Source organism: Priestia sp. SIMBA_032, from assembly GCF_046535215.1.
GTDB lineage: Bacteria > Bacillota > Bacilli > Bacillales > Bacillaceae_H > Priestia > Priestia aryabhattai.
In genome coordinates this window covers 343351-401021 of the sequence record NZ_JAWRXD010000005.1, presented here as the reverse complement: position 1 = coordinate 401021, position 57671 = coordinate 343351, and the positions used below count along the sequence as shown (strand labels likewise).

61 protein-coding genes and 4 pseudogenes (2 of these 65 only partly in view) are annotated in these 57671 nt (G+C 35.7%); 15 read left to right on the top strand and 50 right to left on the bottom strand.

Translation table 11 applies throughout. The features are described from left to right. The 5 genes and pseudogenes from SB717_RS19270 to SB717_RS19250 all read right to left on the bottom strand — a co-directional run. A protein-coding gene (locus SB717_RS19270; RefSeq protein ID WP_074679463.1) for a sugar phosphate isomerase/epimerase family protein crosses the window boundary here: on the bottom strand, window positions 1-329 show its 5' end (the start). 493 nt of this gene lie to the left of the window's left edge; the window shows 329 of its 822 coding nt (coding positions 1-329); its start codon is at window positions 327-329; its stop codon lies off the left edge, out of view. A 342-nt stretch (window positions 330-671) separates the two neighbouring features. Continuing rightward, window positions 672-1673, bottom strand: a complete 1002-nt coding sequence (locus tag SB717_RS19265) for a LacI family DNA-binding transcriptional regulator (protein WP_410904477.1) — start codon at window positions 1671-1673, stop codon at window positions 672-674. A 192-nt stretch (window positions 1674-1865) separates the two neighbouring features. Beyond that, window positions 1866-2576 (bottom strand): LytR/AlgR family response regulator transcription factor, encoded by a 711-nt coding sequence (locus SB717_RS19260; protein WP_016766276.1) that lies wholly within the window; start codon window positions 2574-2576, stop codon window positions 1866-1868. Then, entirely contained in the window at window positions 2551-5538 is a 2988-nt protein-coding gene (locus SB717_RS19255) for a substrate-binding domain-containing protein (RefSeq protein ID WP_410904476.1), read from the bottom strand. Before SB717_RS19255 ends, SB717_RS19260 begins: the two co-directional genes overlap by 26 nt. 216 nt (window positions 5539-5754) lie before the next feature. Further along, window positions 5755-6125 (bottom strand): annotated as a pseudogene (locus SB717_RS19250) (low molecular weight phosphatase family protein); the annotation flags it as partial. 282 nt (window positions 6126-6407) lie between these two features. Here SB717_RS19250 and SB717_RS19245 point away from each other — a divergent pair. From SB717_RS19245 to SB717_RS19220, 6 genes are all read left to right on the top strand, one after another. Beyond that, a complete protein-coding gene (locus SB717_RS19245) occupies window positions 6408-6653 on the top strand; it encodes a hypothetical protein (protein ID WP_034649925.1) in 246 nt (81 codons plus the stop codon). A gap of 16 nt (window positions 6654-6669) precedes the next feature. Then, the gene (locus SB717_RS19240) at window positions 6670-7038 is read left to right on the top strand and encodes a spore coat protein (RefSeq protein WP_016766279.1); all 369 of its coding nucleotides are present in this window, start codon (window positions 6670-6672) and stop codon (window positions 7036-7038) included. 18 nt (window positions 7039-7056) lie between these two features. Continuing rightward, entirely contained in the window at window positions 7057-8193 is a 1137-nt protein-coding gene (locus tag SB717_RS19235; protein WP_048019373.1) for a zinc-dependent alcohol dehydrogenase, read from the top strand. A gap of 17 nt (window positions 8194-8210) precedes the next feature. Beyond that, the gene (locus tag SB717_RS19230; protein WP_013084323.1) at window positions 8211-8405 is read left to right on the top strand and encodes a hypothetical protein; all 195 of its coding nucleotides are present in this window, start codon (window positions 8211-8213) and stop codon (window positions 8403-8405) included. An 18-nt stretch (window positions 8406-8423) separates the two neighbouring features. Next, on the top strand, window positions 8424-8723 hold the full coding sequence (locus SB717_RS19225; RefSeq protein WP_074679447.1) for a spore coat protein: 300 nt from the start codon (window positions 8424-8426) through the stop codon (window positions 8721-8723). Between the two features lie 161 nt (window positions 8724-8884). Beyond that, window positions 8885-9919, top strand: a complete 1035-nt coding sequence (locus tag SB717_RS19220) for a DUF3231 family protein (protein ID WP_410904475.1) — start codon at window positions 8885-8887, stop codon at window positions 9917-9919. Between the two features lie 530 nt (window positions 9920-10449). Here the strand turns inward: SB717_RS19220 and SB717_RS19215 are convergent. Next, window positions 10450-10875, bottom strand: a complete 426-nt coding sequence (locus SB717_RS19215; protein ID WP_410904474.1) for a hypothetical protein — start codon at window positions 10873-10875, stop codon at window positions 10450-10452. A 166-nt stretch (window positions 10876-11041) separates the two neighbouring features. Next, on the bottom strand, window positions 11042-11269 hold the full coding sequence (locus SB717_RS19210; protein ID WP_144644198.1) for a hypothetical protein: 228 nt from the start codon (window positions 11267-11269) through the stop codon (window positions 11042-11044). A 235-nt stretch (window positions 11270-11504) separates the two neighbouring features. Between SB717_RS19210 and SB717_RS19205 the strand changes: the two genes are divergently transcribed. Both SB717_RS19205 and SB717_RS19200 read left to right on the top strand, forming a co-directional pair. Further along, a complete protein-coding gene (locus tag SB717_RS19205; RefSeq protein WP_410904472.1) occupies window positions 11505-11654 on the top strand; it encodes a hypothetical protein in 150 nt (49 codons plus the stop codon). Between the two features lie 73 nt (window positions 11655-11727). Then, window positions 11728-11928 carry a cold-inducible protein YdjO-related protein gene (locus tag SB717_RS19200; RefSeq protein WP_074676541.1) on the top strand — a complete coding sequence of 67 codons (201 nt, stop codon included), beginning with the start codon at window positions 11728-11730 and terminating at the stop codon, window positions 11926-11928. A gap of 247 nt (window positions 11929-12175) precedes the next feature. Here the strand turns inward: SB717_RS19200 and SB717_RS19195 are convergent, their stop codons facing one another. The 4 genes and pseudogenes from SB717_RS19195 to SB717_RS19180 all read right to left on the bottom strand — a co-directional run bounded on the left by SB717_RS19195 (window position 12176) and on the right by SB717_RS19180 (window position 15636). Continuing rightward, complete coding sequence (locus SB717_RS19195) at window positions 12176-12376, bottom strand: cold-shock protein (RefSeq protein WP_045295226.1); 201 nt, start codon at window positions 12374-12376, stop codon at window positions 12176-12178. Window positions 12377-13581: 1205 nt separating this feature from the next. Then, the gene (locus SB717_RS19190) at window positions 13582-14631 is read right to left on the bottom strand and encodes an MFS transporter (RefSeq protein WP_410904471.1); all 1050 of its coding nucleotides are present in this window, start codon (window positions 14629-14631) and stop codon (window positions 13582-13584) included. A gap of 32 nt (window positions 14632-14663) precedes the next feature. Next, a pseudogene (locus tag SB717_RS19185) lies at window positions 14664-15017 on the bottom strand (DUF418 domain-containing protein); the annotation flags it as partial. 406 nt (window positions 15018-15423) lie between these two features. Further along, the gene (locus tag SB717_RS19180; protein WP_074676552.1) at window positions 15424-15636 is read right to left on the bottom strand and encodes a hypothetical protein; all 213 of its coding nucleotides are present in this window, start codon (window positions 15634-15636) and stop codon (window positions 15424-15426) included. A 687-nt stretch (window positions 15637-16323) separates the two neighbouring features. Between SB717_RS19180 and lepB the strand changes: the two genes are divergently transcribed. After that, window positions 16324-16878, top strand: coding sequence for a signal peptidase I (gene lepB / locus SB717_RS19175; RefSeq protein ID WP_098621315.1), 555 nt, complete (start codon window positions 16324-16326; stop codon window positions 16876-16878). Window positions 16879-17203: 325 nt separating this feature from the next. Here the strand turns inward: lepB and SB717_RS19170 are convergent, their stop codons facing one another. After that, complete coding sequence (locus SB717_RS19170; RefSeq protein WP_074676556.1) at window positions 17204-17986, bottom strand: GNAT family N-acetyltransferase; 783 nt, start codon at window positions 17984-17986, stop codon at window positions 17204-17206. 209 nt (window positions 17987-18195) lie between these two features. Here SB717_RS19170 and SB717_RS19165 point away from each other — a divergent pair, with 209 nt between their 5' ends. Continuing rightward, entirely contained in the window at window positions 18196-19095 is a 900-nt protein-coding gene (locus tag SB717_RS19165; protein WP_410904470.1) for an alpha/beta hydrolase family protein, read from the top strand. A 169-nt stretch (window positions 19096-19264) separates the two neighbouring features. Here SB717_RS19165 and SB717_RS19160 read toward each other — a convergent pair whose 3' ends face one another. The 23 genes from SB717_RS19160 to SB717_RS19050 all read right to left on the bottom strand — a co-directional run bounded on the left by SB717_RS19160 (window position 19265) and on the right by SB717_RS19050 (window position 39577). Then, window positions 19265-20101, bottom strand: coding sequence for an alpha/beta fold hydrolase (locus SB717_RS19160; RefSeq protein ID WP_410904469.1), 837 nt, complete (start codon window positions 20099-20101; stop codon window positions 19265-19267). Window positions 20102-20137: 36 nt separating this feature from the next. Further along, complete coding sequence (locus SB717_RS19155; RefSeq protein ID WP_074676562.1) at window positions 20138-21229, bottom strand: low temperature requirement protein A; 1092 nt, start codon at window positions 21227-21229, stop codon at window positions 20138-20140. Between the two features lie 256 nt (window positions 21230-21485). Beyond that, window positions 21486-22130 (bottom strand): isochorismate family cysteine hydrolase YcaC, encoded by a 645-nt coding sequence (gene ycaC, locus SB717_RS19150; RefSeq protein WP_410904468.1) that lies wholly within the window; start codon window positions 22128-22130, stop codon window positions 21486-21488. A gap of 174 nt (window positions 22131-22304) precedes the next feature. Continuing rightward, entirely contained in the window at window positions 22305-22871 is a 567-nt protein-coding gene (locus SB717_RS19145) for an NADPH-dependent FMN reductase (RefSeq protein ID WP_013058357.1), read from the bottom strand. Window positions 22872-23026: 155 nt separating this feature from the next. Continuing rightward, complete coding sequence (locus SB717_RS19140) at window positions 23027-23965, bottom strand: ring-cleaving dioxygenase (protein WP_074676566.1); 939 nt, start codon at window positions 23963-23965, stop codon at window positions 23027-23029. Window positions 23966-24107: 142 nt separating this feature from the next. Next, a complete protein-coding gene (locus SB717_RS19135; protein ID WP_074676568.1) occupies window positions 24108-24506 on the bottom strand; it encodes a DoxX family protein in 399 nt (132 codons plus the stop codon). 349 nt (window positions 24507-24855) lie between these two features. Continuing rightward, complete coding sequence (locus SB717_RS19130; protein ID WP_141541090.1) at window positions 24856-25227, bottom strand: hypothetical protein; 372 nt, start codon at window positions 25225-25227, stop codon at window positions 24856-24858. Window positions 25228-25545: 318 nt separating this feature from the next. Further along, window positions 25546-26502 (bottom strand): malate dehydrogenase, encoded by a 957-nt coding sequence (gene mdh / locus SB717_RS19125; RefSeq protein WP_410904467.1) that lies wholly within the window; start codon window positions 26500-26502, stop codon window positions 25546-25548. 35 nt (window positions 26503-26537) lie between these two features. Continuing rightward, a complete protein-coding gene (locus tag SB717_RS19120; RefSeq protein ID WP_182005980.1) occupies window positions 26538-26951 on the bottom strand; it encodes a BMC domain-containing protein in 414 nt (137 codons plus the stop codon). Next, window positions 26944-27228, bottom strand: coding sequence for a EutN/CcmL family microcompartment protein (locus tag SB717_RS19115; protein ID WP_410904466.1), 285 nt, complete (start codon window positions 27226-27228; stop codon window positions 26944-26946). Before SB717_RS19115 ends, SB717_RS19120 begins: the two co-directional genes overlap by 8 nt. Beyond that, on the bottom strand, window positions 27225-27890 hold the full coding sequence (locus SB717_RS19110; RefSeq protein WP_074676578.1) for a hypothetical protein: 666 nt from the start codon (window positions 27888-27890) through the stop codon (window positions 27225-27227). Before SB717_RS19110 ends, SB717_RS19115 begins: the two co-directional genes overlap by 4 nt. Beyond that, complete coding sequence (locus SB717_RS19105) at window positions 27887-28540, bottom strand: phosphate propanoyltransferase (RefSeq protein ID WP_074676580.1); 654 nt, start codon at window positions 28538-28540, stop codon at window positions 27887-27889. The genes SB717_RS19110 and SB717_RS19105 overlap by 4 nt, the downstream gene beginning before the upstream one ends. A 25-nt stretch (window positions 28541-28565) precedes the next feature. Next, a complete protein-coding gene (gene eutM / locus SB717_RS19100) occupies window positions 28566-28859 on the bottom strand; it encodes an ethanolamine utilization microcompartment protein EutM (protein WP_013058365.1) in 294 nt (97 codons plus the stop codon). A 16-nt stretch (window positions 28860-28875) separates the two neighbouring features. Next, window positions 28876-30405, bottom strand: a complete 1530-nt coding sequence (locus tag SB717_RS19095; RefSeq protein WP_410904465.1) for an acetaldehyde dehydrogenase (acetylating) — start codon at window positions 30403-30405, stop codon at window positions 28876-28878. A gap of 34 nt (window positions 30406-30439) precedes the next feature. Beyond that, entirely contained in the window at window positions 30440-31093 is a 654-nt protein-coding gene (eutL, locus tag SB717_RS19090; RefSeq protein ID WP_098621304.1) for an ethanolamine utilization microcompartment protein EutL, read from the bottom strand. 12 nt (window positions 31094-31105) lie between these two features. Then, the gene (eutC, locus tag SB717_RS19085; protein ID WP_410904464.1) at window positions 31106-32131 is read right to left on the bottom strand and encodes an ethanolamine ammonia-lyase subunit EutC; all 1026 of its coding nucleotides are present in this window, start codon (window positions 32129-32131) and stop codon (window positions 31106-31108) included. Window positions 32132-32143: 12 nt separating this feature from the next. Continuing rightward, window positions 32144-33508 carry an ethanolamine ammonia-lyase subunit EutB gene (locus SB717_RS19080; protein ID WP_074676587.1) on the bottom strand — a complete coding sequence of 455 codons (1365 nt, stop codon included), beginning with the start codon at window positions 33506-33508 and terminating at the stop codon, window positions 32144-32146. Between the two features lie 17 nt (window positions 33509-33525). Next, on the bottom strand, window positions 33526-34971 hold the full coding sequence (locus tag SB717_RS19075) for an ethanolamine ammonia-lyase reactivating factor EutA (protein ID WP_074676589.1): 1446 nt from the start codon (window positions 34969-34971) through the stop codon (window positions 33526-33528). Between the two features lie 198 nt (window positions 34972-35169). Next, entirely contained in the window at window positions 35170-35667 is a 498-nt protein-coding gene (locus SB717_RS19070; protein WP_098621302.1) for a EutP/PduV family microcompartment system protein, read from the bottom strand. A gap of 24 nt (window positions 35668-35691) precedes the next feature. Then, entirely contained in the window at window positions 35692-36033 is a 342-nt protein-coding gene (gene eutS / locus SB717_RS19065) for an ethanolamine utilization microcompartment protein EutS (protein ID WP_013058372.1), read from the bottom strand. 41 nt (window positions 36034-36074) lie between these two features. Further along, window positions 36075-37364: an ethanolamine utilization protein EutH gene (eutH, locus tag SB717_RS19060; RefSeq protein ID WP_074676593.1), complete on the bottom strand. Its 1290-nt coding sequence runs from the start codon at window positions 37362-37364 to the stop codon at window positions 36075-36077. Window positions 37365-37578: 214 nt separating this feature from the next. Continuing rightward, on the bottom strand, window positions 37579-38151 hold the full coding sequence (locus SB717_RS19055; protein ID WP_074676596.1) for an ANTAR domain-containing response regulator: 573 nt from the start codon (window positions 38149-38151) through the stop codon (window positions 37579-37581). After that, a complete protein-coding gene (locus tag SB717_RS19050) occupies window positions 38144-39577 on the bottom strand; it encodes a histidine kinase N-terminal domain-containing protein (protein WP_410904463.1) in 1434 nt (477 codons plus the stop codon). Before SB717_RS19050 ends, SB717_RS19055 begins: the two co-directional genes overlap by 8 nt. A gap of 388 nt (window positions 39578-39965) precedes the next feature. Here SB717_RS19050 and SB717_RS19045 point away from each other — a divergent pair, with 388 nt between their 5' ends. Continuing rightward, complete coding sequence (locus tag SB717_RS19045; protein ID WP_255285396.1) at window positions 39966-40091, top strand: hypothetical protein; 126 nt, start codon at window positions 39966-39968, stop codon at window positions 40089-40091. An 84-nt stretch (window positions 40092-40175) separates the two neighbouring features. Here SB717_RS19045 and SB717_RS19040 read toward each other — a convergent pair whose 3' ends face one another. From SB717_RS19040 to SB717_RS19005, 8 genes are all read right to left on the bottom strand, one after another. Beyond that, window positions 40176-40457, bottom strand: coding sequence for a hypothetical protein (locus SB717_RS19040; RefSeq protein WP_410904462.1), 282 nt, complete (start codon window positions 40455-40457; stop codon window positions 40176-40178). 10 nt (window positions 40458-40467) lie between these two features. Beyond that, entirely contained in the window at window positions 40468-40857 is a 390-nt protein-coding gene (locus SB717_RS19035; protein ID WP_074676602.1) for an SHOCT-like domain-containing protein, read from the bottom strand. A gap of 11 nt (window positions 40858-40868) precedes the next feature. Then, a complete protein-coding gene (locus tag SB717_RS19030) occupies window positions 40869-41234 on the bottom strand; it encodes a DUF2089 domain-containing protein (protein ID WP_074676604.1) in 366 nt (121 codons plus the stop codon). Between the two features lie 226 nt (window positions 41235-41460). Then, window positions 41461-42267, bottom strand: a complete 807-nt coding sequence (locus SB717_RS19025; RefSeq protein WP_410904493.1) for a DUF2262 domain-containing protein — start codon at window positions 42265-42267, stop codon at window positions 41461-41463. A 91-nt stretch (window positions 42268-42358) separates the two neighbouring features. Next, on the bottom strand, window positions 42359-42619 hold the full coding sequence (locus SB717_RS19020) for a hypothetical protein (protein ID WP_410904461.1): 261 nt from the start codon (window positions 42617-42619) through the stop codon (window positions 42359-42361). A 1270-nt stretch (window positions 42620-43889) separates the two neighbouring features. Next, complete coding sequence (locus tag SB717_RS19015) at window positions 43890-44042, bottom strand: hypothetical protein (RefSeq protein WP_160297361.1); 153 nt, start codon at window positions 44040-44042, stop codon at window positions 43890-43892. A gap of 45 nt (window positions 44043-44087) precedes the next feature. Then, window positions 44088-44978: a prephenate dehydrogenase/arogenate dehydrogenase family protein gene (locus tag SB717_RS19010; RefSeq protein WP_074676614.1), complete on the bottom strand. Its 891-nt coding sequence runs from the start codon at window positions 44976-44978 to the stop codon at window positions 44088-44090. A 20-nt stretch (window positions 44979-44998) separates the two neighbouring features. Next, entirely contained in the window at window positions 44999-45679 is a 681-nt protein-coding gene (locus SB717_RS19005) for an RraA family protein (RefSeq protein WP_074676616.1), read from the bottom strand. 436 nt (window positions 45680-46115) lie between these two features. On the opposite strand from SB717_RS19005, the gene SB717_RS19000 reads away from it, so the two are divergent. Beyond that, the gene (locus SB717_RS19000; protein WP_013058390.1) at window positions 46116-46967 is read left to right on the top strand and encodes a MurR/RpiR family transcriptional regulator; all 852 of its coding nucleotides are present in this window, start codon (window positions 46116-46118) and stop codon (window positions 46965-46967) included. 724 nt (window positions 46968-47691) lie between these two features. After that, entirely contained in the window at window positions 47692-48990 is a 1299-nt protein-coding gene (locus tag SB717_RS18995; protein ID WP_410904460.1) for a CitMHS family transporter, read from the top strand. A gap of 264 nt (window positions 48991-49254) precedes the next feature. Here SB717_RS18995 and SB717_RS18990 read toward each other — a convergent pair whose 3' ends face one another. Both SB717_RS18990 and SB717_RS18985 read right to left on the bottom strand, forming a co-directional pair. Beyond that, window positions 49255-49722, bottom strand: a complete 468-nt coding sequence (locus SB717_RS18990) for a hypothetical protein (protein WP_410904459.1) — start codon at window positions 49720-49722, stop codon at window positions 49255-49257. Between the two features lie 97 nt (window positions 49723-49819). Then, complete coding sequence (locus tag SB717_RS18985) at window positions 49820-51265, bottom strand: DHA2 family efflux MFS transporter permease subunit (RefSeq protein WP_410904458.1); 1446 nt, start codon at window positions 51263-51265, stop codon at window positions 49820-49822. Window positions 51266-51827: 562 nt separating this feature from the next. On the opposite strand from SB717_RS18985, the gene SB717_RS18980 reads away from it, so the two are divergent. Next, the gene (locus SB717_RS18980; protein WP_034649834.1) at window positions 51828-52022 is read left to right on the top strand and encodes a hypothetical protein; all 195 of its coding nucleotides are present in this window, start codon (window positions 51828-51830) and stop codon (window positions 52020-52022) included. 399 nt (window positions 52023-52421) lie between these two features. Here SB717_RS18980 and SB717_RS40260 read toward each other — a convergent pair. The 5 genes and pseudogenes from SB717_RS40260 to SB717_RS18960 form a co-directional block, all read right to left on the bottom strand. Beyond that, a pseudogene (locus SB717_RS40260) lies at window positions 52422-52571 on the bottom strand (SF0329 family protein); the annotation flags it as partial. 71 nt (window positions 52572-52642) lie between these two features. Next, a pseudogene (locus SB717_RS18975) lies at window positions 52643-53035 on the bottom strand (DinB family protein); the annotation flags it as partial. Window positions 53036-53350: 315 nt separating this feature from the next. Continuing rightward, window positions 53351-55048 carry an MFS transporter gene (locus SB717_RS18970; protein ID WP_410904457.1) on the bottom strand — a complete coding sequence of 566 codons (1698 nt, stop codon included), beginning with the start codon at window positions 55046-55048 and terminating at the stop codon, window positions 53351-53353. A gap of 135 nt (window positions 55049-55183) precedes the next feature. Further along, entirely contained in the window at window positions 55184-55816 is a 633-nt protein-coding gene (locus tag SB717_RS18965; protein WP_410904456.1) for a TetR/AcrR family transcriptional regulator, read from the bottom strand. A gap of 503 nt (window positions 55817-56319) precedes the next feature. Next, window positions 56320-57135, bottom strand: coding sequence for a DUF2935 domain-containing protein (locus SB717_RS18960; RefSeq protein ID WP_013084377.1), 816 nt, complete (start codon window positions 57133-57135; stop codon window positions 56320-56322). 164 nt (window positions 57136-57299) lie between these two features. On the opposite strand from SB717_RS18960, the gene SB717_RS18955 reads away from it, so the two are divergent. Next, window positions 57300-57671 carry the 5' portion of a hypothetical protein gene (locus SB717_RS18955; protein ID WP_016766325.1) on the top strand. 108 nt of this gene lie beyond the right edge of the window, so only the first 372 of its 480 coding nucleotides appear in the window; the start codon lies at window positions 57300-57302; its stop codon lies off the right edge, out of view.

The window sequence follows — 57671 nt, the reverse complement described above, 5'->3', positions numbered from 1 at the left end:
CCTAGTTCAGAAGCAAGAGCCGCAACTTCATCAATTTTTAATAATTCCTCTTCCAAAATATCCGGGAAAATAAAATTCCCTCCAGTGTAAACTCCAATAAAGTCTAAAGAGTAACGGTTCAGCAATGCTCTAAATTCTTCTTTTCTATCTTTAAATTCCATTAGATTTCCGTCAAACATTTCAAATCCTTTATATCCAACTTCTGCAATATCTTTTAAAGCTTCTTCTGTTGATCCATTTGCAAGGTAATAAAGGTCTTTTATCGAAGTGACTCCGGCAGGATGCCCTACTACCCCGCCCCACGTATTTGTCTGATATCCTAGTTTCATGGTTTCTCTCCTATCTTTAAAGATTCCTTATGAGTGCATAGTGTATTAATACTGGGATTTCATCACCTCCCTAAATTATTTAGATAAGAAATAATTGAACCAAAATACATGTAATCGATTACAAATCATTGTAGACAAAGACTGTATTTTTAAATTTATTATAAGAAGAAGGTGTTTTTACTACCTGTACTTGTACTTATCAGAAATCTAAACTAAAAATCCCTTTTTAATCGGATATTAAATAATTCTTTTCCAAACCATTTGTAATCGATTACATCTTAATTTTTAAAAAACAAGAAGATTTAAATCATCAGATACATTTTCAAAAGAACTCTTATTCCTTTATGAAATATGTGTTGAGCATGAATCACGTATGATAAGCTGATCTTCCATTAGGTATTGATGTCTTTCAATTTCTTCCTTATTCATCAACTTTATAAGTAATTTCATTGCCATCGTGCCCATCTCATAAGCTGGCTGTGAGATGGTTGTAAGAGTCGGTTTGAAAATAGATGAAAATTTTATATCATCAAATCCTACTACGGAAATATCATGTGGAACACTTAATCCTTTTGAAGAAATAGCATTTATAGCTCCAAATGCCATCTCATCATTTGCTGCAAACACGGCTGTTGGAGGATGATTAAGACCCAAAAATTGATTCATTATATTAAAACCGCTTTCATAAGAAAAATTACCCTCCTGCACTAGAACAGACTCAACTGTCAGGTTGTATCGTGCCATTGTCTGATAAAACCCTTTTAATCGATCCTGGCCTATCACTCCACCTAGAGGACCTGATATAAATCCTATTCTTTTATGTCCCAGCTTAACCAAATATTCTGTTGCTTTTTGAGCTCCGCTGATATTATTAATAGAAACGGTGGGGATGGCTGAACCTTCTATATATTCACATGCCAAAACTACAGGATATTTGAGCGCCATTTCCTCAATGTTCTTCGATTTCATTCTCGCCGTTAGTAAAACCATTCCATCAGCTTTTTTTTGGAGAAGTATGTTTAAATACCCATTTTCTCTTTCCAAATCATTGCCCGTATCCCCAAGCAGAACTTGATATCCGTTTATGACCGCTACAGACTCAATTCCTCTTAATACCTTAGAAAAAAAAGGATTTGTTATATCAGGTACAATGACTAGAATGGTTTTGGTTTCTAATGTTCTTAACTGACGAGCTAATGCATTTGGCTGATAGTTTAATTCTTTAATCACTTGTAACACTTTCTCCGTCGTTTCTTCCGTTACAGTGTTAGGTTTACTTAGCACTCTTGACACCGTAGCAGTTGAAACATTTGCTTTTTTTGCTACATCTATTATTCGCACCATTTTACGACTCTCTTTTCTTGTTTTTCTCTATAACAGAATTGTAATCGCATACAAAAATATTGTCTAATTGGATTCAGACAACATTTTCTGAGGTTCAAACTCTTTAAATTTCCTTTTAAGCGTCGTTTTTATCCATATAAACAAAAAAACAACAAATTAAAAAACTCAGCACTTATTGCTGAGCTCTATGTTTTATAATAATTTGTACCTTTGCAGATTGTCTACTTTATGCTTGGAAATCCTTGCAGTTTCCTTATAATCTTTAAAATAGGCTTTATACATTTGACCCGTTGCTTCGATTCTTGTTAAAAGTTCCACATTTATAATATAAGATCTATGAGATATCATAAACCTAGAATCAACGGCACCTTCCAAGCTAGTTAAAGCTTCATTTGTCTCGAATTTACCATTTTTAGTATGAATGACAGATTTCCGATCAAGTCTTTCAATAAAGATAATTTCTTCTAATGGAATAAAAATTATATTTTTCTGCTGTTTAATCATTAAATCCTTTTTAAATGAATGTTCTTTATCGACTAGTGAAATAGACACTTGGGAGGCTCTCTCTAAAGCACCATATAAACGATTTCTATCAATTGGCTTTAAAATATAGTCTACTGCCTTTACGTTAAATGCCTCAAGTGCATAATTATCATGACCAGTAATAAAAATAACTTGTAAAGTCGGGAAAAGTTCTTTACATGCTTTAACTGCTTCCATCCCATTCAATAAGGGCATTCCGATATCGACTAAAGCAAGATCCGGTTTTTCTTTCGTAACATAGTGTATCAATTCTTCACCGTTGGCGGCCTCTCCAACAATTTTATATTTGGATAAACTCCCAATAAAGTACCTTAACAATTTTCTTGAGGTAACATCATCGTCTGCGATCAATACTTTCATCTTGTTGTTCCCCCTTTTCCCTAGCGTTTCTTGATTTCGCAACACTTTGAATAATATCTGGAGCATCTTCATTATAAACGAGCTGCCAAGCATCAATTACATTTTCTTTCATTACTTTTAGAGACGGAACGGCTACATAGGGTGGCGCTTGTTTTCCAAGTAGGGCATACCCCGCTAGAATCGCTTCGGCGACTCCTTGCTGGTATGGTAGCTGGGCACCTAGTCCTTTAATAGGTCCATCCTGTGCAATTTCCAAGGCGACATTCATACCCAAATCCATTGTCGTAATGACTAAATTGCTTTTTTTTGCCGTACGAGTTGCCCTCAGAGCTCCTTCAGCCGGTACATCCCATACAACAAAAATACCATTTAAATTCTGATGTTCAGCAATCATAGCAGATGCCACTTTTTCTCCATCATTCGAATCAGTAATTCCCTTGCGATCGACAATTTGAATGTTAGGGTACTTTTCCTTTATAGTTTTTTCAAATGCTTCCGTTCTTTGTTTGGTTGCAAAAAAATCAGCATCATGATAGATAATCCCAACCTTACCTTTTCTATCTAATTTCTCAGCCATGATATTGGCCGATTCAATGCCATTTCCATAATTGTCAGCAGAAACAATACTTACATAATCTTTCCCATGCTGCAAACCATTCGGTGTATTGTCCATAAACACCAGCTTTACACCAGCTTGGGCTGCTTTTTGATATACACTTGCAGTCAATTCTGGATCAACTGGAATGCTCACCAGGATATCCGGTTTTTTGGCTAAAATGCTTTCAATATCGGCTACTTGCTTTTTCCATTTAAATTCTGCATTTGTCACCGCTACTACCTCAATGCCCATTTTCTCAAAAGTAGTTTGCATTCCTTCCAATTGAGACCTTGACCAATCACTTCCAGTATAATGCATAGCAATAGCAGCCTTATATTTTTTTTTCTTAATTTTTTTTAGCTCTTTCAGAGATAACCGCAGTGTTTTTGCTGAGGTAGCTTCCTCGCCATGTGGTCCTGTACTTAAAATTTTATGATCTGGAATATTTTGATTAATTGTATTGTTTAGCGTTTCACTTAGGATTGTCAAAAACTCTTGTACATGAATGGGCTTTGTTAAATAGTTATCAAATCCTTTATCCAATGTATATTGAATATCCTTTGGCATTGCATTCGCACTTACAGCGATGACAGCAATATCTTTCGTTTCTTTGCCTGCTTTTAAAATTTCAAATACTTCATATCCATTAATATCTGGGAGGTTAATATCAAGAAGAACCAAATCTATTTTTTCGTTTGCTACAATTTCTATTCCTTCTTTTCCTGTACGAGCTGATAAGAGCGTATAGGAAGGCTGAGATTTAATGATGTTACTTACTAAGTGCAAGTTGGAGTCGTTATCTTCAATATATAGCAAACGATAGTTATCTTCCTTCCTATTATTTGTTGGAGGAAATTCAGTTTGTTCACCCCATTGTATGACAGTCTTTGAATCATTTGGAAGAGGAAGGCTAAAACAAAACTCACTTCCTGTTCCTTTATTGCTTGTTACATTAATCTCCCCACCCATTAGATGCACCAGCTGTTTAACTAAAGATAACCCAATCCCTGTACCTTCTTCTTTTGTATTTTCAATTCGATAAAATGGAACAAACACTTTAGTATATTCCTCTACAGAAAAACCCACACCTGTATCTACGATATGAATGTACTGCTTATTCTCTTGTAAACGACAGAAAACGATGACTTTTCCATTTTCTTGATTGTATTTAATAGCATTATCAAGTAGATTCAGCACTATTTGTTTAAGGCGTATAGGATCAGCAAGAACCATCATATCTTCCCATTGATCCAGTTGGCTATAAATACTAATATTCTTCTTCTTAGCCAATGGTTGTACAATATTGATACATTCCTTGATGACAGTTAAAAGATGAACTTCCTCTACAGAAATCTTTAAATTTCCTGTTTCTATTCTTGACACGTCTAAAATATCATTAATTAAACTTAGTAAATGGCTTCCTCCACTTAAAATCTCCTGTACAAAATCACGCTGTTGTTCATTTAAAGATTCATCCATCTCCAATAACTGAGCAAAACCCAGAATTCCATTCAGCGGCGTACGCAGTTCATGACTCATCTTAGACAAAAAACTTGATTTGGCCATATTCACTTTTTCAGCTTCTTCTTTTGCCTGAACAATAACTCTTTCCATTTTTTTTTGTTCTGTGATATCTTCAAACTCCCATAAGTAGCCTACAAAATCATTTTCCTCATTTAAAGGAAAACAATTGTAGCGTAGTGTCATACCTGTATCTATTTTAATCTCTTTTGTAGTTCTCGTTCGTTTTTCTGTATTTTCGAGCTTAATTTTATTAATTTCTTTATCAAAAAGGTAATGTAAATCCGAAGCGTGCATCCCAATATGGCAATCAATTTCACCCTTCAACTGGAAAAGCTCATAAAATTTCCTATTTAAGAGCCTTATTTTTTTATTGCAATCTGTTACTGCAATCCCACTATCTAACCAATCAATCAAACTACGCTGGAATGCATAGGAATTCATTAATTTTTGTTCTTGTTCTTTTTGAAGAATGTCTTCTTCCATAATCTTTTTGTTAGTAATCTCCACACAAGTTCCGACTACTTCAGCTACTTTATCCTTATGAAATAAAGGTCTTAAATAAATTACATAATAGACACCTCTAAATTTACCTTCATATTCAATGTACTGTCCTGCCCACGCTTTTTTGTAATAACTGTTTAGTAAATTGGCAGTGTCAATATCATCCCAATACAAATCATGAAGCGTCTTTCCGACGATATCCTCTCGATTAACCCCCAATGTATACAGTAATTCTCCCTCGGCAAAAGTATGAATAAACTCGTTACTTTTTTGTACAAACTTAAAAACCATCCCGGTATCAGTAAAGCCTGGTTGTGCAATATATCTGGAATCCTTCATTCGTTTCGCCCCTAGTTAGTTAAAAAAATATAATATGGATTCTATATGATGAATCCTTTACTTTATGTTCTTTACAGTACTTAAAGATTAATTTGAAACCAATTATTCATTTGTAATGATTATTGTAATCGCTTTACAAATTATACTTTTCTTATTATAAGCTTCACTATATTGATTAGTCTAACAATACTTACCCATGGGGCTGCCGCACCTTTATTAAAGAAGGAAAGGATCAAAACAAGGAGTCGTCTTTTTGACATTACTAAAAGGAAAGATATCTATGTGGTTAATCTTTCTATGGAGCTTTATATAAAGACTTCGAATTATGAATGCATTTTTTTCATCTGTTCCTTCTGCTTTTGACGGATCGCCAAAGCCCCAGTAAACTCGTTTCACATGTAGAAAAGTTACAGATCAATGCTCCACTGCGTGTCCGCATAGTGTCACAACTAAAGCAGATTATTAAGAATTTCAGGATTGATTACATCAGATGTTTCGTTTGAGATATTGATTCCTACTTCTTTCATTGTTTTTACGGCATTAGGATTTAAAGTCTGAGCTTCAATGCCAGCACTTTTTATCTCCCACTATTTCCCTTGATACTTTTTAGCCTAGTCTTCTGCCATACCCTATTCAAATCAAAAAGCTTGATGTAGTTAAAAGAGTTCTTGTTCGACTAACCTATCTGTTAGCTAACAAGAAAAAAGACTACCAAAGCGTTTAGCCCTAGCTATTACCAATTAATTTTCCGGATTATATGTACATTATAACTACTTAATATAATTCACCTATAAAAACATTATAGAATGTTTCCTCCAATATTCGGAACACTAACATTGTATTTACGTAAAAAAGGAGGGTAATCAGAAATGGATATTCAAAAATTAGCCGATCATGAGTCATTGGATCTACATGAAGTTATTAATTTTAAAACCCTTTGCTTAGCGAAATCAAAACTAATGCAAGGACTTGTATTTGATGATGATTTGAGAGCATTAATGAAAAAAGATGTTGAACAATCGATACAAGCGCTGGGAGAATTACAGGCAGTTTATCAACGTGCACCTTTTGAAGCCCCTGTTCCTCAAAACCGGCCAACACCAATAATCAATTGAAAAGGAGGTAAATTCAGTGAATCATGACTATTTAGATCCTATAAACTCGCTACACGTACCAGAGCTCGCAGATACCACATTTGCGATGGACTTTCTTCTTCGTGCCAAGGAAGGTGTTCGCAATATCGCAGTCGCATTAACGGAGTCCGCATCACCTGATGTTAGAACCCTCTTACGAGAACAGTTAATGCAAGGGATTGCCATGCACCAAGAAATTACAGAACTAATGATTAGTAAAAAATGGTTCCATCCATACGAATTAAGTGAACAATATCAACTAGACCAACTCTCTGCCAACAATACATTGATGATTGGCAAAATGAATTTATTTCCTGTTGAGACCAATAGAAAAGGTCTGTTTGACCGAACACCTGATGAACACTAACACTGGAGGATATCTATCATGAAGGCAGTAACGTATCAAGGTATTAAAAATGTTGTAGTCAAAGAAGTTCCAGATCCAAAGATTGAAAAACGAGATGACATGATTATTAAAGTAACCAGTACAGCTATATGTGGGTCTGATTTACATTTAATTCATGGCATGATTCCTAACCTGCAAGAAAACTATGTGATTGGCCATGAACCAATGGGAATCGTCGAAGAAGTTGGTCCAGATGTGACGAAGGTAAAAAAGGGAGATCGTGTTATTATTCCTTTTAATATAGCATGCGGTGAATGCCTTTACTGTAAAAACCATTTGGAAAGCCAATGTGATAATTCTAATGATAATGGTGATATGGGTGCCTATTTCGGATATTCTGGTACGACGGGTGGCTATCCAGGTGGGCAAGCTGAATATTTAAGAGTACCGTTTGCTAACTTTACTCATTTCAAAATTCCAGAGACTTGTGAAGAACCAGATGAAAAGTTAGCAGTTATTGCCGATGCAATGACTACTGGTTATTGGAGTGTTGACAATGCAGGCGTAAAGGGTGGAGATACAGTTATTGTTCTTGGCTGTGGTCCGGTTGGCCTTTTTGCTCAAAAATTCTGTTGGCTAAAAGGAGCAAAGCGTGTCATTGCCGTAGATTATGTAGACTATCGTTTGCAACACGCCAAACGTACCAACAAAGTTGAAATTGTAAATTTCGCACATTTTGAAAATGCAGGAATGCATTTGAAAGAAATGACGAAGGGCGGCGCTGATGTTGTCATTGATGCCGTTGGTATGGACGGTAAAATGACTGATATGGAGTTCCTTGCGAGTGGAATGAAACTGCAGGGCGGAGCATTTGGTGCGTTTATCATGGCTTCACAAGCAGTACGTAAAGGCGGGACAATCCAAGTTACAGGCGTTTACGGTGGCAAATATAATGGATTCCCAATGGGAGATATTATGAACCGAAATGTCAATATTCGCTCTGGACAAGCACCTGTGATCCACTATATGCCATATATGTTTGAATTAGTTTCGACCGGAAAAATTGATCCAGGAGATGTCGTGAGTCATGTACTTCCACTTAGTGAAGCAAAGCGTGGCTATGAGATTTTTGACACTAAAATGGATAATTGTATAAAAGTCTTGTTAAAACCTTGAGGAAGGAGGTAGAAAAAATGAATTACGCTTTACATGAAGTTCTTGAGGTCCATGAAATGGCTGCATTTAAGACCAATTGCTTGACTAAGTCCAAAACGATGAGAGGATTAGTTACAGATCAGCAATTAAAAGATATTATGCAGCAAGACATAGATGTATCTACGAGACAATTACAAGAATATACTTCTATCCTTTCCAACGCTAAGCAGTAAAAGAGGAGATGAATGAACATGAATCCAATTATTGAAAATTTAACTGGCATGAATGCCCTATCGGATCAAGTGGTTGCAATGGATTTATTGATTGCAGCTAAAAGTGGAGTTAGAAATTGCGCCATGGCAGTTACGGAGGCCGGAACGCCTGAAATTAAAGAAATGCTCACTCGCCATTTAGTGGAAGCTCTTGATATGCATGAACAAATATCTGCATATATGGTAGAAAAAGGATGGTACCATGCTTGGGATACAAATGAACAAATCACTTTAGATTTAAATAATATCGATACGGCATTGAACTTGCCCACTCTATAAAAATAAAATAGGAGCAGTTCAACATTACCAACCTAAACTGCTCCTAACAATCCATGTATAGCTTAAAAAAGGTCTGAAGGGACTTGTAATGTTTACAGGGTATGAAGAATAAAAACAATATAAAAGGCAAACCTGAGAAAAATAAACTTAGGAGACTATAAATGGGAACAATTAAACCAATTAAGATAGGCTTAAAAAAATCAAATCCTGATAGAAAATTGACGGCTCCAGAAATGGGAAAACTCTGGGCAACCTATATGGGTAATAGCATGTGTAATTGTATTTTAAATTATTTTCTACAACATGTTGAAGATCAAGACATAAAAAAGCTAGTAGAACATGCAAAAAGACTAACTGAAGAATTTCAAAGTAGCGTCAAAGAGATATTTATCAAAGAAAATATACCTATTCCACATGGCTTTACAGAGGAAGACGTTAATCTAGGTGCCCCAAGATTATTTGAAGATGAATTTTATGTATATTATTTAAAGTATGCAGGAAAAGCAGGACTTAGCATTTATAGTATCGCTATACCTTTAATGTATAGAGAAGATGTACGCAATTTCTTAACTTACTGTATGAACTCTACCATGGAATTAATGGAAGAAATTAAAACCATTTTAATGGATAAAAGCCTTATTATTGCCCCACCCATTATTCCAGCTCCAGAACAAGTAAAAATTGCCAGTACTGATTATTTGAGTGGTTTTGTTGGAGATGTTCGTCCTCTACACGCGTTAGAAATTGCTCATTTATACGATAATATTGAAAATAACGTAACAAGCAAAACTTTAATCATGGCTTTTAGTCAAGTTGCCAAAAGCCAAAAAGTTAGAGACATATTTGTAAAAGGAAAAGACCTTACGCATAAAGCAGTTGAACATTACATAGAAAAACTTCATCGTGAGAACTTACCTGCTCCAGAATTTATTGACCATTTAGTCACAACTTCAACTTTCGCACCTTTTTCGGATAAACTAATGCTGTTTCATAAGGTCGATATGTTTTCCATGAAAATAAGAGCATTTGGGAATTCACTAGCTGTAAATGGAAGACATGATTTAGCGTTACTTTATGGGAGATCTTTAATGAATATAGCAAATTTTGTTAAGGATGCATCAAATATTATGATGGAAAATGGATGGATGGAAATTCCACCAGAGGCTGTAGATAGAGAAAATTTAGCTTCAAAATAGTATTAGTGAAAAACTAACAAAAACCCCTTATAGAAGTTTTTTTTGCATGTGATTTCCGATAATACGTTTTATGTTAACTAAAGGTTTTATCGTATTCATCTTAAAAAACAGAAAAACCTATCTCTTCCCAGTCAAAAGAGGTAGGTTTTTTCTGCTACAGAATTTAGTTGTATGAGTCGATGCTCGGAAACATCTCGAGTAGTTTGCTCGACTAACCATTTATTATTCAATTACAATTTTTAAATAAAAAAGAAACAGAACTAAAAAATTACCTGTTTCTTGAAAAATTCCAATCCATTTAATTAGTTACCCTTATTTATTCAATTGAAACATGAAACATGAATTTTTTTAAAAATACATTTTATTGACTAAAAGTGTGTAACCCTAAGGCTTAAAAATAGAAAAAGCTACTGCTCCTTTACAGTAGCTTTCCTAGTCGTTGAAATATAGATGTTATGTTGATAATGCTCTATTGCATCTTGAGTAGTTTGCTCGAGATAGAAAGAATTCATGTAAGAAAAAACAAAAAATTAATGCTTTCTTATATTTACTATTTTAGCAACCTGGTCTAAATGTTTTTCTGATTCATCTAACCGTTTTTGAGTATTTATTAAAGATCTTTGAACATATGAAGATGTAATAGTTGAATTTTTAATACTTTTGGCTTCTGTACATACCAGGTGACCTATCCCATCTTTCCATTGGATCGTACATTTAAAATTCCCAAATAAGTTGTTACGTATCTTTAAAATCAGATGTTTTGTTATAGGATAAGAATTAGCACTCTGTGAGAGCATTAATATGGCTTTATCTCGACCTTCTTGATGAATGATCGTCCATATATTAGATGTAGCAGGAAAATATGAATGAGTCGTGTTTGAAGAATTTAAAATGGTACCTTCTTGATTGATTTGAAAATACGGAACAGGAATCCATTTAGTTATCATAGTATCCATGTTCTTTCTCCTTTGACTTAATCATTTTTATTTTTAAGATGTATATCATATATATCTTTAAAATAGACATACACACCAATGTTGTCAACTCTAAACAGCTGCTTCACAACATCTTTTTTTACTAGGGTTCTAAAAACATGTTTTATGCTAATTGAGTTTGTACATCTCATAAAAGAAGAAGGCCTTCTGGATTTAAGATTATATATAAAGCTTCTGAAGCACTATCTATATCGTCATACGGTGACATATTTCCATCAATAAGTGTAGTCAATTGAAAACTTTGAGTTCCTTTAGAATAAACGAGTTCAATTAATCCAGGTATAACATGGGTAATGATGCTATCTTCATATTGAATAAGAGTACTAAGCATTTTTTTAATTTCAGTTATGCTCATAAATAGATGTACCCCTTCCTATTATGAGGAAACTTCAGGTACAAAGAGACCAAATAATTTATTTGTTCTTCCCCCCACCCTAACATACTAATAGGAAAAAGAATATCCTTATGTCAAAACTATTCTTTCCCTTCCTATATAGAGACTACATTATATTAACCAAGCACATTAGCAAAAGGGTTTTTCCTTTTTAAAGGAGAATAGTCTCTTTTAAAGTCATAAAGGGGTTGATTTGTTGTCTAAACAAATGGAAGATGTACAAGTAATAAGGCTTTTAGATTCTCAAATTCACTTATGTGATGAGATTAGAAAGTTGTTAATAAAAAAAGAAACAAGCCTTTTCACTCTTATTTTCAAATATGAGATTGATGCTAGTGAAATATGAACGAAATAAAAGATATAAAGTATTTATGTTCTCTTTATAAGGTATACTTCTAAAGAGAGGAGCAGTGATTAATATGTATTATAATAAAAGAAATGAAGAACCTCCGATTCAAGAGGAAACAGAAATTTGGGAATGTACAGTAGAAGAGTGTAAAGGCTGGATGAGGAAAGACTTCTCTTACGATAGTCATCAGAAATGTCCTTTGTGTAAAAGTCAGATGGAAGCTAAAAAACGGCTTATTGATAAAATCCCCCGTAATCCGCATAGAAGATAATATAAACCTATGCTTTCTTAAAGATTAAACACTATCTATCCATAAAAAAGTCTTGGTTCATCTTTGCTTTCTATCTCTATTGTATGTTATAACTAGTTAACCTTGTATCAATCGTCTTGACTAAACCCCAAGCTTTTAAAAAGCCTGGGGTTTTTAGTTAACTAATAGTAGGCAAATCACGGTTTTGTGATTATAAAACCATAAAAAAAGACTCCTTTAAAGGAGTCTTTTTTGTGGTCGCTTTTAATTATGCTTTGTGAACGTTAGCAGCTTGTGCTCCACGTTGACCTTGCTCAATATCAAAAGTAACTTTTTGACCTTCTTCTAATGATTTGAAACCTTCACCTTGAATAGCACTGAAATGAACGAATACATCGTCTCCGCCTTCAACTTCGATGAAACCGAAACCTTTGTCTGCATTAAACCATTTTACTGTACCTTGTGTCATAATGTTGCCTCCTGCTGTGGAATACTCCACAAATGTATTACTAATCTTGCCCAAACATACTATTTCAAGATAAAAACTTCTCATTAGGGTTTTTTCTTTTCTCAATATACCGAACAAAAATAAGTTATCTGTAGTGTAACACATAGTAGGATTGATAGCAAATAAGGAAAATAGCCCCTTCAACAAGTTCTAACTATTCATCTTTCCCCTACCAAGACTTATGATAGGCATATGTAGCATAGCTTATGAATGCTCGAGCACATTGAATAAAATGAATATGTATATATCTCCATTTATTATAGCTATTCATGATAATTCACTATTTAATCTTTCTTATAAATAAAGAGTATATGTAATCCAAAAAATACCTGTTAGCTTTACTGAATTATAAATAGGCTATTAGGATATTCTATTTAGGGAAGAAGGAAAACAAGTGATTGATTACAACTAATCATTACAAAGCTTCTTACATTTGGGATGAGGTGTCTACAGCAGGCATATTTCAGAAAACCTTATTGTAAATCGATGTATGTTTGATTCATAAGGGGATGGTAGTCATGAACGTAGTAAGAATATATATAATGGGTAGACAATAATGTTCATTTATCACTATACAAATGAGGTGTTTGTCCCAGACCATGAACGATTTCGTTCACATTGTATATTTTTTTAGCTCAATGCTTAAATGAGGTGTTTGTTAAAGAGAATATACTTTTTCAAGTTACTGTTTCATTAGGCAATGTAATTACGTAAATGAGGTATTCCTTAAAGATCATATGCTGCATTAAAAGCTTCTTTTTCCTTCTTCACATGACGGGATGCATAATCGTTTGCATCTCGTTTTTGTTATACATAATATCTAAGATATACTTGTTTATTTGTATGTAAGGCTTCAATTATGGATGGTGTATGAAGGAATAAAACACCCTACGTATAGTAAGCTAATCATCATTAAATACTTATTTTACCTTACCTATTATAAGTAATGCCAATACATAATAAAGACAGGATTTATTTAGTTTGTTGATTCTCTAGGGGAACTATTTGTCTTCATTGATGATGTATTTGAGTTAAAGAACAAAATGAGGTTAAGCGATTTAATCGATGTTCGCTTTGTATAGTGATCCAAAACAAAAAATAGCCAACGTAGCAAAAAGCCACTTGTATAAAACAAGTGGCCTTTTGCTACGTTAGATATAAGACTTTTATTTTTCTATACAAAGATTGCTCTGAGCTTGTTTAGTCTGTTTTCGTTTAGATAGAACGTTGTCGGCAACAATTACTACGACAGAAACGGCAAGAGCAAAAGCCCCAATCCAAGGAATATAATTCAACAAGCCATTTTTGACAGCAATACCACCGATACCAGCTCCAGCTGCCATTCCCAGTTGTCCAGCAGCACTGTGTAAACTAAGCACAATACTTGCTGCAGCAGGAGCAAGGCTTATAAGCTGAAATTGTATTGGCGCGCCGGAAGACCAAGCTGAAAGCGCCCAGAAAATAAGCAATACATAGAAAAGAAAAGCAAATTGACCGATAAACGGGAATAGCAATAGTGCAATAGCATGGAGTAATATTCCTCCAGTTAATGTACGAAATGCCCCCCACTTATCTGTACTAAAACCTCCTAATTTGGATCCAATAGCGCTAGCAATACCAAATATAAAGAGAGCTGTAGTTACCCCTTGATTGCTCATTCCGAATGTATTTAAGAAATACGGTGAAATGTACGTAAATACAATGGAATATGAACCTAACCATAGAAACGTGATGAGCAAGTATGCTGAGATACGTGGTTTCATAAGAAATTTAAACTGCTCATGCAAAGGTACAGGTTCTTCAGCAACTGTTTTTGGTATAGTAAACGACGTTAAGGCGGTGAAAAGTAATCCTACTAAACCAAGCCCAATGAATATTACATTCCAATCATAATGCGAAGCCACAACTCTTCCTATAGGTACACCTACAACCAAAGCAGTACTTTGCCCCGTAACAACTGTAGCAATCGCACCTCCCTGCTTTCCTGGAGCTGCTAAAACTGCAGCAAGGGTTAGAAGCGTAACTTGAATAACCCCGGCACTAAGGGCAGAGATGATTCTAGCTGCCATTAGCATTTCATAACCTGTTATAATCGCAATAAGAATATTGATGACAGAGAAAACGGTTAAAGCATAGACAAGAAGTTTTTTTCGTTCCAGTCGAGCAGTCATAGCAATTAGAAAAGGTGTCCCTGCTCCAAAAGCTATTGAGAACACAGTAATTAGCTGTCCTGCAGATGAAACTGAAAGTCGTACTCTAAGACAAAAATAAAGTGCAAAAGCCCTTCCATTAATAAAATCAAAGACAGCCATATGTATCTTCCTGGCCACGTCTGATTTAATCGTTTTGACTGCTGATATTTCAGTTCTAAACCAACACCAAACATAATAGCTAAGAGACCAAGTAATTTCCCGTTAATTAAGGATAGAAAAAGGATTCTTAAAAAATTATCTCCTGATAACCACCATTTGTTATGGGTAAAAGTAAATATATAATTTACATCTCCCAGATAGGCAAACAGCCAAATGTTCGTTCCTAACGTTCCCAGAATCGCTAGTCCTCTTAATATATCTAAAGAGCGAATTCGTTTTTTATTCTCCACTTCTCATGCCTCCATCCTTTACTTTTATTTTAGTTACTCCCCTTCTTGATATGTCATAGTTCAACTATATTAGATTACGTCGCGTCACCTTCAACCCTTATTTTTAAATGAATGAATTATTTTTAGTGCGATAAAAAGAGCGTGGATACGTTTTGAGAAGTGCAAAGACTGCCCTCTTCGGAAACAGGTTTAGCTAAAACCCAAAAGATATACTGACGTACGCAGAGTACTAATTACAAAAAAAGAAACCCTAGTATTGTTAAGGTTTCTTTTTTTCTACCATTCCACTCTAAGCGACAATTGAAGATAAATTAAAATACTTTTACTGCGATATAGCATTTTCCAACGTTTTGTAATTCATAAAGTAAATAACGCCGTTGAATATACACTTTGTAAAAGCTGATACCTAGATTTTTTTCTCAGCCTTATTTATTTCTCTTTCAATAAGAGCCACTGAAAGCTCGAATGCTTGTATCCGTCTTTTAGCGAGGGTAATTTGAGATTTATATCTACTTGCATTTTCTTTAGCTTCAAACGTTTTTACCGTCTGTCGGAGTTTATGTAAAGTTGAATCAATTTGACGTTTTGCTTCAACTAATTCAGGTACATCAAATTTCATTTAAGTCTCTCCTTTATATAATTCTTATCGGTAAGATGCCTTCCCTTAAAAAGATGATTTATCAGTAGGGCTACTGTTGTCTATATTTTTTGTGATGTACATGAGTAGCCCTCCAAAAATACTTATTATATTAAATACAGTGAATACAAACTTACCACTTAAAACTTCTCCTAACAATATACCTGATAAACTAGTTTTTGTTTATCTATAGAAATTGAAAGGTTCCTTTAAAAGAATCCGGTTTTTTTGAGGTGTTGAGAGGTAACATTAATTTTTATTGAAATGCTCAGCTGTTTCAAAATAGCCTCTGCGTAGGGGTCACACTAAATAATCCATTCAAAATTCTTCAACGTAATAAAATTTGTCATACAAATTTTGATTTTCATCTTCACAACAAAAATAGTTTGTGATATACTTCACATGTAAGGATGTTCATATGAACTAACAAACTCTTGAATGTAAAGTAGAAAAAGCTATTTCACTCCGATGCCAATACGATTGAAATGGCTTTTTTTATGCTCTTATTTTGAGAACCCCCACCATTTTTGTTGATGTGGTCTTCTATGAAGTTTATTAATCTTGTTAAAAAATCAGCTACATAAAACCTTTAATTGTTAAATTAAAGATTAATTTCTATATATTATGCTATACTCTTAAACATGTATTACGTTGTAAAGGAGTTTTAAATTGAAACAAAAAGAGATTTTTTCGTGGATCAAATCCATCATTATTGCTTGTATCCTGGCTTTTGTGGTGAGAGAGTACATCTTTACCCCTATAGTAGTAGACGGTGAATCAATGATGCCGACTTTAAAAGACAGTGAACACATTATTCTTAATGAAGTAGGTAAAAATAACCCCGATAATATAAAAAGATTTGATATTATCGTTTTTCATGCTACAAAGGAAAAAGACTATATTAAAAGGGTAATTGGTTTACCGGGTGATCATATAGAGTATCGTAATGACACGCTGTATATAAACGGTAAAAAATATGAAGAGCCTTATTTAGACCAATATAAAAAAGAAATAGTAACAGGCCCATTAACTGAGAACTTTAAACTTGAGGATTATACAGGCAGTAAAACCGTTCCAGAGGGTCAATTATTTGTTATGGGAGATAATAGAATGTACAGCTTAGATAGCAGATCACCTAAAGTAGGAACAATCTCCGTAGACAAAATCGTAGGAAAAGCAAAATTAGCTTATTGGCCTTTAAAAGAATTTCAATGGATTAAGTAAAGTCTTCAAAAGCTCCCTTATCAAAGGGAGCTTTTTCTATTTCTTTACCAGTCTGTCACATAAAATGAAGCATTGTTGCTTTAAGTCCCACACTAACTGCAGCCCCTGTTTAAATTCATTTTTCCTTATATTTTCTGCGAAAGTGAGAAATCGCTGCTGCTTCTACACCAGCAATTAAAACTGAAAAAATAGTAGATAGCGTATCATTGGCAACAAACGTCGTCACCAAAAATGTAGAAAGAAAAATAGCTACAAAACCTATTCCTAAATATGAAAGATTAATAATTGATCACTCCAGCTATAGCATTTATGTCTCATTCTCTTTTCATTTTAATACATATAAAGCGTAATCCTCTTCATTGGAAAACCCAAGTTTATTGGCTAGTGCTTTCGAAGCTTTATTGTTATTATCGCAATCCCAAGCAGGCATAACGTTCTTTTCTAAACATTTATTTATAAACGCCTGGCCCACTATCTTTCCTAATCCTTGTCCTCTATAGTTAGGGTTAGTCACAATATCAATTTCAGCTATTGTTCCACTATGAAAGATAGACACACATTCAGCGATAATCTTTTCTTTATGGATAAGACAAACTCCTAATCCGTTTTTCAGAAAATCACTCTCTGATCCCCAGTACTCCACTATATAGGATTCATTGAAATTCTCACTTTTTCTTAAAGAATCAGCGTTAAAGTCTTCTAACTCATAAGGATGGGAGAGGCTGTACGTAGAATGAACTTTTGAAGGAAGAAACCTATACTTAGAACGCGTCATTTTCTTTACATACGTTTTGAAAGTTTTGTCAAAAACAGTTTCCCAGTCAGTGGATGGAGTAAAAACCGTAAACCGTTTCTCCTTACCATACACGTTCTCAACAAAATAACGATAGAGAAAGTTATTAAATACCACGTCATTGCCTTGTCCAAATACATAATAGTCACCTGCACCTATTCTAATAAACCCTGAGGATGGCCTCATCATATCGTTTACGTACACGGCTCCTTGAATAACATGATTAACAACAGAAAAAGCAAATGTAGGAGTCTTAAATGACTCTTTTAACATGTTATTTATCTTGTAATAATCTTTTGGTTCTAAACAATACATTTTATTTCCCCCCTTAATAAATATCACTGTCTTCATTATATAAGTGCATGCACAAATTTAGTTATCATAATGTGCTTTATCGGTACAAAAACAGCCCAGGAATAATTAAAATAAAGGTTAATTACTCTTTTTCAAGAGGGCTAAATCAAAAAAATTCTATATATAAGTTTGTTATAATAAAGATTGTTAAAACAAGGAGGAGTATATAAGTGCACATAAGAAAACTTGAAAGACAGTCATTTTATGCTGGATGTCAATTCGTAGATATAGAAAATCAAACAAATGAACACGCCTTGCCTCTCCTTATTATGTATCCTACATACCAAGAAGAACAAGTTGAAAAGATGGGACCTTACACGATAAGCGCTGCGCAAGATGCTCCGCTTTCAAATGGATCATTTCCTTTAGTCATTCTTTCTCATGGAGATGGTAGCACGCCTCTTGCTTATCGAACCATTGCTCAGTTTTTAGCACGTAATGGGTTTATTGTAGGGATACCGCAACATCCGTTTAATAATCGAGAGGATAATACGCTGTCTGGAACAATAGATAATCTAAAAAATCGACCTACTCATATACGTACTGTAATCGATTGGTTTTTAAAAGAAAGTGCTTTTTCTTCATCCATTCATTCAAATAATATTTCTCTTATTGGCCATTCAATGGGAGGATATACAGCTCTTGCTGTAGCAGGTGGAATCCCTACTTCTTTTCCTTCTGAATCTCCTGATCAAAAGCCTTATTGTTTATCTGTTACTCAGGATAAACGTGTTCAATCACTTATTCTTTTAGCGCCAGCTACCGGATGGTTTAGAGAAAGAGGCGCTCTTGAAGACGTGAATATACCTATTTTAATGATTACGGGCGAAAAGGATACCATTACTCCTTCTTTTCACGGAGAATTTGTGTTAAATGGTGTTTCTGATGCAGAAAAAGTTCAGCATATCGTTGTAGAAAATGGAGGGCATTTTTCATTTCTCAGCCCGTTTCCCGACTTTATGAAATCTCCTACCTTCCTTCCTGCTCAGGATCCGGAAGGCTTTAATCGCAAGGAGTTTCATGAGGACCTGCAAAACACTATATTGGACTTTTTATTACGTTCTTTTTAGCTATCATTATTCTATATATTGTTGAGACTTCTAAAGGTACTAGAAGCATTACTTGCGTCAGTAAAGCTTTCTATCCTCGTCAAAACAAAAAAGAAGTGACCCTTTGGTCACTTCTTTTTTCCGTTCATCATTTGCCGATCCGTTTTTACTTACCAAATAACTACTATATTCAGTCTCGTAAAAATGATAGCAGTGCTTCATTAAATTCGTGTGCATGCGTTGCATTTAAGCCATGTGGACCGCCTTTTATTAAGGCTAACTTGGAACTAGGAATGGCTTCATGCGTTCGCTTTCCGCTATATTCAAATGGAACAATCTCGTCTGCATCACCGTGAATAATAAGAGTCGGTATTGTAAACTTGGCTAGATCGTCTCTGAAATCCGTTTTACTGAAAGCAGCTATGCAGTCTAGCGTCCCTTTAGGCGATGCGGCTGCGGCAATATCCCGGTTGTAAAGTCGAAATGGTTCGCTGACTAAGTCATTTCCGTCTTCAACCCCAAAAAATGTTTTTGTAAAATCATCAAGAAAGGCTAAACGATCATTTTTTATGCCGTTTTCAAATTCTTGGATTCCTGCATCATCTAATGCTCCTTCAGGATGATCCTCTGACTTATAAAGAAATGGTGGTACGGCTCCTGCAAATACAGCTTTTTCTACTCTATCTGTTCCGTACGTTCCTACATAACGAGCTACTTCTCCGCCGCCCATTGAAAACCCGACTAGTGTCACATTTGTTAGATCCAAATGTTCTAGCAGCTGATGTAAATCAGCGGCAAATGTATCATAATCGTAGCCGTCCCATGGCTGAGAAGACTTTCCGAATCCTCGGCGGTCATACGTTATGACTCTGTGTCCAGCCTCAACAAGAGCCGGAACCTGATATTCCCAAGATCGTCCGCTTAGTGGCCAGCCATGAATTAAGACAACGGGCTTCCCTGTGCCGTGATCTTCATAGTATAGTTCAATAGGTGCTTCATTTTCTGTTCCTACATTAATTTTTGCCATTTTGCTACCTCCATTATATAGTCGTTCTTTATTTGGTTAAGTGGTCGTAAATCTAGCGTAGATAATAAAAAAGATGGCTAACTCTCCTATGATGAGGGTGCTCGGGACGACTAAAAGTAAGTTAATAATAAAAAACACAGCTAAAATCCCTAAAAACAAGCCTAAATGATACACTTTCAAACGATGTTCTTCGAATCTATACTGATGAAAAACAAGAGTGGTTGCCATGAAGTAAAGCAGCACGGATCCAAATACAAAATATAAGCTGAATGTGTACTGAACTTCATGTAAAAACATGAGCTTAATCGATGCTGCAATCATGCTTAGAGACATGAGAATAAGTAAGTGTCCGTAAATAATCGTTTGTCCGGCTCTTTGAATGGACTTGTTTACTTTCTTTTCGACGTTCTCAAAGTACTGCCACCACATGGCAATAATCAGGACAAATGAAATAACCGAAAATAAAATGGTATTCCAGTCCCCTTTTTGTGGCTGTATCACAGCAAGAATGCTGACAACGGATTCTCCAAACAGGATTAATGTTAATAAAGCAAAGCGCTCTAATAAATGAGCAGTGTTGGTCGGTAATTTTGCCAGTCGCTTATGTCCTAAAATAGGTAAAATCATATCCACTGCAATTCCTGTATACAACACAGCGTAGCGAATCCATGAATCAAAAAGAAGCGAAAGAAGCGAGATAAAAATCCCAATTCCAAAGCATGTACCTAAAAACACAGCAACTTTTTTTCTCTCACTCTGTTCAAATGTTTGAACAATAAGGTATTGAATCGAAGTTAACGCTCTTAGACCAATATAGCCAATCAGAAAAGAAACGTAATATTGATCAAAATCTACAGACAGGCTTGAGATCATGATAAGGACAAACAGCATTTGAAGAATCATAAAGATGCGCTGATGCAAAAAATCTTGTCCAAATCGATTGATAAACATCGTTTGTCCGGTCCACGCCCACCATATAGGAATAAAAATTAGTACAAACTTTAACAAATACTCTCCATGAATATACCCTTGTTCAACGTGAAGCAAAACATGCGTAGCAGTAGCAACGGCTGCCACAAATAACAAATCATAAAAAAGCTCCAGCCACGTAACTTTTTTTTCTTCCACTACTCCGCATCCTTTCCTACCATTTATCAGGCTGTCGTGAATGTGCTTTATTTTATATACAAGAGACGCCTACTTTATGAAAGGTAGCGTAGTAAAAGATAGGTGAGCCAACGGTTCATTAGCCGGCTCACCTATCTAACAATTACTTTTATGTTGTTACATTTTCTCCGTCACATAAATGATCCATAGATGCCATTCTGCTTTCGTGTCTTATATGTAAAGAGAACGACCGATGCCAAACTTAAGCTCCGCTACGTCAGACACTCTGCTTGCTGAAATCGCGCTGAGCTCCTCTATAGCTGCCCATCAAGTTTTGATAACCAGGAAGATAACTAGAAATTAAATTACCAAAACCTTCAACGTCGTTGCGCCAGTCACGCTGAAGCTCGCACGCTACGCTAAACCAGTTCATGAGCTGCGCGCCCCCGTGGGCCATACGCGTTAATGCTGCATCTGCTACTTGCTTATTAAACGTCCCTGAAGCATCTGTCACAACAAACACTTCGTAGCCTGCTTTAATGGCAGAAAGCGCAGGAAAAGCAACGCAGACGTCTGTAACTACACCCGCGATAATCAGCTGTTTTTTGCCAGTTGCTTTAATGGCTTTAACAAAGTCTTCATTGTCCCATGCGTTAATTTGTCCAGGACGAGCTATTTTTGGCGCCTCAGGAAACAAATCAACGAGTTCTTGCATAAGCGGGCCGTTGGGTCCATTTTCAAAGCTAGTTGTTAAAATAACCGGTAAATCAAAGAATTTAGCCGTATCACCAAGAGCTAAGACGTTGTTTTTAAATTCATCAACACCATAGTCACGTACAAGGCCGGAAATAAGGCCCGTTTGGTGGTCAACTAAAAGCACGGCAGCATCATCTTTTGAAAGGCGAGAGTAAAGATCAGACATTTTATAATCCTCCTTAAATTAAGGCAAGTAAGGATACATGAACCTTTTCCATTCCTTACAAGCGGTCTATAATTTAAACGGTTTTTTTGGTTTCATTTATGATCTGTTAGGTAAAATATGCATAGAAAGAAAAGCTATTTCTGAGATGAAGGTTCGTGAGGTGTGTTCTCTTTCTTAATCTAGAACAGGAACAGGCGCTTGATCAATCCAATGAATGAACTGCTGCAAGTAGCGCTGTAGATAACGTTTTGTTGATTCATCGGTTAGTACTTTTTGTTGCGAGTCAACTTTTTCATGAACTTGCGAAATCAGCATTTTTTGAAATGGTAAAACGTTGACTTGCATAGCTTCCAGTACTTCTCTCGTTTGCATTTGAGCAAAAGCAGTACCAAATCCTCCAGGAGTTGCTCCAATGAGACCAACTGGTTTTCTGTTTAAAACAGAAGAAGTCCGAGGTCTTGATGCCCAGTCCAAGGCATTTTTTAATACCCCTGGAATTCCTGAATTGTACTCTGGACTAACTATAATAACGCCGTCAACATCTTGAATCGCAGCTCTAAAAGATGCGACAGATTCTGGTGATCCGTCAGCTTCTAGGTCTTCATTAAAAAAAGGCAGGCTGCTTATTTCAATCCAGCGATATTGAGCTGAGTCATCTAATGTAGTCAATGACTCAGCGATCATTCGGTTGTACGAATTCTTTCGTAAACTTCCACATATAAGACCAATGGTTTTTGTCATCTATTCACCTCCTTACTTGGAATTAATTTCATATTACCACGGTGTTTCAAATATAGATATTAGTTTTATATATAGATAAATTAATTCCTTCTTTATACCTAATTTAGGGTTGAACTAACTTTTTACTATTACTAAAAGAATTCTTTTAGTAAAGTTCAGTCTAATTCTCTCACTTCAAAAGGAATCAAAGCTCTTTCAATTTGATCTCGATGGGTTTCGTACTGTTCAGGCAGCATGAGCTTTTCTCCCATTGTTTCAAGTGACTCATCATGTGCAAAACCTGGAGGGTCTGTTGCAATTTCAAATAGAATTTCTCCATGCTCCTTAAAATAAATCGCATTAAAGTAATTTCGATCTCGAACAGCCGTCACTCCGTATCCGCTGTCGGCTACGTATTTCTGCCATTCCAACTGATCTTCATCATCTTTTGCTCGCCATGCAATATGGTGAACCGTTCCAACGCCCATTTGCCCGCGCCCAATGGTTGTTAATTTTAAATCGATCACATTTCCAATGTCAGCAGATGATTGAAAACGTATAAAATCTCCTTCTTGCCCTACTTTTTTTAGCCCCATTACATTTTCTAATAACTGAGCTGTTTCATGAGGCTTAACAGATAATAACGTAGCGCCTCCGAATCCTTTAATAGCCACTTCAGGTTTAATTTCACCAGCTTGCCACGTGTTCTTTTCTCCTTCTTCTCTTTCCACAATCTCTAGATGCAAACCATGAGGATCGTCAAACTCTAAATACTGTTCTCCGAATCGCTCCATCTTTGTAGCTGGAACCCCAAACTTAGCTAATCGCTGTTCCCAAAAGCTCATCGCACCTTTTGGAACCACATAGGAAGTTACGCCAACTTGCCCGTCGCCAATCTTTCCTTGTCGTGCATTTGCCCATGGAAAGAATGTGATAATTGTTCCAGGTTTTCCGCCTTCATTCCCAAAGTAAAGGTGATACGTTCCTGGATCATCAAAGTTTACCGTTTGTTTGACCAAACGTAATCCTAACACACCCGCATAAAAATCAACATTTTCCTGAGGGTGACCTACAATCGCTGTGATATGGTGAATACCCGCTGTTTTTTTACTCATTACTACCATCTCCTTCGATATATTTTTCGTCATACGTTTCGTTATCCCTCTTAAAATTACAGCTATTTATCGTAAATATCTTGAATTCGAGATATTAATCAAAAAATAAAAGCATCTTTCTTATTCCAACCGATTTTCTCTTTTAGAAAATAAAAGTATCTAGTGCATAATAACCTGGTCCTGCAATTGCTACACCGATTGCTACAACTAAAAGCGTAAGATTATATTCATAGCCATTTTGTGTTGCCCAGTATCCATTCGGACCGTGTACTTTCACAATTGCCATGACCATTGTTCCGGCAATCAAAAGCGCTCCAAGCGGTGTGAGAAGTCCTGCAGCAAATAAAACTCCGCCTACCAGCTCTGATAATCCAGCCATTAACGCCATTCTAACACCTGGCCTCATTCCAATGGATTCAAACCATCCTCCCGTTCCTTTTAAGCCATGGCCGCCAAACCATCCAAACAACTTCTGAGTTCCATGTGCCATAAAAGACAATCCAATGACTAAACGTATTAACAATAAACCAATGCTCACCATTTTTTATTCCTCCTATTTTTTCATCACTTCAAAATCTCGAATTAAAATATCTTGAATTAAGGATAATTATAAAATCATATGGTTCCACTGTCAACATAATTTTTTATATTTTTTTGTAGCTAGTTGAAACACTTAGCGACGTATTAAAAACATATTCATGATTTTATATAGATATGAGCATAGAAACGGAAAATATAAAAGCTAAATTGTACTATTTATTGAATAAAAAAAAAGAAGTCACCCCTGGTAACTTCTTTTCCTCTTCTACTATGCATGTATAGTTCAACAACCGGATGGTGAAGTTATCACCTTATTTATAAAAAGGATATCTGTGTCACTTGAACTAGTATCATTTTGCTTTTAATTTATCAATTAATTTAAGCGTATCATTATATAGACTTAATTGATATCTGTGGGACTCTAATTCAGGTGGGATACTGATTTGTAAAGGTATCGAAGAAAGATCGAGTAAATCAAAAGATGATTTCTTTATAGAGTAATTTTCCACGTTTTTATTAGCTTGTTCTGTTATGTATTCTCCTAATACCTGTAGTTGAACAGCCCATTTTTGTCCATCAACTGTGCGTAGAGAATTCGTTTCGGACCAGTCATTAAATGTAGGCAGTACACCCGAAATATAGGTGTACCCATGCTTCAGTTGAAAAAGGAAGTGTTCGTTTTGTTTTAACTGCTGCTTTTTATTTCTACCAAATGGGTTCAACCTTAAACTCTTTTCTGCTTTCCTTAATTCCTTTTCGACCTGATGAAGTTCCTGAAGCAAGTTGGTTGTATCATCTATTATAAGTAAACATAAAAGCAATATCACTTATTCATACAAAAATGCATCCTACAAATGTAGCGGGATGCATTTCACTTAGTTTTCTATATCGTTATTATTTTTTTCTGCTGAGAAGTTCTTTCACATACTCAAATAATTAGAAAATATTCAGCAGTCTCTATTGGTCCAATTCCTTCAAGTACATAACTTGAAAATACCTCTAAATTTTAATACTAGGCAACTAACATAAAAAAAGTTGATTTAGCTGAATACTTCTGATGACTCTAAAATAGCCATAACGCTTTGTACGGATTCGATTGAACGTTTTAACCCTTCATTTTCCTTTTCCGTTAAAGGAAGTTCAATGATATGTTCAATTCCGTCTCCCCCTAGGATTGTTGGTACACCTAGGTAAAGATTATTACAGCCATATTCACCTTCTAGATAAGCTACGGAAGGGAGAATTCGCTTCTTATCCTTTAGAATCGCTTCTGCCATTTGAACCATAGAAGCAGCAGGAGCGTAATAGGCACTTCCATTTCCAAGCAGGTTAACGATTTCTCCTCCACCTTTGCGCGTTCGCTCTACAATAGCTTCTATACGTTCAGGTGAAATAATTTTATCAAGTGGAATTCCTCCAGCATACGAATAACGAACTAATGGCACCATATCATCTCCGTGGCCGCCCAAAACAAATCCTGATACATCTTCAACAGAGATATTTAATTCTTGAGCCACAAATGTATTAAAGCGGGCTGTATCTAATACACCAGATTGGCCTATTACTCTATTCTTAGGGAACCCCGTAGTTTTATAACAAACGTATGTCATTGCATCAACTGGATTACTCAATACAATAATATAACTGTTTGGTGCATGCCTTTTTACATTTTCCGATACTTCTTTCATAATTTTTGCGTTTGTGGAGACTAGGTCATCACGGCTCATTCCCGGTTTTCTTGGAAGCCCTGCAGTAATTAATACTAAATCTGCATCCTGAATGTCTTCATAGCTAGATGTTCCCTTGATATTAGCATCAAACCCTTGAACTGGGCTTGCCTCTAACATATCAAGTGCTTTTCCTTTAGTCGGGTTAGTCTGGGAAGGAATATCAACTAATACTACGTCTCCAAGTTCTTTTTGCGCCATCATTAATGCTGCTGTGGATCCTGTAAACCCCGCTCCAATTACAGCTATTTTTTTACGCTTAAATGCCATGATTTATCCCCCATTCCTCGTCGTTTATATGCAGGTTATTCTACTTTTTGATCTTCTTCTACAGCAGCAGAATCTGCTTTTGCTTTATATTGAATACTGGATTTTGTTTTAGCAGCAGATGTTTTTTTAGCCGTTTTATTGTCTTTAGGTGCTGCCTTTGACTGCGATTCTTGATTTTCATCTTTTAATAGGCTATTTCCAACCTCTTCATCAGGATGGGGAATTACGTGTGCTGACACTAATTCTCCAACGCGAGCCGCTTCTTCTTTTCCCATATCTACAGCTGCCTGTACTGCACTAACATCACCTTCAACTAACACGGTTACAAGAGCTGCATCTACTTTTTCTTGCTTCACTAAGCGAACATCAGCTGATTTTAGCATCGCATCCGCTGCGACAATCGAACCTATTAAGCCTCTTGTTTCAATCATTCCAAGAGCTTTAGCCATTCTCTCCACCTCTTTCTATATCAACAGAATCTATAATTCCGATAATAATCGCATCAATAGGTAATGGGGCGTCAGATGCCATATGTGCTGCGGCACTTCCTTGAGTAACCATTACCTTATCACCAATCCCGGCTCCAATACGGTCAACTGCAATAAAAGAAGAGTCGTTATTCGATTTATTTGAAAGTTCCGGTTGAACAACTAAAAACTTTAAACCGCGTAAATTATCTTCTTTTCTTGTTGCCCAGACGTTGCCAATTACCGTCCCTATTTTCATAAAACATCCGCTCCCTCTACGTCTATCACGCAAATTTCTTTTCCTAATTCTCTTGCTGTATCGCGTGCTAAAGGAGTGATAATCGTTTTAGGTGAAACAGTAATTTTTTCTTCTTCTACCAATTTCACATGTCTTTGGGTTAGCACTCGTTCTGTAAATGATAAAGAATGTCTATTTAAGCCTGATTGCAAAAATCTCTCAAACGATTGGATTTTCACCCCAAAGCCTTCTAATGTATTTTTATAAGCGATTAAATGGGCTGCATATTTGTTGTTTACTAGCTTTTTTTGATTACTGGACAGTAAGACGTTTCCTAAAGTTACAGAAGGAATGAGTGAAACAGAAATTCCTTCTAGCAAAGCCTCAGCTAAAAGAAAACTTTCTAGTGTATCTGTAATACCAAGCGCTCCTTTTACAAGCAGGTCTTGCTTTGCTTCTGCAAATAAAATACCTTGTATATCTTTTGGAAGGTTTTCTTTTTGGTCATCGCTGTAAACCAATGTCCAGCTTGTTTCTAACTTTTCGATTTGAATTGGATCAATGGCTGCCGACTCTTTCACAATCAGCAGCTTTGGCTTTACGTCTAGGTGCTGCTTGTCTGATTTATCTAATCGTTTTAAAACTTCTACTACAATTTGTTCAATCAGAGCATGATGGTTCATAAAGCTTCCTCGTATAGAGAAAGAATCCCTGTATCTCCGGTAGAAATTAGCCCCGCATTCGCTTCATCTGTATCAATATGCATTTCAAGCTTGAACTTTGGTGAAACTCGAATTAATACACGTTCAAGCGTCGTAGGCCTTTCTCCTTGAGAGGTAATTCGAACACACTGACCATTTTTTACACCATAAGCTTGGGCATCACCTGGCGTCATATGAATATGAGCTCGTGCAATGATTAATCCTTCTTTCTTGTAAATGCTCCCCTTTGGTCCAACTAATGTAATCGCTTCTGAATTCTTTATATCTCCAGACTCACGTAATGGAGGAACAGCACCAAGTTTAATTGAATCTGTTTTACTGACCTCCACTTGAGTTATACTTCTTGCTGGGCCAAGGACTCGCACCTTTTCGATGCTTCCTTTAGGCCCCACAATAGTAACTGTTTCATTAGCTGCAAATTGACCAGGCTGAGACAGGTCTGATTTTTTTGTTAGTTCATACCCTGCTCCAAAAAGAGCTTCTACATCTTCTATACTTAAGTGACAGTGTCTAGCAGATACAGCCATCGGGACTGTATTGCTTTGCTTGGTTGTTTGACTTAACTGCTGAACAACCTCTGCTACAATCGATTGAATGGCCTGCTTATTCATGCGCTATGCTCCTAACTTTTTAAGCTTATAGTTCACTATCGATTTTCGGTAAAATACTTTCTAGTTCATTGTGTGGGCGTGGGATAACATGAACGGAAATAAGTTCTCCAACACGCTGTGCAGCTGCAGCACCAGAATCTGTCGCTGCTTTTACCGCGCCTACGTCACCGCGTACTAAAACCGTTACAATTCCTCCACCTACGTGAACTTTACCAACTAAATGTACGTTTGCTGCTTTTACCATTGCGTCTGCTGCCTCTACTGATGCTACTAATCCTTTTGTTTCAATCATTCCTAATGCTGTTAGTTCTCTTGCCATTTTTAATTCCCCCTAATTAGTTTGTTTGATATTTTTGAAGTGCTTGATTAACCATTTCAGAAATTGCTGCCGAATCAATCGGTCCTTGTGGCTTTAATTGATTCATAACTTCGTTGACAATTTCCTGTACGTCTTGATGATCTTTTGTATCTGATGAAGCAGAGGTAGAAGATAGAGATGGTTTTGGAATTGTTACCTCTTTTGTGCCGTAAGCCATTCGCTTAATATTTAATAAATGGCGAGCGGTCACATTGTCTGACGTAATGTTGCCTCCAAACGAACCGCATCCTAGTGTAAAGGAAGGCTTAAGTCCAGTCGTACCACCCACAGCTCCTACTGACGAGAGTGTGTTGACCATCAGTCTCGAGACCGGCATTTCAAGAGCAAACGTTTTAGCTACCGCATCATCGTTTGTATGAAGTGATAAGCTGTGACCTCTTCCTCCAAGATTTAATAAGCTTAAACATAATTCCCTTGCTTGTTCTTCGTTCTTAGCTGTATACAATGGGAAGATAGGTGCTAGCTTTTCAATCGAAAATGGTACATCCTTTGCCACCTTTGTTTCTTCAGCAACTAATATTCGTGTATCAGAAGGTACTGTAATACCTGCCATTTCAGCAATTTTCACAGCACTTTGACCAACAATATTTGGATTAAGCTTCTTAGGAATCGGTGAAATCACTTTTTCCATTTTTGCTTTTTCTTCTGAATTTAAAAAGTATGCCCCATTATTCCTTAATTCTCTAATAGCCATTTGTTGAATATTAAGGTCAACAACAATTGCTTGCTCGGTTGCACAAATCGTGCCATTGTCGAACGTTTTGCTATCGACAATCATTTTTACTGCTTGGTCAACCTTTGCAGTTTTTTCAATATATACAGGTACATTTCCTGGACCTACACCATAAGCTGGCTTCCCAGAACTATACGCTGCGCGAACGAGACCACTTCCGCCTGTTGCTAAAATTAAATTCACATCTTTATGCTTCATTAATTCATTGGTTGCAGCCATAGAAGGATTGGAAATCCAACCAATAAGTCCTTCCGGAGCTCCCGCTTCGACTGCTGCACGCGCACAAATTTTAAGCGCTTCCACTGTACAGTTCATTGCCCGGGGGTGAGGGCTGACCACTAGAGCATTTCTAGTTTTTAAACTAATTAATGTCTTGAAGATAGCCGTTGAAGTTGGGTTGGTTGTAGGAATAATTCCAGCAACAACTCCAAAAGGAGAGGCGACTTCTACCACTTTGTTCGCTCTATCTTCGTGAACAATACCTACTGTTTTTTCATTTTTAATTGATTCATAAACTGCTCTAGATCCTACCTCATTTTTGATTTTCTTATGTTCTACAACACCCATTCGCGTTTCTTCAACTGCCATTTTTGCTAATTCCAACGCTTTAGAATAGGCTGCTTCGGCAACTCGTTCAACGATGCGATCTACTTGCTCTTGTGTAAAATTCAAGTATACCTGCTGTGCGGCTTTTGCCTTTTCCACTGCATCTCGCATCTCCTGTAAAGATTGAAGATCTTTATCAAACTGCACATCCAACAACTCCTTTCTACTGTCTATAAGCTTTTTAATAATGAACTGGATTTCTTGCAATGTCTAAAATAGCCTGGCGGAACGCATCAGCAGCTGCTTGACAGGCTGATTGGGATCCTGTTAAAAAACCACCGCCAAAATTTGTTTCAGAAGGAGGACCAAAAAATTTCACAAGCTCTACATCAGCTGCTTTAAGCGCTACATCAAGTCCATACATAGCCTCTAGTGGCGGGGCAATTAAATAAGCGAGTGGTTCTCCAATAGCAATTCCTGCTTCTTTAGAAAGATAAGAACCTGTTCTTGCCACCACATGTGCATACAGCGCGTGATTTTTCTCTTCATCTAACGCTTCAAAATAGGCATCTGACTTCGTCACTTGTAAAATGGCATCAATGCCAGCTTTAACTTCATCTGGACTTGGACCCGCTAATACACCAATCATTTCACCTGATAGCGGACCTGACGCATGAGCAGCACCAGCATAAAAGGAACGGGCATAAGCTACCTCAACATCTGCTCTTTTGGTGGCTTCGTCTAAAGCTGTATAGCCCACGTCATCAATACTTGATGTAAACATGGCTAAACTTCTATGGTAAGGCTGCAAGTTAAACTGCTGAACTAAGGCGTCATCCACATTTGGAATCACACGAACAGCTAAAATGTCAGCATGGATACGTGTTAAAGCCACTCCTATTCACCTCTATTGTTCTTTTTGAACAAGCGATACACCGCTAGCTTCATATTTTAAAATTTTTTGAACCAATGTACCGAGATAAGCACCCGCTTCAACTGGAGGAATGCCGCCTTTATGAATATTAGAAACCACCATTCTCTCAGCTTCAATCATTCCTTTTCTCGGTTCATAGCATAAATAGGCACTTAAGGATTCTGCACTTATAAGTCCTGGACGTTCTCCAATTAAAAGTACAACCACTTTTGGCGTCAAAAGTTCACCAATGTCGTCCATTACAGCAACTCGACCTTTTTCTATGTAAAACGGAACGCCTACATCTAAATCTGCGCTTTTTAAGGACTGTTGAAGAGATAAATAAACGTCCTCGACATTTTCTTCAATGGCTTTGGAGCTTAAACCATCAGAAACAATAATTTGAACAGTTGGTGATTTGGTACATTTTTCTTGAATGCACTTTTTGGCTTCGTCTGATAGCTTTCGTCCATAATCCGGTCGGCGAATGTACACTTCTTTATCTGTTACCTGAGTATTTACTTTAAATAAATTCAATCGTTTTAGGAGATTGTCGTTCACATTGCCATAAACAGCATCAACGGCTGCTGCATGGTCATAGCGAAATTTCAGCCATGTTTCTGTTCGTGGACGTAAGCCTGCTCTGCCAATCCCGATTCGGGCGGGTGTTTTCTGAATCAATGTATCTAATTCTTCTTGATTCACTGGATTTTTAATACCCGGTACCTGCTGCTTTGGTTCCATGTTCTCTTCCTGCTGAATAGGCATCTTACTTTCAGGCAGAGATGTTGAATGTTTTTCTTGAATATTCGGAAATTTAATTAATTCCTTTGCTGACTCTTCTTCTACCACTTCAGCTAGAGGCCCATTAATCACTTTCTTATTTGCATTGGATGTATGAGCCCAAAAAGCTACGCTGCTTTGACTATTGTCAGTAGGAGAACTTTGCTCGAAGCTAGATTGTTTTTCTAGCTTTTCGACAATGGATCGTGTAATTTTTTCAATCAATTCAGGATTCATCCTCTTCATCACCTACCTTGTAAAAATACTTGGATCTCCTGCATATTTACTTAATTTCCCTTGTTCAAAAATCCCCATTTTCTCAAGCCATTCTGCAAATAAAGGAGAAGGCTGTTTCCCCATCGTTTGCCTTAAAGTTGCTACATCATGGTAGCTCATTGATTGGTAGTTAAGCATACAATCATCACCCATTGGTGTTGCAATGATAAAATTAACCCCTGCAGCTGTTAGCAATACACCTAGATCTTCAATATCATTTTGATCTGCTTTAATATGATTGGTATAACAAATATCTACACCCATCGGAATTCCATGCATCTTTGCCATAAAATGGTCTTCTAAGCCTGCACGAATAACTTGTTTGTTGTTATATAAGTACTCAGGTCCAATAAAACCAACCACGGTATTTACAATGTACGGATCATAATGACGTGCAAATCCATAGTTACGAGACTCTAAAGTTAGCTGATCCATCCCAAAGTGCGCTTCAGCCGATAGCTCAGAACCTTGTCCTGTTTCAAAATATAAGCACTGAGGTCCTGTTCCTGTTCCATGACTTTTAGCTAATTGATTCGCCTCTTCTAATAAGGCAGCGCTGATTCCAAACGAACGGTTAGCGGCTTCTGTTCCAGCAATACTTTGGAAAATCATATCCGCTGGTGCTCCTTGTTCAATGGCTTTCATCTGAGTCGTAACATGAGCTAAAACGCAGTTTTGAGTTGGAATTTCCCAATCATTCATAAAATTTTTCGTAGCGTGCAGCAGCCGTTTTACACTTTCAACCGAATCATCGACGGGGTTAATACCAATAACGGCATCTCCAATTCCGTAAGACAGCCCTTCTTTTAACGAAGCAATCATGCCCTCTACATTGTCGGTAGGGTGGTTAGGCTGTAGTCTAGAAGCTAAGACTCCTTTTTGGCCAATCGTAATATTGCATTTTGTTAAAATTTCAATCTTATTTGCTGCGTGAACTAAATCAAGGTTTGACATTAGTTTTGCTACTGCAGCAATAATTTCACTATTTAACCCTCGACTAATCCTCTTTAAATCCTCACCCGTTGTTTCATCACTTAAGATATACTCTCTAAGTTCTGCTACGGACCAATTTTTCATCGATTGATAGATGGGCTCATTGACTTGATTTTCAATAATTTGAGATACTTCGTCTTCTTCAGGTGAAATCATTGGATTTTCGCGAATATCAGCAAGTGTTAATTCGCTAAGCACCTCTTTTGCAGCAATTCTTTCTTGAACGGTTTTTGCAGCTAAACCCGCCAGCCGGTCACCAGACTTTTCTTCATTTGCCTTAGCAAACAAATCTTTCAAATCAGAAAATTGATAAACAGCACCTAAATAATGTGTATGTAACTTCACCAGTGAAGCCCCCTTTCTTATGAATGGAACGTAAGGGTTTTGACTACTACCGGTACTACGCTTGTTTGTAGCAGCTGACCAATATCTAAGTAATCACCGTGTTCCACCTTAATTTGATCAATACAAATAATGCTTTGCGACGAATCTTGAGCAACAAGCGTTTGGCCCAATACCTTGGCATGATCGCTCTCAAGAACAATAATGAGCGGCTGATCTCTTTTGTTTTTTTGTTTCACCGCTTCTAGCAGACCTTTTGCTAATTGTTGAATATCTCGAAATCCTACGTACGGAAGCCCAGATAAGTACAAAGCAAAGTTTTGCCCTTCCTGCTGCGGGTCATGTATCTCAATTGCATCTTTTACAGCATTCTTTAAGTGATGAACACTTTTTTGAAACCCATCCTTAAAAGAAATTTGATAAACAGGTATATTTCGTACAGGTAAATCTTTGGTTTCTACTTGAATCGTGGCTCCACTGATTTCAGTCGTTTGTGTACCGGCACCAAGAACGGTTGCGCGAACGGTTTCATCAGGCTGAATCCATGACCATCCCTTCAAACTCTGACTATCTTTTAAAGAGTCTGCAAGCATTATTCCTATGTCGTGGTAAGGAGCTTGTTCAACACCTTTAGACTCATATTGATAGAGACACTCACTAATTCCACCAGAAAACATAATGACATCAATTTCTTCTTTCCAATTCGGTTCATGCCCTAAAAGTAGTATCTTGTCCTCTGCTGTCATAGTACGTGTTAGCATTCGGCTAATCACATCAGCCATATAATTTGTTATTTTCTTTACCTCTTCTTCCACCATTACATCACCTTTTGCAAGAGTACTATTCCACTCTCTTAATAGGTTTCTAACGGGTGGTGAAATGCTGCTGATTTTATCTTCCGAAAACTCAATCAGCCTGCCTCCTATATGCAGCGTGCAGGTTCCACAAAGCCTTCCCATTCGATAAACTGCTACATTAGCGGTTCCCCCGCCAATATCTATATTGGCAATCGTTTTGCTCGTTTTTTTGGAGTATTGGTAAGCTCCTGATCCTTTTGCTGCAATAATTCCCTCTAGGTCGGGACCTGCAGTTGCTACTAAAAACTCACCGGCATGATTTGAAAGATGGTGAATCATTTCCTCGGCATTTTGCTTAGTTGCTGTCTCACCTGTAATAATCACGGCACCTGTTTTAATGTCTTCAAAACCAACGTTTGCTTTATCATACTCATTTCTAACAAGCTTCTCTATTGCTTCAATATCGATTGTTGTTGATGTGAGAAGTGGTGTTCGATAAATCGGGCTGCGATGAATAATTTCTTTATCAATAATCTCAATACGAGGCAAGTGTGTTCCTCCTGCCATATTCATCAGAGAAAATTGGCTTAACACAATTTTGGTTGTGCTTGTTCCTATATCAATTCCTGCACTGATAATCTCCTCTTTTAGCGGTTCGTATCGCTTCATATCCCTCCACCTCGTTAACCTTCAATCAGCAAAAGGTTTTAGTCATTACTGATTGCTAATTAGTCGTGTTTTAGTCAAATAAAAAAGGCACCTCATACGAACTATCTCCTGAAAGATAGCTGTATAAGGCGCCTTTGCCCGTAATTTTTTTGTATATTTAGAATATAACTGATTTCTTACAAATTGTAAAGGTTTTCATTAAAAAATAATAGTTTTCGATTTCCAGTTATCACTACACTCTTTCATCTCTTGTAAAGACTGACACTGTACCAAAGCTCGAATCTCTTCAAGCCCTTCTTTATTAAGGGAAGAAGTGACAACAATAGGACCGTTTACAACTACTTGCCTTGCTTTTTTAATAGCTAAACTCACATCAGCATCTTCTGCATCACTTTTTGTAATGACCCCAATAGCTAACTTATTAATGCCTGTACTAAAATTGGGTGGAAAGACTGTCTTTTTCTTTGTGGCGTCATGCAAATATAACACATGTGTAACTTCAAGAGCGGTTGCCATAATGTTTTTATAAAAAAAAGGATTTTCAACATATTCTCCAGGTGTATCAACGATCCAATCATAATAGATTAAAGCTTGTGTTTTAACTGCCTCGACCGGCTTTCCAAGCAGAGCATTTGTTAATGTCGATTTACCGGCACCAATTGAGCCAATGAGCATGGCTCTGTTTTTCTTATGCATAAGTCTCCCCTCCCTACTATACAGTTAGGATTTTGTGATAATTGAAGGTGTGTAACCTAATGTTTCGGAGAGAAAACGATTGATTTCTCTCATGGCCATATCTACCTCTGAAACGCTCCCCACAATAACAAGACTTCCTGTAAAACGATCTAAAAAACCTAATTGAACATGTGCAGCTTTTGTAGCCAAATCACCTGCAATAATAACGGTCTCACTAGGAGTCAATGTTAGAATGCCTAGAGCTCCTTCTTGCTGTATACCTAATTTTTCGAACATATCCGGATCTGGATTTGCAATTAAATGGCTCAATGTAATTTGTTTTCCAGGAACAAACTCTTGGATAAAACGCTTTTTTTCTTCACTCATAAAAATTACCTCTCCCTTATCGTACAAACTCTATACAATACTTACATCACTTGTGTCTTACTGCTTTTTTCTTCTGCCTCTTCATTTTCTTCAGCTGCTGAACTTAAGTACTCGTCCTTTCCAATAATGCCTGCTTCGCGATCCTTCTTTTCTAGCTCTAAGGCTTTTGGAACAGATAGCCAATATGCTAAACCAATTCCTATTAAACCTGCTGAGAACTTCCCGATAATAACTGGAAGAATTAATGTCGGCTGGAAATTGGCTGTAAAAGATAAATGATCTCCTAATAAAAATGCCGAGCAAACTGCAAACGAAATATTAATAACTTTGTCTTTCGGAGGCATGCTGCGAATGAGCTTAAACATCGCTAAAATATTAGCAATCGTAGCTAAAATACCTGCACTTCCTTCTTTACTTAATCCGAGTTTTTTCCCTACAGCTTCAAGCGGCTTTCCTGCATATTTTTGAAGCAAATAAACCATTGGAAATGCACCAGCAAGCATGATGCCAATATAACCTGCTGTTTCTAGCGCACGGAATTGATCTGCTTTATCAGCCATGATCGGATGAAATCCCCAGCTTCCAAATAAATGAGAGAATAGGCCCGTGAAAATTTCAACAATGGAGAAAACAAGAACTAGCTTAATTCCGGCATCCATAATACGCCCAAACCACATAAATCCTTTAATCATTAAATCTGGCAAGAAATATAGTCCTACCGCTAATAGCACAACAAATAATAAAAGTGGAGATAAATTCAAAATAATTTTCAAATAACTTATCGTAAATTCGTAGGTTGAATCACTTGTAGTGGAAATAATTTTACGCACATCAGAATTGGTTACCATAATTAAAACACTTGAAATAAAAGCACCAATTGGAATCGTTAACACACCTGACATAACGCCAAGCGCCATATATTTGTGGTCGCGTTTATCCAGCATGGCCAGTCCTACTGGAATCGAGAATACAATGGTTGCTCCGGCCATAAATCCTACTATCATGGCCATGACCCATCCTTCATAAGACTCTTTTAATACGTGTGCTAATTGATATCCTCCCATATCCGTTGCTAAGATAGAGGTTGCAGCAATAGCAGGATCTGCCCCAATTGCTGAGAAAAAAGGACCGCATACCGTACTAATAAACCACGAAAGATATGGAGTTGCAGCCATGATACCAGCCGCTGGTATAAAAATATACCCGATAGAATGTAACCCTTCCATAAATTGCTTTCCTAATCCTTCATCACTATTTCTAATCGCAGCAATAGCCCCACACACTGCACAAGTCATGATAATATAAATCACGATTTTCCCAATGATAACCACACCCAATTCCCCCTATATGATGGTTTTTATTTAAACAGATAATAGTTTAACTATTTCTATCTATTTAAAGCATATGAAGTAACCTGTTAAGAGCTTTGCTACTAAAGAAAGATTAAAATTGTTCCCTTAAAAAAGACAAAAAGGTGCCAGGTGGTTTTTTATCACTTAAAACCACTAAGCACCTTTGCTCAAACTATTTACTTGTACAGTGAGGTTAAGTTCCATATTTCTCAATGATGTGTTTTGCTAATTTCTCTAGTGTAACCTGCTTTTTCATACTAATCGTTCGCATTTTTTTGAAAGCACGATCTTCTGTTAAATTATATTTATCCATTAGAATTCCTTTTGCTTTTTCAACAATTTTTCGTTTTTTCAGTTCGTTATTCATTTCCTGAACTCTTTGCTCATACATTTTTGCATTTTCTGCTTGTTGTAAAGCAATTTCAACTGCTGGAATTAAATTGGATTCAGAGATTGGTTTCACTAAATAGCCTACTATATTCGCTTTTTTCGCTTTATCAATAAACTCCTTCTGACTGTATGCTGTCAACAGCAGAATAGGAATATTATATTTATTTGAAATAATTTCACTTGCTTTTAGTCCATTTAACTTAGGCATTTTTATATCCATGATAATTAAATCTGGCTTTAGTGCAAAAGCCAATTCAACCGCTTTTTCACCATCTCCAGCTTCTCCTACTATTTCATAACCATTATCAGAGAGCATCATTGATAAATCTAGTCGTACAATTGACTCATCTTCAACAATTATAATTCGTTTAGTCATGGTGTCCCCCTCTTTCTAATGGGAACCTAGCTGATGCCATGGTGCCATTTGAAGTTCTCTCAATCGAAAATTGACCAGATAAATCGTGAGTAACCATCATGGTAACTATATCTAACCCTAAAGATGGCTTGGCTTCTTTTGAGTACCCAATACCATTATCTTTAATTGTAACCTCTATTTCATGGTTATTCTGTTGAAAAGAAACGTGAATGTTACCTTCTTCTCGCCCCTTAAACGCATGTTTCATACAGTTTTGAATAAGCTCATTAATAATTAACGCTATGGAAACAGCTTTATCCGACTTTGCAAAAAGCTGAGTGCCCGAGTATTCAATTGAAATATTTTTATTTTCATCAGTAGCGCTATACACTAGCATATTACCAATTTTCTCAATCAAACTAAGAATATCTACATTATCTACGCTAGAGTTAGAAAGAATAATCTCGTACACAGAAGCGATACTTAAAATCCGGTTAAGACTCTCAATAAAATGAGCCTTACTTTCTTCAGGCAGTCCTCTTCTCATCTGAAGCCTTAATAAACTCGCAATAGTCTGTAAATTGTTTTTGACGCGATGATGAATTTCTTGAATCATGACTGATTTGACAACAAGTTCTCTTTCTCGCTCTCTAAGTTCAGTCATATCTCGAAATGTAATAAAAGCACCATTCGTTGAGCTTTCTTGTTTTAAACTAACTTTTTTGACTTGAAATACCTTATTCAAAATAGTCACTTCTTGCATAAACAACTTTTCTGGATGATAAAATAACTCTTCTAAACAAGGGAAATATTCGATGATTTGATTCCCTACCTTACATTCTGAGGAACAGACTTCAGAAACCAAATTGAAAGAAGCTGAATTAAAATATAGAATGTTTAAATTAGGATCAATAAAGAAAAGTGCCTCTCCAATAAACTCTGGAATAAGCGAAGCATTTTCTGTCATCTCCATTAAAATTTCGCTTAACGTGTCATTTGTGTTTGATAACGTTTTCATTTTTTCTTGACGTTCAACCATTTCACTGATATCTTTTTCCATAATCAATGTAGCAATTACACGATTATTAAATCCTTTAATAGGAACCACACTTTGTTCTACCGTTTTTCCTTCTTGTGTTAAGGCGCGATTTAAAGACATCGGTTTTCCATTTTTCAGCGTGTAAAATACTGCCGGTTCAAACGCTTCGTACACAAATTCCCCTGCCACTGGACGTTCATAAACTGACGGTGCAGTTTCTGGTGCAGCTTCTGCCACTACAACTGCATGCTGTCCTTCTTTTGTTAAACAATCGATAAACACATTTGCTCGGTTTAAATCAGCAATAAGCGGCAAATTTTTAGCAACTTCATCAATCTTTTGAATATCAACTTCTGCTAGATTTGTATGAAGCCTGCATAAAGAATTTAAGGATAATGTATGAGTCATATGTAAACTCCTAGCTGCTTTTAAACATTTAAGCATTAAAATATTAGAATATAATAAGTATTATATTTTTCTGAACTTTCTTTGTCAATGACCCATTTTGATGCAAAAATATTTACTTTACGAAGGAAATCTTATTTCTTCTATGACTTATCACTTCTTTTTCTAAAGGTAAAAGTGGACGATCGTGGTCTATCTGCCAGTTGAATTCGCATAGATATAGTCCTTGGGCTTTGAATCTTTTTACATAAAAATTAGCATTCTGTTATTTTGTTAGTAATAGCTTATATAGTAAGTTTTGAATTTTTAAAAAAGATAAAATCAACTAATGAGCTGCTTAATAAAAAGAAATACCTAATAAAATCATGTAGCAAAGGGGAGTTTTAATACGATGTCAGTGTGGATAGGAATATGGATTGCTATGTTTGTGACCATATTTGGAGGCACATACTTCGGATACAGATTAAACAAAAAAAGGAAAGAAGCAGAGAAGAAAAGAGATTATACAGCACGATAGCAAACTGGATGATCTCTTTTTTCAGCCTTTTTTACATCTATATAGACGGATAAAGTTTTATTTTTACACGCGAGTAGGCATACATCATAGTTTAACTCTTACTTCCGTACCGTCAGTAGCTTTGACATCTACTAGTACCATTCCCTTATGTTTCTTCAGTTCCTTAACAATAGACTTTAGCATACTTTTATCTATTATCGGAAAAGTAAAGTTCAACTCTTTTCTTTTTAAATGTTCTTTTGTCCATTTATCCGCATGCTTCTGGATAAATTTCGAAAAAGCAACGCTAATAGCAACGTTTAAAAGAGCATATGGAACTGGAATGCTAAATCGAACATCTTTTGTTTTCACTTTTACATGAATCATAAGCGAACCATTACTCAATGATGACTGAAACGGTATCGCCGTTTGCCGATTTAATATCAACAATTTGACCATCTAACTCGTTTTCGATTGCTTCAACAATCAGGTTTATGTCTATATCTTTTACATATTTTTCCGATTGAGGAATACTTGCTGCGATGCTGTGTCCCGCCATTAATACCAGCTTGACAAGCTTTATCGGCAAATTAACCTTTACATTATCGTTTTCAGTTGACAAAACTCGAATCTTTAACGTTTTATCTAAATACGCATTCGGTTTCTTCGAAAGCTTATTGCCTGTTTCTTCTTTTTCTTTTAATACTTGAATCAGTTCTGATCCCTTTTCTGCATCAATTTTGCCTTCTTGAACCATTGTTAACACTTTTGTAATTTCCTCTTTCATAGACAATCCCCCTATTCTTCTTTTAAGAGCTTGATGGCTTCTTCTGCTGTAATTTCACCATTTTCTAACATAGACACAATTTTTTTCTCATCTACTTCATTTTTCTTCTTCTCTACATATCCAAGAGATGAAATGATGTCAGTAAGCTTGCCTCGGACGGTTGGATACGAAACGCCCAGTTCCTTTTCCACTTCTTTGATATTTCCTCTGCATGTTAAAAATACTTCTACAAAATGAAGCTGATCACTCGATAAAGATGCCAGCTTAGATAATTCAAACTCATTTTCAATCGTCGTGTGACAATGGGTGCACTGTAGCTTTGTAATTTTTAACGTTTCACTGCAGACAGGACAATTTGTAAGTACTTTATAAGCCATAATCAAATCTCCTTCTTTTAGTTAATTTGATTATACAATAAATATTTAATATTAAAAACAATAAAATTAAATAATTTTAACTAATAAATTAAAAATGTGAATTATTATATAAATAATATTAATAATTTGTTTTAATTCACACACAAAATTAAATAAAAAAGAGAAGGATAAAAAACCCTCTCTTAAACTACATAATTATTTTTTGGCTATTATTCAATCAATCTATTTATCCTGCAATTTGAGCCCTAGTAAAAGTCCCATCTACATTTCCCTCTACAATGATGCTATGTCCTGCAAACATATCTCCATCAGAGAAGTAAAAATCAAAGTCACCTTCTGGATAAACGGATATAGTGTCTAAACTCATAAGATACATAAACATTTCTTCTGTCATTTCCTCTATTTCATCCTCTTCCTGTAACCAATCATTGGCTAAATCGACCAGTTCCGCTGCGGCATACATTCTAATTTTTTGGCTCCATTTATTCTGCTCCTCAAAAAGTGTATGTGCTGTCTTCAGCGCAGACTTTATCATACTTTCATCTTCATGCCAGTCAAAATACAGCTCGCACTGTTCATTCGCCCAAGAAATGTTTTTTTCAAAAACTTTAATACTTTTTTCAAGTGTAAACTTGCCAAATATCTCATCATGATAATAAACGGGCTTCACTGATTTTTTTACTATCGTTTTTAACTCTTCGTCTTCATACTCTGATTCCAGAATGTTAACGAGCATCATTGAATTCGTTCCCCTACGTACTTGTAGCTTTACAACAGTATTACTTTGCAGTAGGTTCATTGCTTTTTCCACTTCTTCCTCGTCCACTAACCATCTAAGCTGTATCTCTTCTTTTTTGACTGCTTCATTTTCATCTAAACTTTTCCATGCAATCAAATCAATTGATGCTGTCCATAAAGTTTCTCCACTGGACATTCCAGCACCAATCCCTACTGAACCTGTAACCGCTGCTATGTCAATTACTTCTTTTGAGAATCCTTTTTCAAATTTCTTTTTTTCACTGAATTTACTCATTTTATGTATTTCCCCCTCTGAAGCTGCCGTTGAAAAATTCGCCACAAATATATAGTGACAAACTGATCTGTTGTTCCCTGCTTTTATCTTTTTATAGCGGTCCACCTTCAAAACCAATAGGCCATCCGCTTTTATTAAACTTCACTTTATACTGAAATGCATTGGGATAGTTCCCGCAAACAAAGGCTAAAGAAAAGCCTGTAAAAGTATGGCCGTCAACATTTAAAAGACGCCCAAAGCTTACACCCGACAGATAATAGGCACTAAATTTTTGTGCAGAGATGAACTGCTTTAAATACTCGAATGACCTTTTAAGATAGATATGTAATTGTTTCAATATACAATCTGCCATTTCAACAAATTCCTCATATGGCTTTTCACTATTTCCCTCTACTGTAATTTCAACTTCTTCCCATTCTCCTATATCCGTACTCCAAAACCATTGCCTTGTAATCGGAACTCCTGCTTCGTATTCACTACTATTCCATTTTTCCGCTTCATTTTCATCAGGTGGTTTAGATAGAACAAGCTTTTGATACCCGTTTTGTTTAAAGTTAGAGATTATATAGGTTCGTTCAGAAAACTCAAGATTACTTATTTATTTCCCCTCCCTTCTATGCTTTTACTACTTATGTAGAAATATGTTTTTAAGTTGCTACGTTTAATTTTAGTATTACACAAAGCAGACATCAATTGGATTACTCAGCCTCTTTCAATAAAAACTCTCACGTTTTTTTCGATTACTGTTACTATAATAAGGGAGAAGCACATTACCTATAAATTATAAGATGGAGTGTTAACCAATAAATAAGAAAATCGCTAATATCATCATCTTTTTTATGTGGTTTCTGTTCTTGCTTCTTCTATGGATCATCTTCTCTTTTTCTAAAGGCCAAGGTGGAGAATGGTGGTCTATGTATCATTTGAACTCCCATAAATATGGTCCTTGGGCTTTGGGGATTTCTTACATAAAAATTAGTGTTGCTGCGGTTATTTCGTTAGTAATGACCTATATCGCGAGTTTTGGATTCAAAAGAAAGAAATAAGATCAACTGAGGTGCTACTTAATAAAAGAGGATTTCTAACGTAGCTTTTATATTTTAGGGAGAAATGCAAAATCACTTATATAAGAATTCACACACATATAATTCTAGTTGTTTGAATCGAGGTTACAGTTCTTCCTGTAACCTCTTTTATAATTCCTTACCTGCAATTATCTTTTATATAAGTGTCATATGAGGTATTTTTTAATTTCTACAAGTTTGATCATGGGAAGCAGCCTTTCTAATTCCTGGGCCGCCATTGGCTACCAACGCTATCTTATTTTTAAACATAACGTTTACATCTCTTTTATTGTCAAGCTCTGGAGAATTACTATATTTGCGTGCTCACTCATTTTGCTCGGCCTTCTTTACTATCTTTTTTAAGTAGATTTCCTAAACTTAAAAGAACTCAGTTAACAGCTAGAGTAGAAGCTGGATTATAGCAACAGATAATTTCAGAAAAAATTTTATGGTTTTGTAATTTCACGAAAGTTTCTCTTGCCTCCCTTTCTGTGTTAAATTCAAACATGATAATATTATGTTCTCTTGAATAAGCATTGATTACAGTAACCACCCACATTAAAAATCTCCTAGGGCTGTTACAATTAAATTTGATTCTGATAAATGAATATCTCTGGAAATATTATGAGTAGCTGCTATACTTGTAGACTTATTTGGAATAAACCCCTTTTCTAACCAAATAGAACCGCTTTGAAAATTCCATGTTCCCAAGTAAATCTCCCCGTCTCTTACTATTGATATAATAGATTAGTTTACTTAATTGTTTACAGCAGCATCTTCTTTACATGCTTTGATAACATCCAACCAATGATCTGGCTTTTGTCCTTTAAACTTTTCTTTTAAATTAAATGAAGCCAATGTTTCTAACTTACTTTTTGCTGCTCTAGACATAACAGAATTTAAATTAGAAGCCTCTAGCATTTGAATAGAGCCGTCTAACTCGATTGATCTTCTTAATGCATGGATAGAGGTTCCAGTTACCAATCGGTTCATTGTTTCTCTAAAGCTCTTACTATCTAAAGTTTCACTAATAGAATCTAAGACTACTTGTTCTACATTAAATTCATGAGAAGCTTCTAATAACTCTAGATAAAGAGCAACTACACCTTTCATATAAATGCTGCGAATTAGCTTTACAGCAGAGGCATCACCAGGTTTTTCACTTACTTTAGTTATGTCCATACTGTACGGAGTCATTAATGAAATCAGTCGATCTACACCATTACCACTTGCTGAAATAGGAACCTTATGTTTATAAACTGGCAGGGGACCTAGCATTGCGGCATCTACAAAGAATGCATTCTTCTCTTGTATATTTATGTTAATTTTTTGCTTCACGATAGGAGTGGAAGCTGATACATCTACATAGATACATTCTTTCTTTATAAATGGTTTTAGCATCTCACTAACTTCAAGTGCTTTATCTGCGGGTACTGCTACTATTACTATATCTACTTGTTTTAAAACTTCTTCGGGTCTATAAAGAAGTTCTACTTGAGCTTGAGCAGCTCGTTCTTTAATTTGTGGACCATATGTAGGATGGTCTATCATAACATCATGAGCAAAAATGGTTTCTAAACCTTCGCCTTTTAAGCCAACTGATAACTCAAAGGCCGCCTCTCCAAATCCAATAAAACCTAATTTCACTTTAAAGCTCTCCCTTCTGTTTATAATCCATATGCTTTCATCTGTTCTCTTAACCATGAAGGCTGAATGTTACCTCCAGATTCACCTTGCAGACGCGCTCTTTCAAATGCTTCGATCGTTTCTAAACGTGTTTTCTCATACTCTAGTTTTTTTTCCGCTTTAAAAAGGACCTCTTCAATCTTTTCTTTTGGAACTACAACAACTCCGTCATCATCACCTATAATTAGATCTCCTGGAATAACAGATACGCCTCCACAAGAAATAGGTTTATGTAACTCACCTGGACCATCTTTAAGAGGACCATTCGGAATAAATCCTTTTGAAAAAATAGGAAATCCTGATTGACTAAGGGTCTCTTTGTCTCGAACTGCCCCATCTATAATAATCCCCTCAAGTCCAATAGCTTTAGCTGCAGCTGCCATTAATTCTCCAAGGTAAGCATTTGCCGTATGCCCCTTTCCATCTACAACTAGTACATATCCTTCTGTACCATCATAGATTGCCTGATGAAGAAATAAGTTATCTCCAGGTCTTAAACTTACAGTTAGAGCGGTTCCAACAACCTTCATTCCTGTAGATACAGGCTTAATTTTATAATCCATTGAGCCTGTACACCCCATTGCATCGGATATAAGAGTTGTATTAAGAAGGTTTGCTCTCTTAATAATGTCTTCAGATAATACTGGTGCTAAATTACTCACTGATATACACTCCTCTTCGATTTTAATATATTCTAATCAATGCTCTACTCAGGATAACGCTTACAAAATTAAAGTAATAAAATTAGATATTGCCCCCCTATTCGCAGAATATCTACAGTTTATTTGCTGCATTTTTGAAAAAGATAGAAAAACATCGTAAAAAATAAATAAAGTAATAAAAATTACTACATTTTTTATTAAAGTAATATTTATTACTATAATCTTAAATGTATCTTATCACCGGTACCTAATAAAGTAAATCTATTTTTATAAATAAAGCACAGGAAAAACATATCCTAAGCTTTATTACTTAGAAGAAACATTTTTACATAAAAAAGTAAACATGCTAAAATTCAAGTAAGTATTGTGATAAATACTTTTTATATGCTTAAAAAAATAAAATTTACAATATAATCTGTTTAATTGGAGCGAAGGTATGGAAAATCCAATATTAAAATTAAAAGATAATATCTCACAACTAACAGAAACTCAACGGAGAGTAGCAGACTATATCCTTAAAAATCCTGTCGATGTAGCTTTTTTAACGGTTGATCAATTGGCTTTGACAGTAAAAACTAGTACCACCACGATAATGAGATTAGCTTTTAGTCTAGGCTATTCTGGATATGCAGAGTTTCAAAAAGGACTTCAGGAGCTTCTACGTAACAATGCTGCTCCTCAAATCAGATTAGAAACAAATTTGAAGGGCTTAGATGAGAGTGATTTGTGGATGCGCTGTGCAGAAAGTCAATTCAATAACATTCAATCAACAGTAGAAATGATTTCTACAGAGAGCCTAAATAAAGCGTTAGAAATGATTGTCTCTGCAGACCGAATATTTTGTACAAGCGTTAGAAGTGGTTTACCTGTGGCACAGCATCTATCTTTTGGGCTTAATCGACTACTCGGAAACTGTGAGCTAATTGTCTCTGACTTAAGTGATTGGGTGGATAAAGGAATTACTTTAACTTCTAAAGATTTAGTTATTGCAACCTCCTTTCCAAGGTACGCTAGAAGAACTGTTGAGTTTGTAACAGCTGCCAAAAGTAACGATGCCAAGGTCATTTCAATTACCGACAGTTATTCTTCTCCTTTAGTTAAGTACTCAGATTTAGTACTGACTTGTAGCTCGAGTAGTATCGCTTTTCATAATTCACCTATAGCGTCGCTACTTGTGGCCGATTATCTTGTAAGTGCGATAGCTATAAATTATCCAGAAAAGACAAAGGATCGTCTCGATAAAATCACTTCAGTCCTTACAAAAATTAATTATCATTACACTGATTAAATTTACGAATGTGGTAAAAGCATGAAATATCGAATGTATAAAATAATTCGACATTTCATGTTTTTACCACTTTTTTATTTTTTAAATTAAGTCTAATACTTCCCTTTCACTTTTCATTTCTATAAAAAAACATTTACTTTTCATTAGAAGCCATGATAGTATACTTTTAAATAGTCACAATTATTACAACAATTAAATAAAAAGTAATAATTATTACTTCAAACGATAGGTTGTAATAATGAATATAGTTAGTTCTGTAAAATCATTTTTAGATATCATCCGGAGATATCTGACTGCTCCCCTACTAAGATATTACAAAGTAACTATAAGTTTATTAATCCTAACACTTGTATTTTGCTTGTTAACACGCAAATGATGAAAGCACTGCCTTTGGTTCTAAGCAATCATCAACAAAAGATTTTAGTAAAGGAGTGATTAGTTAAAGAAACACGAGAATAGAAAATAATCTATTAATGATTCTATATACAATGGACTTAAGGGGGGAATTCACGCTAGATTTTTTGCAAACCCTTACATTCGTTCTGATAACAGGTTCCAAACCAATAATATGTAAAAAAAGCCAATTGTTTTTACTAATGAATGATTGTGAAAAGCAGCTTTATAATAAAGAATGATAGTTAGATAGTTTTATGAGAATTTAAAAAGTATGACATTAAAGATAAACAAGAGGGAAAATGAAAGAAAGTTCTAGAGGGGGTATAATATGTTAACATTATTAGGTTTTTCGATGATTGTAGTATTTATGTATTTAATCATGAGTAAGCGTTTGTCTGCCTTTAGTGCATTAACAGTGGTTCCTATTGTTTTTGCTTTATTGGGCGGCTTCACTGATTTAGGACCAATGATGATGAAGGGTCTTGAAACCATTGCGCCGACAGCAATTATGATTATCTTTGCCATTCTCTATTTCGGGGTGTTAATTGATACAGGATTATTTGATCCTTTAGTAGCGAAGATTATAAAGATGGTTGGCGGTGATCCTCTAAAAATTGTAATGGGTACTGCAGTACTTTCTTTAATAGTTGCTTTAGATGGTGACGGTACCATTACATATCTAATTGTAGTAACTGCATTTCTCCCACTATACAATCGATTAGGTATGAATAAACTTATTCTAGCCTGTATTCCTGCGTTAGCAATGGGTATTATGAATTTGACTCCCTGGGGTGGTCCTGCTGTGCAAGCTACGGCGGCTGTAAAAGCAGATGTAACAGACTTGCTATTACCACTTATTCCTTCTATGATTGCAGGAACTATCTGGATTTTAGGGGTTTCTTATTTCCTTGGACGACGCGAGCGTAAAAGACTTGGAGTTATCAATATAGATACAGAATTTAATAATGAAATTGCCGCAGCTCTTGATGTAGGAATGGATGCATCAATAAAGCGTCCAAAATTATTTTGGTTTAACTTAGTTTTAACACTTTTACTTCTTACTGCTTTAGTTCTAGGGTTCTTACCATTACCAGCTTTGTTTATGATTGGATTTGCTATCGTGATGATTGTTAATTACCCAAATTTACAAGATCAAAAGGAACGCTTGCATGCTCATGCAGGGAATATATTAACGGTGGTTTCCATGATATTTGCTGCAGGTATATTTACTGGAATTATAGATGGAACAGGTATTGTTAAAGCTATGGCGGATACTTTAATAGCAGTTATTCCTGATGCTCTTGGCCCAAAATTAACAGTAATTGTTGCCCTTATAAGTATGCCATTCACATTTTTTATGGCAAATGCTCCCTTCTATTTCGGGATTATTCCTATTATGTCTGAAACGGCTGCTCACTTTGGCATCCCTCCACTAGAAATTGGTCAAGCTTCTTTACTAGGGCAACCCTTGCATCTATTAAGTCCACTTCAAGGTTCTATCTATGTCTTAGTAGGACTCCTTGGCATTGATATAGGTGACCATATTCGCTTTGCTGCCAAGTATGCCATTGGAACAGCGTTAGTTATGACGATTGTGGCTGTATTATTTGGAATACTATCTATATGAATGATTTATGGGAGCATACAAAAGAGAGAGCTGATTCTTCAAAACAGCTCTCTTTTATATATTTAACTTTAAATTACATTAAAGATTGAAATATAACATAAGCAAATCACTAATCAATCATGACTGGTACAGTATCTCCGTTTGTCAATTTGATCTCAACAATTTGGACATCAAATTCATGTTCAATTGCTTGAATAATAAGGGGATGTCTATATCCACGAAATTAAAAAATGGTGCCTACGTAATCCCACTTAAGGTTTTAAATCAACTCCATCTTTTCACCTTTTCAAATAAATACTGCACTCCATATAACAAATATGCTTTGTAATGAAGGTAGATAAAAAATTGAAAATGACTTAATCGGTTTAGACTTACAATTTTCAACCTTTTAAGAACATCAATAAAGTAAAAAGCAAAGATTCCATCAACTATAATATTCAGTAATATAAACTTCTTAAAGTTGCCATACGAAGATTTAAGCAGCCACATTGAAAGTGGCATATAAGGCCCAATGCTAAAAGGAAGTTCATCTTTTATGAACGAATCTTTTTTGTCATAAAACCTCCACCACTTCCTCTGATGCCCATACAAATGATTAATAATTTCTAAGATAATAATAAAAATTCCAGCTACTGAATAACATCTTATGCTGCGTTTTCCTATAAACAACAATGACAACCACGGGATTACTATTATAGATAGATTAAATCCTAAGTGTTTCCTTGATATCATAAGTGAACTCACATCAATGTACTTTATCTAGTTCTTCTTATAATGTCCGCCTATTACAAAAAAAACACAAACCATCTATAATGGTCTGTGTTTTTTATTAATGTGCTTTTTGTTCCACATTAACTCTCTTAATAAAGAATGAGATAACTAATCCAACAATGGAAACAATAATCGCAAAGATGAACGCATGTTGAACACCGTTGGTAAAGGCAAGAATTTGATTTAGTGGATCCATTTTATCTGATACCGTCTCAAGGAAACTTCTTGAACCCGATGACAGAATGGAAATTCCAACAGCTGTTCCAATTGCGCCTGAAACCTGCTGCAAAGTGTTCATAATCGCTGTTCCATGCGGGTACAGCTCAGGTGGAAGCTGGTTTAACCCGTTTGTTTGAGCCGGCATCATAATCATGGATATGGCTATCATAAGCGCAATGTGCAGAGCAACGATAAAACCTGTTGACGTTTCCAGCGTTACGGTTGAAAAGCCGTACATAGTGCCGGCTACAATCACAAGACCAGGGATAACTAACCATTTGGGACCAAAACGGTCAAATAATCCCCCCATAACCGGTGAAAGAATTCCGTTAATCACTCCTCCAGGAAGAAGCATTAGGCCAGCGGCAAAGGTTGATAAGGCTAATGATGTTTGTAAGTACAAAGGTAAAATCATCATCGCAGACAGCAGTACCATCATGCAGACTAGAATTAATAAAAGACCAATTGTAAACATCGGATACTTAAAGGCTTTAAGGTCTAACATTGGCTCTTTCATCTTCGTTTGACGAATAGAAAACGCAACTAACGCAATAGTTCCAATCACAAGAGTTAGAACAACCTGTAGACTTCCCCAGCCCCCGCCTTCTCCGGCACTGCTAAATCCGAATACGATTCCTCCAAAACCTATTGTTGAAAGAACAACAGAAATCATATCGATTTTTGGCTTCGTTGGTGTGGTAACGTTCTGCATAAAGAAAGCTCCAAACACTAAGGCAGCAAATAACAGCGGAAGTGAAATCCAGAAAATCCAGTGCCACGTTAATGTTTTTAAGATTAAGCCTGATACGGTTGGGCCAACAGCTGGCGCAAACATAATAACAAGGCCGATAATCCCCATTGACTTTCCACGTTTATGCGGCGGGATAATAACAAGAATTGTGTTAAACATAAGCGGTAACAGTAAAGCAGTGCCCACCGCTTGCACGACACGGGCAATCATCAGTACCCCAAACGTTGGTGCAATAGCGGCAATAAATGTTCCAATGATGGAGCAAATTAGAGATGCTATAAAAAGCTGTCTGGTCGTAAACCGTTGAAGAATAAAACCTGAAATAGGTACCAAAATTCCTAATGTTAACAGATACCCTGTTGTCAGCCACTGTGCGGTTGTTTCGTGAATACCAAAGCCTGAAATTAGCTCCTTTAACGCCATATTTAAAGCTGTTTCACTAAATAAACCAATAAACCCGGCAATAAGAAACGACGTAATAATCGGCAGCACTTTGATGTTAGAGCTTTCGGCTGCTGTTTGTTGATTACTCATATTAAATTGTCTTCCTCTCTTTTACGTACTCTTTTTGGTGAGCGTTTTTCTATCTTAATGATAAGTTGATTAGCAGACAAACAATGCATATTGATATAAAGATTAGGGATAGGTTTAAGGCATTATGTTGACTAAGCTTTTTCTTTCTCTTCTCTCTTGACCGAAGTGCTTTTTGTCTTCTAAATTCGTTTCTTTCCACAGATACCCTCCATTTCATTTCTAAATCAACTTGGGAACCCTTCCTATGTAAACTAATTTCCACTTACAATATGGAATTTTTAATAAGTAAGTTAAAACGAAATAGAACTATAAAATGAATTTCATTTTACATAACAGGAATATTGTAACACAGCTATAAGTACTGTTTCTATCTAAAATATACTAAATAACAATAGCTATATACCTAACTTAGTACCCTGTGACAATTAAAATTTGGTTCTGTTATATGCTTTTTGTTCCGTTTGCCCTAACAGAATACAACTAACTTTTTAATCATCAGCCAAAAGAAATAGTATCAGAAATGAAGTAATAGTAAAAATTGATACTATGGAGGTGTTTTCTTATGAAAAAGTATGAAGTAACATTTCATCTAATTAACGGTGAAATAAGTCATTTAGTTGAAGCTAAATCACTTATTCGTGCAAAGAACTACATACAGTATAGGTTTGAAGATAAAAGTAAAATATTGGATCTAACAAATGATTTGGTCATTGTTAAAAGGAACGTCCAATACTTTACGGTAGTTGAAAAAGAATAATTTGCTATGTAAAAGGACGTTATCTACAAAAGTAATGTCCTTTTATATCCATACAATATCTTATAGGACAGTCTCTTTTTTCCCGTTCTGGTCACTAAAATTTCTCTCCAACTCGAAGCCAAAATAGATTTAGCTCCCTCCAAGCGTATCCTTAATTTAAAGCCACTAATTTTCCTTTTTTGGGTAAAATTCATTATTTCATACTTTTTAGATAAAGTAAGAAAAAAGCTAAATACATGCATTTAATGTGCAGAGAAACGCTCTCTGAGAAAATTATCTTTGAAACAAACAACTCGAATTCACATACTAAATATATCTAAATAAAAGGCTCTATTACATTTTGGTATTGATATTAAGCGTAAACACAGAACTCCCTATTTTATGAAAGTTCTGTTTTGTTTATTCGCTACTATGTATATTTTCTGCGTCACAACGTAATTTATAAAAATTCTGGACTAATGTATTTTCTTCTGAAATGAACTCTTTCATTTTACGTAGAGTTCTTTTCCCTACACGGCGGTCCAACATACACAATATTTTTATTACCATTAAAAATTAACTTGCAGCATTAGTTGAAAATTTATATGGATAATTAGCGTTTCTGAACAGGGTTATTAAATTTAATGTCTCCATTTTAAGATATGTTCATTTTTCATTTGAAGCAGCTTTGTCATATAAACGATTTGTCCCGTATGATAAGCATAATGTTCAGCGGTATATAAGATAACACTTAAGCAAGACTGTACTTTACCTGCTTCTGGAATTAACGCACTTGTTGTAGAAGGCATTTGTATGGATTTTTCTAAATCGTTAAAATCAAAATTTGCGATAACTTCTTTACTTTGTTGTCGTGTAAAGATTAAGTTTTCTATTAGCTGCTCGGAATCCATTACTCTGTTATCAGTAAATTCTTTGGATCGCTGTCTAATAAAAGGCTTACCACCAATTATGCTGACGATAAATGCATATTCGCTGCCGGCAAGATGTAAACACAAGTTTCCAATACTATTCGTTTCTTGGCGGAACTTTTTTCAAATATCATCATCTGCTAATCTACTAATACAAGTTTGGATTATATCTAATTGTGTATCAAGTGATTTAATACTTTCTTTTATGAAGGAATTCATCTAGGTTCTCTTTTTGTATTTTTATTCTGAATTATAAATAATTATACATAAATAAACACATATTTGCACTGTATTTTTGTATTAAATTTATTAAAAACATATGTGTAAAGGGTACATGTAAAAATTAAAAGAGCAAACTCTCTTACACGTGAGTTTGCTCTTTTAATTCTTTATTTAAATTTCTTGAGTTCAACTTTTAACTTATTGTCCTACATCCTTCATTCTTTTAAGAGCTTTTCTATATTCTTGATCTCTCATATGCAGCGTTTTATCAGGAAAAGATTTAGGCTGACCAAACTTTTTCAAAGCTTTTCTATACTCGCTGTCACCAATGACTTGATTCGAAACAGCCTCTTTAGGTGAACGTTCAAAAACGGGAGTAGTTTTTTTAATGTGAACCTCTTCTGTACTCAGCTTTTCTTTATGTGTTTCTTTATCGTGCGGCTTATGAGCCAGCTTGTGGCCTTTTCCTGTTAGAAACATCAAAAACGAGAGCATTAATACTACAATGCTCAATACACACGAAAACGTAGAAAATGTATGATACGTAATGATTTCAGATTTTACATGTAGAGATTGAGTGAAATTTTCTTTACTAGCCACCTGGCTCTCTGCACTTACCGTCGTAAGGTGATCTTTATACACCTTTGCAAAAACGATACTGCTGATTACAGGGATTACTGCCGATACTGTAACTCGTATAAATTGAACCGTGACCATTCGAGGGACTAAACTTGGTAGTGGTCCGCCTAAAGCTGCCCCCATTAGACCTGCAGCGACTGTGAACCCTACTCCTGCGATTAAAGCTACGAAGCTGCTGACAAAGAGAAAAGCTGAAGCATGACCGTCTACATACATCCACTGTATGTTCACTCCCATAATAATGACCGCTCCTATAATACCTAATACGCCCGGTCCAACTTTATCATATAATACGGCACTTAATATGGCCGCAATTACTATTCCAGCAAAAAGCCCGATATAGATCAGTGAAATATCTCCTTTATCAAAACCAGATCCACTTTTGAGCAATCCTTGTAGGGATAAAAGAGTTAAACTCATACTAATATTACCTATAACAGCGATCAGAATAGCGAGAGCTGTTTTTCGAGAAGCCACTAACCGAAAGGGAATTAAAGGATTTTTAATATGCCATTCTGCTACGAATAAAAAGCATAAAAAAGTGATGCTTCCTACTATGCCTATCCATACATAAGTAGATCCCCACCCTGATTTTTGGAGATTAAGTAATGTAAACGTAATAAATGCAGCAACCATAAACATTAACGCTACACCGATGATATCAAATGGTTCATAATGTTTGTGCTGTTGCTTGGCGTGATCATTTGTTAAAAATTTGTAGCTGAAGCATATTCCAAGTAAGGAAAGGACGGCCGCTATATAGAATAACCATCTCCAGTGCCCATAGCTGTTCACTAGCATTCCGAGAAAAATACCCACAACGCTAGATCCATAAAATCCGCCAATAAGAATCAGTAATGCCAAGTTCCGTTTCTGAATCGGAAAAGAAAGAACCAGCATTGGAATCATCATCATAAGTGCCAAACCTGTTCCCGTTCCTTGTAAAAAACGACCAATGCCCATTCCTAAGAAGCTGTTAGACGCAATACTTACGATAGCTCCTATAAGAAACAGACACATCGAAAGAACATACGTCCTTCTCTCCCCTAACTTATGTCGAAGAATAGGTCCAAACGGAATACAAAATGCAAAGCTCATAACCCCTATTAAAACCGGTGTTATCGAAATATAAGATTGATCATTAAACGTTTGTTGGAGAATTTCACGTATAGAATTTAATGAAGTGTTTAACATTAAACCAGGACCAATAGCTAAAACTGCCAGTAAAGAAATCCCCCAATGTTTTTCTATTTTCATACTACAATTCCTTTCTGCCTTTCATGATTGTAAAAAACTAAAAATGCGGCGTTCATGTTTCTTCCAACCATCACAGTCGCTATGATAAAGAAGAAAGATATTTATCCGCATTTAAACAAACTAAAAAATAAAGCTTCAGTAAGGAAGCTTTATTTTATTTTCTAAGCCTGCCACTCGAATTGGCCCTAAAAGTGTTAGCCTGGTTAATTTATCAGCCATAAATGCAGGGCTAAATTTCATATCACTTTCTAACCAAGAACAAATGACACCTATATGAGCTGATGTGATATAACTAATCAGAATATCTTTAGGGATATCAAGTCCATCCTCTACTTCTCCAATCGAAGAGATTAACTCTCCGTACACTCTTCTCTTTACAATTTCCGTCATATGACTTCTAAATTGAGGCAATCCTCGATCACTTAGCATGACTTTAAAATAATCCGCGTGTTCGTAGATAAATTCAAAAAGCTTTAAAAAAGAAACAGATTCATCTTTTTCTTCTAGTTCTGAAGAATACTCATCATTTTGTCTAGGCTTCACCTTCTCGATCAGCTCTTCTAAAACTTCATTCATACTCTGCATGAGAAAGTCTTGCTTATCTTGATAATGCAAATAAAAGGTTCCCCGCGTTAATTCCGCTTTTTCCGTAATTTCTTGAATCGTAATGGATGTAACGTCTTTCTCTTTAAGAAGTTCGACTAAAGCGTCTCTTAAGTATTTATTTGTTCTTTTTATCCTAGGATCTACTTTTGTTTTTTTAGACATCGTTCGTCTCCTTGTATAACTTTTATTGAGTGTCAGGCATATGATTATGACTTGTATAGGTGCAGCCATTTAGACCTTTTCTGGTGATTAACTATTTAAACTGGCCTGTATCATAAACATACATTCTGTACACGATGTAAACTAATGAACATTATGTATATTAAGTTTTACAAAGTATAACCAATCTGTCAATATCGAAAATTGGTTAAGAACAAATCTTTTGATCGTTATATATGGATTGCGTGAACTTGAGAGTGAAATCTTTTGTATGAAAGAAAAAGAACTGAAGGTTGTAACCAGTGATGTAAGATCTGCTTAGCTTTTATATAGCAAATTAATAAAATACAAACCACATCTTCTTTGTTTTCAGTAATTAATTCTTCTCGAGAAAGGTCTACCTTCTAAGGTAGACCTTTCTTTTTTATATCCATATAAATAACGCATACAGAAGTACAATATAATATAGAAACGAATCTAGATTCTATTAAATGGTTTACCTTATCTTAAAGATAAGAAATTCTTCGTAATGAGCATTGGTTGGCTTCTTGCTGCAACTCCGGAGCATAGTAACTCAATTTTTTAATAAAATAACAAGTCTCAGGAAAATGATGTATCAGAAATCTTAACGTCTCCTTATTTAATAGCTTGTTCTCCTTGTACTTTTCGGTCATAGCATAAACAAACTGGCTCATCTCAATAGTTGTTTTCCCCACTTCTAAAGCAAATTCTGTTTGTCTTGCAAAACCTGGCTGCTTAAACCGCAAATAACCTTTTAAATGATGATTCTGTACAATGAATGCCTGAAATTTCCCGATATATAAATCTGCTTGTTTAGATATCATAATCTCAATCGGATCAAGCAGGTTTTTAAACAAAACAGCATGTCCAAGCTGATCTTCGAGCCATAAATCCATTAATTCGACTAAGCTAAGGGGAACCGGCTCCTTTCCTTTTACTAGATAAGATAAAAATCTTAAATATTCCTGATTTTCACTTAACGTACCATTAAGATAGGTTGGAGATAAGTTTAGATTCACTGCGTTTTCAATTCGAAGAGCCTGAAGAGACCCTTCAAAATCAAAATATCCTTTGGTAATTGGCCAGGCCTTTCTCGAGAATTCTATTAATGCAGGATCGTTGTGCATAACATCAGGGGATAAATAGTTCAGTTGTTTTAGCAAGTCATCAAACAAATGAATATACTGCTTAGCTGTTCGGACGTATTCGACTTCCTTCACGGATAAGTGATCTCGTACAAAATAAGCATGGTCCTGAATTATTTCTAACCAAAATAAATGTTCCTCCCATAATGAAATCATTACTAGCTCTCCCTTCGGTTTCCTTACTACTACATGTTTATTAGAAGCTTTAGAAGAAATGAACCAAAGTAATAAAAAACAGGATCTCTTATTTCATCACATAAACACTCATAAAAAAGGGAATATATATACATATCCATATTTTTAAAAAGGGAGAATATCAGTTGAAGAAAAAAGATAAATTGCTAATCATTTTAATGACGATTTTACCTTGGCTTAGTATTCCGTTTATTGGTAAAAAAGCGCTAAAAAGATTCCTTCCAGGGAGTCTTTTTATGAGTTTGTATCTTATTGCCGAAGGCAGGTTTGCAGAGAAGAAAAAATGGTGGTGGTTTCCGTACTCAATCAAGCCGAATGTTCTAGCAGAATTACCATTAATATTTGGCCCCTTTTTAGTTGGAGCTTTGTGGATATTAAAATATACTTACGGAAAGTTCAACTTATATCTTTTAGTAAATATACTTATTGATTCTTTTTTTACTTACTTCGGACTAAAATGGTTAAAAAAAATAGGATACGTCTCTTTAGCCCGGTTG

Coding starts and splice junctions, on each gene's coding strand:
- SB717_RS19265 (WP_410904477.1), bottom strand. CDS start 1,673: ATGGTGCGAATAATAGATGTAGCAAAAAAAGCAAATGTTTCAACTGCT.
- SB717_RS19260 (WP_016766276.1), bottom strand. CDS start 2,576: ATGAAAGTATTGATCGCAGACGATGATGTTACCTCAAGAAAATTGTTA.
- SB717_RS19255 (WP_410904476.1), bottom strand. CDS start 5,538: ATGAAGGATTCCAGATATATTGCACAACCAGGCTTTACTGATACCGGG.
- SB717_RS19245 (WP_034649925.1), top strand. CDS start 6,408: ATGGATATTCAAAAATTAGCCGATCATGAGTCATTGGATCTACATGAA.
- SB717_RS19235 (WP_048019373.1), top strand. CDS start 7,057: ATGAAGGCAGTAACGTATCAAGGTATTAAAAATGTTGTAGTCAAAGAA.
- SB717_RS19230 (WP_013084323.1), top strand. CDS start 8,211: ATGAATTACGCTTTACATGAAGTTCTTGAGGTCCATGAAATGGCTGCA.
- SB717_RS19225 (WP_074679447.1), top strand. CDS start 8,424: ATGAATCCAATTATTGAAAATTTAACTGGCATGAATGCCCTATCGGAT.
- SB717_RS19220 (WP_410904475.1), top strand. CDS start 8,885: ATGGGAACAATTAAACCAATTAAGATAGGCTTAAAAAAATCAAATCCT.
- SB717_RS19215 (WP_410904474.1), bottom strand. CDS start 10,875: ATGGATACTATGATAACTAAATGGATTCCTGTTCCGTATTTTCAAATC.
- SB717_RS19210 (WP_144644198.1), bottom strand. CDS start 11,269: ATGAGCATAACTGAAATTAAAAAAATGCTTAGTACTCTTATTCAATAT.
- SB717_RS19200 (WP_074676541.1), top strand. CDS start 11,728: ATGTATTATAATAAAAGAAATGAAGAACCTCCGATTCAAGAGGAAACA.
- SB717_RS19195 (WP_045295226.1), bottom strand. CDS start 12,376: ATGACACAAGGTACAGTAAAATGGTTTAATGCAGACAAAGGTTTCGGT.
- SB717_RS19180 (WP_074676552.1), bottom strand. CDS start 15,636: ATGAAATTTGATGTACCTGAATTAGTTGAAGCAAAACGTCAAATTGAT.
- SB717_RS19170 (WP_074676556.1), bottom strand. CDS start 17,986: ATGTATTGTTTAGAACCAAAAGATTATTACAAGATAAATAACATGTTA.
- SB717_RS19160 (WP_410904469.1), bottom strand. CDS start 20,101: ATGGCAAAAATTAATGTAGGAACAGAAAATGAAGCACCTATTGAACTA.
- ycaC (WP_410904468.1), bottom strand. CDS start 22,130: ATGTCTGATCTTTACTCTCGCCTTTCAAAAGATGATGCTGCCGTGCTT.
- SB717_RS19145 (WP_013058357.1), bottom strand. CDS start 22,871: ATGACAAAAACCATTGGTCTTATATGTGGAAGTTTACGAAAGAATTCG.
- SB717_RS19140 (WP_074676566.1), bottom strand. CDS start 23,965: ATGAGTAAAAAAACAGCGGGTATTCACCATATCACAGCGATTGTAGGT.
- SB717_RS19135 (WP_074676568.1), bottom strand. CDS start 24,506: ATGGTGAGCATTGGTTTATTGTTAATACGTTTAGTCATTGGATTGTCT.
- mdh (WP_410904467.1), bottom strand. CDS start 26,502: ATGGCATTTAAGCGTAAAAAAATAGCTGTAATTGGAGCGGGGTTTACA.
- SB717_RS19120 (WP_182005980.1), bottom strand. CDS start 26,951: ATGGCTAAAGCTCTTGGAATGATTGAAACAAGAGGCTTAATAGGTTCG.
- SB717_RS19115 (WP_410904466.1), bottom strand. CDS start 27,228: ATGAAAATAGGGACGGTAATTGGCAACGTCTGGGCAACAAGAAAAGAA.
- SB717_RS19110 (WP_074676578.1), bottom strand. CDS start 27,890: ATGAACCATCATGCTCTGATTGAACAAATTGTAGTAGAAGTTTTAAAA.
- SB717_RS19105 (WP_074676580.1), bottom strand. CDS start 28,540: ATGAATAAGCAGGCCATTCAATCGATTGTAGCAGAGGTTGTTCAGCAG.
- eutM (WP_013058365.1), bottom strand. CDS start 28,859: ATGGCAAGAGAACTAACAGCATTAGGAATGATTGAAACAAAAGGATTA.
- eutC (WP_410904464.1), bottom strand. CDS start 32,131: ATGAATCCTGAATTGATTGAAAAAATTACACGATCCATTGTCGAAAAG.
- SB717_RS19075 (WP_074676589.1), bottom strand. CDS start 34,971: ATGAAGCGATACGAACCGCTAAAAGAGGAGATTATCAGTGCAGGAATT.
- SB717_RS19070 (WP_098621302.1), bottom strand. CDS start 35,667: ATGCATAAGAAAAACAGAGCCATGCTCATTGGCTCAATTGGTGCCGGT.
- eutS (WP_013058372.1), bottom strand. CDS start 36,033: ATGAGTGAAGAAAAAAAGCGTTTTATCCAAGAGTTTGTTCCTGGAAAA.
- SB717_RS19055 (WP_074676596.1), bottom strand. CDS start 38,151: ATGACTAAACGAATTATAATTGTTGAAGATGAGTCAATTGTACGACTA.
- SB717_RS19050 (WP_410904463.1), bottom strand. CDS start 39,577: ATGACTCATACATTATCCTTAAATTCTTTATGCAGGCTTCATACAAAT.
- SB717_RS19045 (WP_255285396.1), top strand. CDS start 39,966: ATGTCAGTGTGGATAGGAATATGGATTGCTATGTTTGTGACCATATTT.
- SB717_RS19040 (WP_410904462.1), bottom strand. CDS start 40,457: ATGATTCATGTAAAAGTGAAAACAAAAGATGTTCGATTTAGCATTCCA.
- SB717_RS19035 (WP_074676602.1), bottom strand. CDS start 40,857: ATGAAAGAGGAAATTACAAAAGTGTTAACAATGGTTCAAGAAGGCAAA.
- SB717_RS19030 (WP_074676604.1), bottom strand. CDS start 41,234: ATGGCTTATAAAGTACTTACAAATTGTCCTGTCTGCAGTGAAACGTTA.
- SB717_RS19025 (WP_410904493.1), bottom strand. CDS start 42,267: ATGAGTAAATTCAGTGAAAAAAAGAAATTTGAAAAAGGATTCTCAAAA.
- SB717_RS19020 (WP_410904461.1), bottom strand. CDS start 42,619: ATGGCAGATTGTATATTGAAACAATTACATATCTATCTTAAAAGGTCA.
- SB717_RS19000 (WP_013058390.1), top strand. CDS start 46,116: ATGGAAAATCCAATATTAAAATTAAAAGATAATATCTCACAACTAACA.
- SB717_RS18995 (WP_410904460.1), top strand. CDS start 47,692: ATGTTAACATTATTAGGTTTTTCGATGATTGTAGTATTTATGTATTTA.
- SB717_RS18990 (WP_410904459.1), bottom strand. CDS start 49,722: ATGATATCAAGGAAACACTTAGGATTTAATCTATCTATAATAGTAATC.
- SB717_RS18985 (WP_410904458.1), bottom strand. CDS start 51,265: ATGAGTAATCAACAAACAGCAGCCGAAAGCTCTAACATCAAAGTGCTG.
- SB717_RS18980 (WP_034649834.1), top strand. CDS start 51,828: ATGAAAAAGTATGAAGTAACATTTCATCTAATTAACGGTGAAATAAGT.
- SB717_RS18970 (WP_410904457.1), bottom strand. CDS start 55,048: ATGAAAATAGAAAAACATTGGGGGATTTCTTTACTGGCAGTTTTAGCT.
- SB717_RS18965 (WP_410904456.1), bottom strand. CDS start 55,816: ATGTCTAAAAAAACAAAAGTAGATCCTAGGATAAAAAGAACAAATAAA.
- SB717_RS18960 (WP_013084377.1), bottom strand. CDS start 57,135: ATGATTTCATTATGGGAGGAACATTTATTTTGGTTAGAAATAATTCAG.